Source organism: Micromonospora sp. NPDC047670 (assembly GCF_043204915.1).
In the GTDB taxonomy this organism is placed as follows: domain Bacteria; phylum Actinomycetota; class Actinomycetes; order Mycobacteriales; family Micromonosporaceae; genus Micromonospora.
The window spans coordinates 148,125-205,795 of the sequence record NZ_JBIDDA010000003.1; the positions used below are offsets into that span (position 1 = coordinate 148,125).

Genomic DNA, 57,671 nt, shown 5'->3' on the forward strand with positions numbered 1-57,671 from the left:
CCGCCCCCCCCCCCCCGGGGGGGGGGCCCCCCCGGCCCCCCCCCGGGACCCCCCCCCCCCCCCCCCGCCCGGGCCCGCGGCGCCCCACACCCCCACCCCCACGCACCGCAAGCCAACCCCGACCAGCCCACCGCAGCGCAAAGCCAGATGAACACCCCCCACCGCACCGCAAGGGCAACGGCGACCTCAGCCCCACCCCAGCCACAGACCGCCGCCGTGCGCCGATCCCGCCCCACCGCCGTACCCGCGGGACTAGCCTCGACAGGAGGGCCGGGCGCGACGCCTGCGGAGGTGATGTCGGATGGCCGCAGCCACCGACGCGGCGGTGCTGGTCGGGCTCGGCTCGGAGCGCAACCTGCCAGTGGTCAGGCTGGCCGCGCAGGAGGCCGCCGAACACGGCCGTCCGCTCTGCCTGCTGCACGCGTTCAACTGGACGGCGGCGCTCAAGGCCCCGTCGATCGCCGGCCCGCGCGCCGAGGCCGAGGAACTGATCTCCCGGGCCACCGAGATCGCCAGGGAGATCGAGCCCGCCCTGCCGATCAGCGGGGAGATCATCGAGGGCGCCCCCGTCTCCACCCTGGTCCGCAGGTCGGAGTCGGCGTTCCTGCTCGCCATCGGGGACGCCGGCATGGCGACCTGCGGCGACTGCGTGCCGGCCGACGCGGCGGCGGTGCAGCTCGCCGCCCGGGCCGGCTGCCCGGTGCTGGTGGCGCGTCGGGACCCGCCGCCGCAGGGCCCGGTGCTGGTGGGGGTGGACGGCTCCGCCAGCTCCCGGGGTGCGCTGGAATGGGCGTTCGAGTGCGCCGCCCGGCGCGAGGCGCGGCTGCTCGCGGTGCGGGTCGTCGAGCCGGAGGAGGCCACCGAGGATCCCGACGTGCTCGTCGGCCTGGTGGCGCGGTGCGCGGGCCGGTTCCCGTCGGTCGCGGCGGAGTGCCACACGATCCGCGGCGACCCCGGCACCGTCCTGGTGGAGCAGTCCCGCTCGGCGCAGGTGGCGCTCGTCGCCGCCCGGGGCGACGAGCCGTGGCGCGGCATGCTCGGCGCGGTGAGCCAGGCGCTGCTCTACCACTCCCCCGCGCCGGTGATCGTGGTGCGCGGGCTGACGGGGGTGCCGGGGGACGGGGCGTAACGCCCGCCCGGCGCAGGACCAACGGCCCTGACCGACAGCGGCGCCGACCGGGAAAGCTGAGATCGGCCCGGACGGATCAACGCTCCGAGGATGCAGGATTCCCCTACCCGCGAGAGGCTCATGCAGCATGGACACCGCTCTCGACCTGCACAGCCCCCTGACCGAAGACGAGCTGCGCCGGCTGGACGCCTACTGGCGGGCGGCGAACTACCTGACTGTCGGGCAGATCTACCTGCTGGACAATCCGCTGCTCCGCGAGCCGCTGGCACCCGAGCACGTCAAACCGCGACTGCTCGGCCACTGGGGCACCAGCCCCGGCCTGAACCTGCTCTACGCCCATCTCAACCGGGTGATCGTCGCCCGTGACCTGCGCGCCATGTTCGTCACCGGCCCCGGCCACGGCGGTCCCGCGATCGTCGCGAACACCTGGCTGGAGGGCACCTGGAGCGAGCTGTACCACCACGTCGACCGCGACGAGGCCGGCATGGCCCGGCTGTTCCGCCAGTTCTCCTTCCCGGGCGGTATCCCGAGCCACGTGGCGGCGGAGGTGCCCGGTTCGATCCACGAGGGCGGCGAGCTGGGGTACGCGCTGAGCCACGCCTACGGCGCGGCGTTCGACAACCCCGACCTGCTGGTCGCCTGCGTCATCGGCGACGGGGAGGCGGAGACCGGCCCGCTCGCCGGAAGCTGGCTGTCCAACGTGTTCCTCAACCCGGCCCGCGACGGCGCGGTGCTGCCCATCCTGCACCTCAACGGTTACAAGATCGCCAATCCGACGGTGCTGGACCGGATCCCCGCCGACGACCTGCTCGACATGATGCGCGGCTTCGGCTACCAGCCGTACGTGGTGGAGGGCGACGACCCCGCCGTCGTGCACCAGACGCTCGCCGCCACGCTGGACCGGGCGCTGGACGAGATCGCCGCCGTCCAGCGACGGGCCCGCTCCGGTGGCGCCGTCGAGCGGCCCCGCTGGCCGATGATCGTCCTGCGTACGCCGAAGGGCTGGACCGGGCCCCGCGACGTCGACGGCAAGCAGGTGGAGGGCACCTACCGATCGCACCAGGTGCCCCTGTCCGAGGTGCGCAAGAACCCGGAGCACCTGGCCGAGCTGGAGCGCTGGCTGCGCAGCTACCGACCGGAGGAGCTCTTCGACGCCACCGGCGCGCCGGTCGCCGAGCTGGCCGAGCTGCCGCCGAAGGGCGAGCGGCGGATGAGCGCCAACCCGGTCACCAACGGCGGGCTGGTGCTGCGTGACCTGGCGCTGCCGGACTTCCGCGACTACGCCGTCGACGTGCAGCGGCCCGGCGAGACCGTGGCCGGGGCGACCGGCGCGCTCGGCCCGTGGGTACGCGACGTGATCACCGCCAACCCGCAGACGTTCCGCCTCTTCGGCCCGGACGAGGTCGCCTCGAACCGGCTCGGCGCGGCCTTCGAGGTCACCGACCGGGCCTGGATGGCCGGCACCCTGCCCGGCGACGAACACCTCTCCCCCGACGGGCGGGTGATGGAGGTCCTCTCCGAGCATCTCTGCCAGGGCTGGCTGGAGGGCTACCTGCTCACCGGCCGGCACGGCATCTTCACCAGCTACGAGGCGTTCATCCACATCGTCGACTCGATGCTCAACCAGCACGCCAAGTGGCTGAAGGTGACGCGGGGCATCCCGTGGCGCAAGCCGGTGGCCTCGCTGAACTACCTGCTCTCCAGCCACGTGTGGCGGCAGGACCACAACGGCTTCTCCCACCAGGACCCGGGCTTCATCGACCACGTGATGAACAAGAAGGCCGAGGTCGTGCGGGTCTACCTGCCGCCGGACGCGAACACCCTGCTCTCCACGATGGACCACTGCCTGCGCAGCCGGCACTACATCAACGTGGTGGTGGCCGGCAAGCAGCCGGCCCCGAACTGGTTGTCGATGGACGAGGCGGTCCAGCACTGCCGGCGCGGCATCGGGATCTGGGACTGGGCCAGCACGGACGCCGGCAGCGAGCCCGACGTGGTGCTCGCCTGCGCGGGCGACGTGCCGACGCTGGAGACGCTGGCCGCGGCGGACCTGCTGCACAAGCACCTGCCGGACCTGAAGGTGCGGGTGGTCAACGTGGTCGACCTGATGCGCCTGCAGCCGCCGACGGAGCACCCGCACGGCCTGTCGGACAAGGAGTTCGACACGATCTTCACCCGGGACAAGCAGGTCATCTTCGCGTACCACGGCTATCCGTGGTTGATCCACCGGCTCACCTACCGCCGGACCAACCACGACAACCTGCACGTGCGCGGCTACAAGGAGGAGGGCACCACCACCACGCCGTTCGACATGGTGATGCTCAACGACCTGGACCGCTTCCACCTGGTCATCGACGTGATCGACCGGGTGCCGGGGTTGGCCGCCCGGGCCGCCCACCTGCGCCAGGAGATGGTCGACGCGCGCCAGTCCTGCCGCGACTACACCCGCGAGCACGGCGAGGACGACCCCCGGGTCGCGGAGTGGCGCTGGGTTCGCGAGACGGAACCGGCCCTGAGGGGTGAGGCATGAGCGGCGACGAGATCCTGGTCGGCTACGACGGCTCCACGGACGCCTCGGTCGCGCTGGAGTGGGCGCTGGAGGAGGCCGGCCGCAGCGGACGCCCGGTCCGGCTGGCGTACGTCTTCGAGTGGCTCACCGTGGCCGGCTGGGTCGGTCCGGGTGTCGCCCCGGGCATCTGGCCGGACGACACGGCCCGCCGGCAGGTCGAGGACCTGGTGCGTACGGCGGCGGCCGACGCGTCCGCCGCGCACCCGGAGCTGACCGTCACCGGTGAGGTGTTCGACGGGCCGCCCGCGCTGGTGCTCCAGGAACGCTCGGCGCAGGCCGGCCTGCTGGTGCTGGGCACCCGCGGGCACGGCGGCTTCGGCGGCCTGCTCGTCGGCTCGACCGCGGTCGCGGTGACCGCTCACGCGCACTGCCCGGTCGTGGTGGTCCGCCGCGAGGCCGCCGCCGGCGGACGGGCCGGGCACGTCGCGGTCGGCGTGGACGGGTCCGAGTGTTCGCTGCTGGCGCTCGGCTTCGCCTTCGAGCAGGCCGCGGCCCGGCGGGTGCCGCTGCACGTGGTGCGGGCCTGGCAGCCGGGGGTCGGCCAGCGCCCGCCGTCGGGTCCCGAGGCGCGCGAGGCGACGGCCGCCGACCGGGCCGAGCTGGACGAGCCGCTCGCCCGTTGGGGCGCGACGTTCCCCGACGTGGCGGTCACCGTGGAGGTGGCGGCGGGCAGCCCGGCGTCCCTGCTCGTCGACGCCAGCGGCAACGCGTCCCTGGTCGTGGTCGGCAGCCGGGGTCGGGGCGGCCTGACGGGAATGCTGCTCGGCTCGGTCAGCCAGCAGCTCATCCAGCACGCCCACTGCCCGGTGGCGGTGGTCCGGGAACGCTGAGCGGGAGGGGCGCCTCGTCATCCGGTCCTGATGTGCGAGGTGCCCTCCCCACGCCCATCCCCGGCCGGATCGGGCGAACCGCCGGCCGGCTCGGGCGAACCGTCAGGGGGCGAAGTGCCCGGGTCGCGTCGGGACCTGCGTCCCCTGCGCGGCCGGCGGGCGTGGCGCAGGATGGAGCGGCAACCCCGCCCGGGGCACCGCCGGGCTGGGGCACGATGGGGAGAAACGGAAAGGTCGTGACGATGAGCCACGAGACGCCGGCTACGGGCCGCCCGCTGACCACCGCGCTCGCGGAGGCCGCCGCGACGGCCGGGCACGCCCCGTCGGTGCACAACAGCCAACCGTGGCGCTGGCGGGTGCTGCCGGACGCGCTGGAGCTGCGGGTGGTCCGCGACCCTCAGCTCACGGCGACGGACCCGGAGGGCCGGCTGGTGGCGTACAGCTGCGGGGCCGCGCTGCACCACGCGCGGGTGGCGCTGGCCGCGGAGGGCTGGACGGCCGTGGTGGAGCGGATGCCCGACCCCGACGAGGAGGACCTGCTGGCCCGGCTGACCGGGCTGGCCCGCGCGGAGGCCGACCCGGCGGCGATGCGCCTGGTGCAGTGCATGCAGGTGCGGCACACCGACCGGCGGCCGGTCAGCGACGAGCCGGTGCCGACCGCCGACCTCGGGCAGATCGCCTCGGTGGTCGCCGCCGAGGGGTGCCAGCTCCAGTTCCTCGACCGCGACAACGTGATGGAGCTGGCCGCCGTCGCCAGTCACGCCGCGTCGGTCGAGGCGGAGGACCCGCAGCTGCGCGAGGAACTGGAGTACTGGACCAGCCGCGGCGGCACGGGCACCGGCCTGCCCCCGGAGGTGCTGCCCGAGGAGGCGCCGCAGACGACCGTGCCGGCCCGCGACTTCGGCCGCCCCGGCACGCTGCCGGTCGGGCCGGGGCACGACCGGGCGGCCGTGTACGGGCTGCTCTACGGCGACGAGGACGAGCCGGACAGCTGGCTGCGCGCCGGCGAGGCGCTCTCGGCGGCCTGGCTGACCGCCACCCGGCTCGGCATCTCGGTGGTGCCGCTGAGCGGCGTGGTGGAGGTGGCGGGCACCCGGCAGACGCTGCGGGGACTGCTGGCCGGCCTCGGCTACCCGTACCTCGTCCTGCGGTTGGGGATCGCGGACCCGGCGCACGCCGGCCCGCCGCACACCCCGCGGCTCGCCGTGCAGCAGGTGGTGGACACCTCGGCGGTACGCGGGAACGCGTAGCGCGGGTCGGTCACCCGCGGCCGTCGGGCGATAGCATCGCCCGATGGCCGCCAGCGCACCGAACCCCCGGCAGGAGAACCATGCGACTCCCTCGCTGGGCCTGAGCCCGCTGTCCCGGGTACGGCTCGACGAGCTGCTCCAGGAGATGCTGGACCGGGTCGGCGAGGTGGTGACCAGCCGGGAGCGGCTGCGGGCCCTGCTCGACGCGGTGGTCGGCATCGGCACCGACCTGGATCTGCGCAGCACCCTGCAGCGGATCGTGGCGGCGGCCTGCGAGCTGGCCGGCGCCCGCTACGGCGCGCTCGGCGTGATCGGCCACGACCGGATGCTGCACGACTTCATCACCCACGGCATCGACGCGGAGCTGCACGCGAAGATCGGCGACCTGCCCCACGGTCGGGGCGTGCTCGGCCTGCTCATCGACGATCCGCGCCCACTGCGGATGCCCGACATCACCCAGCACCCGAAGTCCTACGGGTTCCCGGCCCACCACCCGCCGATGCACAGCTTCCTCGGCGTGCCCGTGCGCATCCGCGACCAGGTCTTCGGCAACCTCTACCTGGCCGAGAAGCAGGGCGGCGCGGAGTTCACCGAGGACGACGAGGAGATCGTGGTCGCGCTCGCCGCGGCGGCCGGCGTGGCCATCGAGAACGCCCGCCTCTACGCGCTGGCCCACCGGCGGGAACGCTGGCTCGCCGCCACCGCCGAGATCACCGGCGTGCTGCTGGGCGAGGTACGCCGCACCGACGCGCTGGCGCTGGTGGCGCGGCGCGCCCGCGAGGTCGCCGAGGCGGAGGCCGCGCTGGTCCTGCTCTACGACCCGGACGCCGAGGAGTTCACCGTCGAGGTGGTGGACGGCGCCGACGAGCAGGCCGGCGCGCTGATCGGCACGATGCTGCCCGCCGCCGAGACGAGCTTCGCCGCCGCCGTCGTCGAGGGCCGGCACGACCAGGTGGACGACCTGGCCCACGCCGCGCCCTGGCCGGCGCTGCTGAGCACCGGGCCGGCGGTGATCTCTCCGCTGGCCACCGCCGACACCCTGCACGGCGTGCTGGTGATCGCGCACCGCCCCGACCGGGCGCCCGCGGCCAGCGACGACGACATGGCCCTGCTGGGCAGCTTCGCCGGCCAGGCGGCACTGGCCATGGAGCGGGCCCGCGGGCAGGAGGAGCGGGAGCTGCTGGTGGTCCTGGAGGACCGCGAGCGCATCGCCCGGGACCTGCACGACGTGGTCATCCAGCGGCTCTTCGCCACCGGCCTGCAGTTGCAGAGCGCCGCGCCGATGGCGACGAAGCCGGAGGTCGCCAAGCGGATCAACGCGGCGGTCGACGACCTCGACGCCACCATCAAGGACATCCGCCGCACCATCTTCGAGCTGCGCACCCCGATGAGCGCGGCACTGCGCACCGAGCTCCGCGAGACGATCGAGGTGGCCGCCGAGTCGCTCGGCTACCGGCCCGGCCTCGAGCTGGTCGGCCCGATCGACAGCGCCGTCTCCGACGCGGTCCGCCCCGACCTCACCGCCGTGCTGCGGGAAGCGCTTTCCAACGCCGTACGGCACGCCCACGCCGACCGCGTGGCGGTGGCGGTGCGCGTCGAGGCCGGCCGGGTGACGCTGACCGTCACCGACGACGGGGTGGGCTGCGACCCGGCCGCCGCCCGCGGTGGGCTGGTCAACCTGCGCGAGCGCGCCGAACGCCACGGCGGCGAGTTCGAGGTGCGCCGGGCCGACCCCCGCGGCACCGAGCTGCGCTGGTCCGTCCCCCTCGGCGACTGACCCGCGCTCCCCGCTCCCCTCCCCCGCCTTTCTGGCTCGCGATCTTGCAGTTTCTGCCCTGACATAAGGGACAAGTGCCTCATTTCGAGGGCAGAAACTGCAAGATCGCCGCAGGAGGAAGCGGGTGGGGCGGCGCGGAAGTGAGTGCGGTGGGTCAGTGGGTCTTGCCGAGGAGGCGGGTGGCCAGGACTGCCGCCTGGGTGCGGCGCTCCAGGCCGAGCTTGGCCAGCACGCTGGAGACGTAGTTCTTCACCGTCTTCTCGGCCAGGAACATCTTGCCGGCGATCTCCCGGTTGGTCAGGCCCTCGGCCACGTACTCCAGGATCCGCCGCTCCTGCTCGGTGAGCGACTTCAGCTCGCGGGGCTGCTCGACGCCGCTGCGGATGCGCTCCAGCACGCGGGTGGTGATCGCCGGGTCGAGCAGTGACTGGCCGGCCGCCACCCGGCGCACCGCGTCGACCAGGTCGGTGCCCCGGATCTGCTTGAGCACGTAGCCGGCCGCGCCGGCCATGATCGCCGCGAAGAGCGCCTCGTCGTCCTCGTACGAGGTGAGGATCAGGCCCTTGATCGACGAGTCCACGGCCCGGACGTCCCGGCACACGTCGATGCCGTTGCCGTCGGGCAGCCGCGCGTCGAGGATCGCCACGTCCGGCCGCAGGGCGGGAATGCGGCGCGCCGCCTCCTGGGCCAGGCCGGACTCCCCGACCACCTCGATGTCACCGCTGCTCTGCAGCAGGTCGGCCAGGCCACGGCGGACGACCTCGTGGTCGTCGAGCAGGAACACGCGGATCATCCCTCGTTTCTACCCCCTCCCGCCCGGATCCCGCACGGGCCGAAGGTCCCGAACCGCCGTCGCCCCGCTCGCCGGCCGGCGTCGGCTCGTCCGGGCGCGGACAGGCGGGCCACTCGCCGGGCCGAAGGTCCCTGACCTGGGACGGGGCCGGTCGGGCCCGGCGGGACGGGACGTCCGGCCCTGCCCGCGCCCCGGCCCGCTGACGCACCGTGGAGGTGTACCAGACGGGGGCGGCACGAACTGCCACGGAAGGAGCACCACCATGGACACCGGCTTCACCGTCGAGCAACTGAGGGCCGCCGCGACCGACGCCGTACGGGCACCGTCGCTGCACAACACCCAGCCGTGGCGGTTCCGGCTGCGCGACGGCGGCATCGAGGTACTGGTCGACCCGGCCCGGCGCCTGCCGGCCACCGACCCCAACGGCTGGGGCGTCCGCATCGCCTGCGGCGCGGCGCTGTTCAACCTGCGGCTCTCCCTGGCCGCGGCCGGCACCCCGGCGAAGGTGCGGCTGCGCCCCTACCCGGCCGAGCCGGACGTGGTGGCCCGGCTGGTCCCCGACGTGCCGCGCCGCCCCACCCCCGCCGAGCAGGCCCTGCACGCGGCGATCCCCCGCCGGTTCAGCAACCGGGCGCCGTTCTGGCCGGACCCGGTGCCCGCCGACGCCCGCTGGCGCCTCGGCGAGGCGGCCCGCGCCGAGGGATGCTGGCTGGAACTGCTGATCGGGGTGAGCGCGGTGAACGCGTTCGCCGAGATCGCCCGCAGCGCCCACCGGGTCCTCGAACGCGATCCGGCGTATGTGGCCGAACGCGAGGAGTGGGTGCGCTCAGCCGCCGCCCCGGACGGGGTGCCGGCCTCCTCCGGCGGGCCGCAGGGCGAGCCGCAGGACCTGCTGCCCTCCCGGGGCTTCGGCGGCCGGGACCGGGCGCCGGGGCGGGACTTCGAGCCGGAGCCGCTGGTGGCGGTGCTCGGCTCGCCCGGCAACACGGCCGTCGACCAGGTCGTCGCCGGGCAGGCGTTGCAGCGGGTGCTGCTCGCCGCCACTGATTCGGGGCTGGCGGTGTCGATGCTGTCCCAGCCGATCGAGGTACCCAGCGCGCGGGAGCAGTTGCGGCTGTCGCTGGGACGGTTCGGCACCCCGCAGATGGTGATGCGCATCGGGTACGGCCAGCCGGGCTGGCCGACCCCGCGCCGGGAGGTGGACGAGGTGCTTGGGTTGCCAGTTGCGCATACCAAATGAGGGAGAAAGGGGAGTCCATCCAGAGGAACTCTGCAGAGACGTCCGCACCCGCCGGCGGCCGAGGCATCGATGGAATAGCGCTATCCGAGGTATGGGATGTCGCGGTGCTCGGCGTTGTGGTGGAGGCGGAGGCGGACGGTGTCGTGGATGGGGATGTGGTCAAACTCCGAAAGGGCAACTCCTCGACCTCCGCTGGGAAGACCTGACCTCGACGCCGGCACCGCCGCCATCCGCCGCAAACTCCAGCGGACCAGCGCAAGGCGGGCTCACCACGCTGCCCGTCACGACCCGGGCCTCCGAACGCCGCATCGCCATCCCCACCCGCTGCGTCAACCTCCTGAAGCACCACCGCGAACAGCAGCAGCGCGAGCGCAAGGCCCATAGGCCCGGCGTGGCAGCACAACGGGCACGTGTTCACCACTGCGCAGGGCGGAGCAATCGACCCGACCAACCTCACCCGCGCCTTCAGGACGCTCCTTCGCAAAGCCGGCCTCCGCCGCATCCGCTTCCACGACCTCCGGCACTCGACTGCCACCACGCTTCTGGAACAGGGCGTCGAACTCGTCGTGATCAAAGGAACCTTTCGGCCACGCCCACACTGGCGTCACCGCCACGCTCTACGTCCACGTAAGGCTCCGCCTTCAGCGAGACGCCATCGACATACTCAGCACCGCATTTAACGGCCCCACAATCACCGAAACGGCCAACGGCGACGGCGACGAACCGCCACCTCGCGCCACTCCGGTCCGCTGACGTTGCCTTCAACTACTGTCGTCAACCCACGCAGAAGCCCCGCCAGACGCACCTGGCGGGGCTTCCGCTTCGCTGCCGCTACATGGCGCGGCACCTACGTTCTAGCCGGCAGACTCAGCGCGAAATCAGCACGCTATTCGACCTCAATTAAGTCGATGCGATATTCACGGCGCACATCCTCTACAAGACGCTTCCCGCCAGCCTTCACCATGCCGCGAGCCCACCAGAATTTTTCTGGGATCCCAGGGAAAACTTCTGGAATCAAAAGTGCGCGAAACCTTGAATCAATCTCCTCCACCCTTACGCGCAGTTGGGACATTTCAGGGAACTCCTGCAACTCTGCAGAAGTCAGCGCCCGTTCCAAGGAATCTCTTGAGGTGAGATCATTGAAGTAATCCTCAGCGTCGCGCGGGTAACCCTGCTCGCAATCATCAACGAACCTCGACCAGCGCCCCAGGAGCGCCTCCGGGGTAGTGTCCCGCCAGCGGCCCGACGCCCTGATAAAGCTAGAGAATACTTCTTCGAAGTTGGTGATTTTTTGAGTCACCTATCCGCCTCCCTCGCGAAATAGGCAGCCGGGTCATCTGGTCGAAAATAGGTCGTGATGGTGCTCCCGTTCCTCATTCCAACCCTTCCCCGTGAGTCCATTCGGATAATTACGCCGTCACTTCGAATGGCCTCACGAACGCCAGCCGGGCAAGTCTCCGAACACATCAGAGATTTAGCGTCGGCAACATATTTGTCAAAACCCTTATCGAGATCCTTCATATTGTACTCAGGCATATCTGGCGTACGCGTCGCTTGACCAGCGTCGTCAAGCCCGAGCACATGCTTGTCGAAGTGCTCATCTGCCTTACCAGGGGCGAAGTCGCAGTTGTGAACAAGTACGGGAGTAACCCCCGCCAGCACATAATACGTATGGATGTCGGCAACGGTCAGGTCATGCATGACCTTGCTGCCGGTGTACGAGCGGGATGCTCGTAGAGTCACCGTCGAGCCGTCGAGCGAGCGCAGCCGCTCGCCCACCCGCAGGTCCTTGGCGTCGACCCAGTCGTGGCGGTCCTCGCTCCAGAACGGGTGGTGCTGGGTCGTCTCGATGTTGGCCTGTTCACCGTTGCCGAGGGCCACCCGCAGGTCAGTCAGGTCCCTGTCATCGTGACGGTGGGTTCGGGTGACCTCCCGCACGTCAGTCCGCCCGCTCTCCGGGTCGGTGGCGACAACCTCGTCGCCTTCCTTCAACTCCCCAATCTGTTTCAGCCCGCCGCCGGCCATCACCACCTTGGTTGTCGGTGAGAAGCTGTGCCGGTTGCCGGGGGCCTTGCACGCATCGAGGACCTCGTCAGCCCACTTGGATTCCTCGCGCCACTTCATGATGGCTTTGCCGGTCCTGCCGAGCAGCTTGACCAGGTCTCCGGCCTTGTTGGCCAACTGGAGGGCCTTGCCCCACGGCAGCATGCCGGCGAGTGACCAGGCGCAGGCCTTCAGGTCACCGCCGATGCAGTCCATGATGTCGTTGATGCCGAAGAACTCGAGCAGAATCTGACCGCCGGCCTTGATGATGATGTCGATGGCGTTCTGCTTCTTGACTTCCTTGGCGCGCTTGATCTGCTCGTCGGTGGGGCCGCCGTTCTTTCCGCCCTTGCCACCGCCGTTGCCGCCGCCGGCCTCGTGCGCCGCTCGGGCCTCGGCCCAGTCGTCGTCGCCGCACTTGCCGTTGCAACCGTCGTTCGGGCCGTCGACCTCGACGTAGTTCCCGTACATGTCCTCGTAGTCCGCACCGTCACGACAGTTGTCGTCGGAGCAGGACTTGAGGCCGGTCGGGTCGGCGAAGGTGACCGGGCTGTTGTTGCCGTAGGAGTAGGCGTTCCACTGCTGCGGGTCGGTCAGGTCCTGGATCGGGTCGACCGAGATGAACCGACCCAACCCGGGGTCGTACTGCCTGGCCCCGATGTTCGTCAGGCCCGTCGGGTCCTTGTCGCCGCCGACGAAGCCCTTGCTGTTGGTCCACTGCGGCTGGCTGCCGCGCGGATCGCCGTACGGGGTTTGCCGGCGCACGCTGACCGCCTGGGTGCCGGCGTTGATCGCGGTCTGCTGGGTGCCCTGATGGTCGGTGTAGAGCCAGGTGAGCCCACTCGGGGTCCGGTTGCCCACGGTCTTGCCGGCGAAGCTGTAGTAGCGGGTGCCGGTGACGACCGAGGTGTTTTCGCGCCGGATCTCCTGGCCCGGCAGGTACAGGGTGGTGCCGGTGGCGTCGCGGCGGATCAGCCGCACGCCGTCGGCGTCGTAGATGTTGGTCTCGACGGTCTGCCCGCCCGCGCTCACCGAGGCGAGCTTGCCCTCGGAGTTCCAGTTCAGCGTCTGCGAGTTGGTCCCGGTGTCGCAGGCGTTGGCGGCCGTGCCGGTCGGCCGGCACGTCATGTTGCCGGCGTCGTCGTACGCGTACTTGGTGGTGACCGCCGACTGGCCCGGCGCCTGGGTGACGACCTGGGTGACGGCGTGCGGGCGGACGACGTCCTTGCCGCTGGCGGGCGTCGTGTAGGAGCGGGTGGTGTCGCCGGCGGCGGTGTGCACCTTCTCCGTGCTGCGGTTGCCGACGTCGTCGACGGTCCACTCGTGCCAGTACGGCGCCGGGCCGCCCAGGTTCGGCACGCTCGGGTCCGCCGCGCAGTCGATGCCGGACTTCGGCGTCCACGCGTTGGTCATCCGCTGGAGTTCGTCGTAGCGGAAGCACTGGGTGTCCGCCGCGCCGACCTCCGGGGTGTCCGCGATCGACAGGATGTTGCCGGCCGCGTCCCGGGTGAAGCGGGTGTCCGCCACCGTGCCGGTCGCGGTCTCCGGCTTGATCTTCACCCGGTCGACCCGCCGCGTGGTCAGGTCGTAGTAGGTGGTGTCCTGGACGTACACCCCGCCGTCGACCTTGCGGGTGGTCAGCGTCGGCTCACCGTACTGCGTGTAGTCCTGGCCGATGACGTAGCGGCCGACGTTGATCAGGTTGGTGGCCAGTTCCGTCGGCAGGCCGGTGACGGCGTCGTACTTCGTCTCGACGCTCTCGGTGGTCAGGCTGCCGCCGGCCGGATAGGTGATGCTGGCCGGGCTGCCGTCGTACGGCGAGTAGCCGTAGCCGTAGACCCAGGTGCCGGCCAGACCGGTGCCCTCGTTCGCCGGGATGACGTAGTTCGCGCCGGTCGGCTGGTAGCGGGTGTTGAAGCCCCGCACCTGCCACTTGTAGGCGTTGGCGGAGCCCGCCGACTCGTACCGGATGCTCTGGGTGAGCTGACCGCGGACGGTCTGGCCGCTGTAGAGCTTGTCGTACTTCCACTCGGCGAGCTTGTTCGTCGCCGCGATGCTGCCCTGGTAGAGGCCGATCCGCCGGCCCAGCGAGTCGTACTCGTTGACCAGCACGTTGTCGTTGGCGTCGGTGACCGACTCCACCTGGTCGTACGCCGTGTAGGTGGTGGTGGTCGTGCCCTTGTCCGGGTCCTTCGCGGTGATCTGCCGGCCCTTGACGTCGTAGGTGTTGACCCACTCGTTGCCGCCGGTGTCCTTGACCAGCGCCAGCTGGCCCTTGCGGTTGTAGGTGTAGGTGGTGACGTGGTCCGGCTTCGTCCCGGTCGCGTCGACCCGCTGGCGCAGCTCGACGGTGTGGCCCTCGATGTCGGTCTTCGTCGTGGTGACGGTGCCGCCCTGCGGCGGGGTCACCGTGGTGCTGTCACCCAGGTAGCGGGTGGTGGTGCGCCACTTCTCGACGAGGTTGGTGACGCCGTCGGTGCCGAAGAAGATCGCGTCGGTGGCCCGCGAGGCGTTGTCGTAGACGGTCTTCGACAGCGCCGGCACCGACCACTCCGGCTCCCACCACAGCGCGCCCGAGGGCGCGCCCGGCTCGGCGTGCGCCTGGTAGGTCGCCACGGTCCGGCCGGTCGCGTCGTACAGCGTGTCGGTGACCACCCGGTCGCCGCCCACACCGGCCTTCTGCGTCTGACGCGGCCGCAGGAAGGCGTCCTTGATGTCGTACGCCGTCAGGTAGCCGCCCCCGGCGTGCAGGATGCGACTCCTCGTGTACGGGTAGGCGTCCTTGTTCGGCGCGTACGAGTAGGTGTACTCGACCGACGGACTGGTCGGGTGGTCGGCCTTCGACCAGCCGATCTGCCAGCCCCGGACGAGTCGGCCCATCGGGTCGTACTCCATGTCGGCGACCCGGCCGTTGTAGTCGGTGGTTCGGATCGGCTGACCCCAGTAGGGCCGGGTCTCGATCGTGGTGGTCCAGTCGGTGGTGCTGCCGTTCGGGTCCGGCGTCCTCGTGACCACCTTGGTGACCGGCCCACCCGTGGCCGGGGTGTACTCGGTGGTCACCGTCCGGCCGCGGTTGTCGGTGGCGGTCTTCGGCCGCCCGTACGCGTCGAAGGTGGCCTGGCTGACGGTCTGCCAGACGGTGCCGCCGGCGGCCGACCAGTCCTTCAGCCGGTCGACCCGGGTGACCGCACCCGTCGTCGGCGCGGTGTCGACGCTGGTCGCGCCGTCGTAGAACTTCCGCTCGTCGGCGAGGATGTCGTCCTGGCTGGTGGGCGCGGTCGCGCAGGGCACCGCCTTGACGGTGGTCTGCTTGACCGTCTGCGTGATGTTCGCGCCGGTGTTGCGGTTGTAGAGGTAGGTCGTGCACTTCTCGTCGCCGGTCTTGGCGACGTCACCGTCGAACTGGACGCTGTCCGTGGTGCCGTAGGTGTCGTTGAAGCTCGACACCGTGCGCGAGACGCGCCAGCCCGACGCCCCGTCGACGCCCAGCGCCGTCGCGTTGTACGCGATCCGCGTGTTGGTCCAGCGGGCGGTGACCTCGTCGCCGTTGATGGTGCGGGTGGCGAGCGCCGGTGAACGCCACGGCACGTTGACGGTCTTGCTGACCGGCTTGGTGTCGACGCCGTTGTAGACGACCTGCTCGCGCACCATGCCGGCGAACTGGTCCTCGTCGTACACGGTCTCGCTGCCCAGGGACGCCGCGACGGTGACGCTGCGGCTGCCGCCGGTCTTGGTGAGCCGGTCGCCGTGCATGCCCCGCAGGAAGGTGGTGCGGGTCAGGGTCTGCGCCGGGGCGTCGCCCTTGCGAACCTCGACCTGGGCGAAGCCGCGGAACTGGTTCCACGTCTTGCGCTTCGGCTTGACCAGCCCGTTGTCGTCGGCGTAGTGCCAGGCGGGATCGCCGAGGAACTTGTAGTAGGTGTTCTGCACCGGCTGGCCACGGTCGGAGCCGTTGGCGACGACCATGAGGTCCGACTCGGACACCTTGGTGACCACGTACTTGTGCCAGTACTCGGTGAGTTCCTTGCTGGAGTCGTAGGGGTCCGGGCCCACCACGGGGTAGCAGAGCCGGGTGTTGGTCTCCGGCGCTGACGGCAGGCTGCTGGCGGTGCAGTCGGGCAGGCTGTAGGTGACCTGGATCTTGCCGCCGGTCTCGGTGACGATGTTGCCGATCCGCATGCGGTTGTTGCTGGTGTTGTTCTTGGTGAGCACCCGGTTCGGCAGCGACACCGGCTCGAACGTCACCGCCGGCATGGTCTCGGTGCCGCCGACGAGGCCCTTGTACTGCACCGAGCTGAGCCACATGCCCGCGTGGTCGCTGCCGTCACCGACGGCCGGGTAGGTGTGGCCGAGCGTCCACGAGTCGACGGGCTGCCAGGCCGGGGTGGTCTTGGTGGTGTCCCACACCTGGGTGGTGACCGACGCCAGCCGCTTGGTGGTCCAGAACGTCGGACCGTAGTTCTCCTTGCAGTCCGCCGCGCCGGCCGTGCACTCCTGGTCCCACGGCACGTCCTTCCAGTGCGCCGCGTCCTTGACGTGGCAGTCGGCCGCGCAGCGGTCGAGGCTGGTCAGAACGACCTGCGCGAGCGGGTTCACCGACCGGTCGGTGGCGCCGCGGTCCCAGGTGCCGTAGTCGATCCGCTTGAGCACGCCGCCCCGGGTGTAGAGGGCCTTGTTGGTCGAGGTGGCGTTCTTGCCGTAGTAGTTGGTCTCCTTGTCGTACCAGTACGACAGGGTGTTGCCGCGGGGGTCGACGACGTAGTCGAGGTTCCACCGCCAGGTCTGGTTGCAGAACGACGAGGCGAACGACGAGACGTTGCACGGCTCGTTCGTGTGGTTACCGGCGACGGGGACGGTCCACGCCGAGTTCGTCGCGCTGCCCTGCCCCGGCAGGTTGTTCAGGCCGAAGAAGTACTGCACGCCGTCGGACGTGGTGACCTTCCAGTGCTCACCGTTGTCGTCGCCGTTGCTGGCGCCGGTCAGCTTCTCGATCTTCGAGCCGTCCTCGTTGCGGGTGTGCCAACCCTTGCCGGCCTCGAAGATCAGCTCACCGCCGCGCCCGTTCAGCGACAGGGTGGCGTTGTCGGACCGCCAGCACTGGTCGCCGGTGCGGTTGGTGCTGTTGTTGCCGCCGGTCATGTCGTCGGCGCACGGCACGTAGCTGCGCTCGATGTAGCCCGACCAGAGGTCGAAGCCCTCACCGACCCACGACGGCTGGTTGTTCGACGCCTCGGACTGCCCGTCGACCTTGTCCGAGGTGTAGGACAGGCCCAGGGTCGGCGCCGGGCCACCGACGGCCGGCGGCATCCGCATCGGGTACGACCAGGAGAAGCCGCCCGTCGACGTGCCCGCCGACCAGGTGGCGCTCGCCGACATCGGGGTGGCGGAGAAGTCGCCCTCCGGGCCGGAGGAGCCGGCCGCCAGCGCGACCAGCGTGGCGGCCGAGCCGGCGACCCGCGCGTCCGCCACGCCGGCCGTCACCGGCACCTCCGCGGTGACGGAGCTGCCGTCGTTGCGGGACTTCAGCGGCGTGGCCGCACACTCGGCCTTCCCGGGGGTGCGCAGCCCACACTCCGGCACCTGCCACAACGTCAGCCGCGACGACCAGTTGCCGCCGAAGGCGTGCTTGAAGCCGCGGTAGTCGACCGACACGGTGGCGGCGGCCGGCTTGGCCGCGTCAGCGCCGGGCGCGGGGGTCGCGCCCGCCCTGGTCGTCGGCTGGTCACCGGCACCGCCGCCGACGCGCAGCAGCAGGCCGTCGCGCCAGCGCGCCGGCACCGCCGCGCGGTCCAGCACCTCGACCGACACCACCGACGCGCGGTCGCCCGCCGCGCCGGAGGCGCGGCTCACCGACACCGGCAGCGCTCCCGCCTTCACCGGTGCGACGGCGGCCCGCCGCTCGGCGGACGAGGCGGCGGGCAGGGTCACGGATGCCTTGCCGGGCTTCGGCCACACCGGGGCGGCGAGCTTCGCGCTCTCGGCCTCCTTCACGGGGTACGCCCGCCCCTGCGCGGTGGTGCCGTGCTTGTCGAGCTTCTCGCGCTGGCCGGTGAGCTTCGCCGGGTCGGGGGCCGCCTGCGCGGGCACCGACAGGCCGGAGACGGCGAGGGTGCCGGTGAGCGCCGCCGCGACGACGGCGTGGAAACGATTAGACCGTTTCACCAGCTTTCGCGGTGGTTCGAGGGGGTGTTTCGGGACACGTTTCACTGTGCCTCCACAGGCGCGGTTGCAGGGATGCGGATTTGAGTGGCCGAAATCGAGACAGGCGTTACTCGTCGGCCGGCGGCTCGACAACGTCGGGAGACTGGGAGTTGAAAAGCGTCTTGACGGCGACGTTGCTCATTGCGCCCTGGTAGAGGCCGACATCATCGATGTCACCTTGCCAGTGGTCGACCCACTTCACGGGCTCACCCGGCGGGCTGTAGCGGCCGGCACCGACGACGAGCGGACCGGTCGCGTCGAACGCGCCCGTGAAACTGCCGCCGCCGTAGGACTTGACGCCTTCGAGCCGGCCGTTGACGTAGAGCCGGACTTCGCGGCGCGCGGTGTCGTAGACCCCGACCAGATGCGTCCACCGAAGCCGGTCGTCTTCGCTGATGGTGCTCGACGTCATCGCGGCGTCGATGGTCCGGGCCTGGACGTCGTCGTCGTCGATTCCGTAGAGCGTGAAGCTCCACCGGTATTCGGTGGTGCCGTTGGCCGAGAAGCCCCGCTGGCCGAGGTAAAAGGCGGACTGCTGAGTGCCGATCTGGGTGACCGCGCTGCGGTTGCCTACCGCCAGCGCATCGGGGCGGACCCAGGCCGAGACGGTGAAGGACTGGTCGGTACGCAGTACTCGGCCGTCCTGCCAGACCGGGTTCTGCGGGTCGGCGGTGTTGTCCTGGGACCGACCGAACTCCGACGTCGCCTGAGCAGGATCGTCGACGCCCTGCCTGTCGAGAGCCAGGAACTGGCCCCGACCGTCGTCGCCGACGTTGACACCCTGGGTGAGGGCCAGTCGGCGGCCGAACTGGCCTGCCTCGAGAGCGCTGCACAGCGACGGGTCGGTTGACTCGACGTAGCAGGGTTGGGCGCCGGAGAAGTCCCAGTCGCCGACCTGGATGGTGGTCAGCATCCCGGGCTCGTCGTAGCCGCCCGAGTTCGGGTCCTCGGCGAGCTGACCGGTGAAGTCGTGGTCAACGAGGATGCGGTCGTAGACCTGGACGTCGGCCAGGTTGCCCTTGAACCAGTTGCCCGGCGTGCCGGAGTTCCAGCCGCGCCCCACGGTGAACTTGCCGTTCGCGCTCCACGCCGTGGCGGTCCGGTCGACCTCGGCGGCGAGGGCGCCGTTGACGTAGAGCCGCACCTTGCCCGCGGTCTGGTCGTAGACGCCCGCGATGTGGGTCCACCGGCCCACGTCGGCGGTGGTCAGCGGGGCGCTGCTGGACGCGGCCCGGGTGGTGCTCGATTGGAGGTCCGTGTCCTTCATCAGGAAGGACCAGCGTGGCGTCGCCGGCGAGCCTTCGAGACGCGTGCCGAGGTGGAAACCGGCCGCGCTCGTGCCCTCCTGCGACGCCACCACCATGTCGGCCGTCGTCGGCAGCGACGCCAGCCGCACCCAGCCGGCCACACTGAACGACTCGGTGGTGTCGACCACCTTCGCCGTGGTGCTGAGCGCCGATGATGTGCCGTTGAACGACGCCGTCTCGCCCCGGATCAGCCGTAGGTCACCGGTCCACGACACACTGCCGCCCGACAGGGGGCTGTCCCCGCCCAGTGACGGCTGGTCGTCCTGAAGGGCACGCGTCGCGGTGACACCGGGGTAGGTCTCCAACCCCCAGCGGGCCACCGCGGGCGTCGGGCGGCCGGCCTTGAACTCTTCGGAGCCGAAGCCGGGGTTCCCGGCTTCGTCCTTGGCCGACACGTGCAGGATGTTGAGTCCGTACTTGGGCACGGTGAGCGACACAGTCGCCGATACCCGGCAGGTGGGTGGCAAGGGGGGGCGCGTCAAACACACGGCACCGCCGGTGACCGGTACCTCCGTGGTCGGTCCGTTCCAGCCGTACAGAAACTTCGTGACCGTCCTGTCGTCAGCGGTCAGCCGGAACGTGACAACACTGCCGGGCAGTGGCACGGTAGCGGTGTCGACCAGTGACGCGCCGACGGTGGGGGCCCCTGTATCGATCTTGAACTGGCACCATCCGGACCAGGCGCTCGTCCGGCTGTAGGGCGCCGGGTCGGTGGCCTTGGCGCGGAACGCGTAGGTGACGCCCTCGGAAACAGTCACCGCAGCCGTGGTCGAGCGTTGGCCGGCGGGCACCGACGCTCCCGCCGGTGGCGTCCGTCGCGGCGTCGCGGCGTCGATGACCCCCGTGACGGGCACCTGTACCCACTCGTAGGCGGTGGTCAGCGCCTGAGTGTTGTCTGCGTCCGGGTAGATCGCCGAGAAGGTGGGATTCAGCGTGCCCAGCGTGATGGTCGTGCCGGAGGGACAGGCGACCCCGCCGGCTTGAAGGCTGTGGGGCTGGCCCGGGATGTTGTCGTAGTCGACGACCAGCTTGGCGTTGCTGGGCCAGAACTTCTTCCACCGGTCGGTGGTCGACTCGCCGGAGCCGTCGGTGGCGCTGCACGCGCAGAACGCGAACGTGATGTTCGTGGCGTTGCTGGTCGCGTGCGACTGGATGACGCTGGTGACCGCCGAGCCCGTGAAGTTGACCGTCATGTCGGGCTGCGGGGAGTCCGCGCAACCGTAGCCCTCGTTGGCGTGGGAGCTGGCCGACGCTTTGAGGCTGTTCAGTTTCGGGGACCATCCGGTGCGCGGCGTCGAGGCGATGCCACCGGAGTGGTACATGTACGTCGGGGTGTTGCCGCAGGACCAGGAGTGGTCGAGCTTCATCTGCACGTACGCCGACTCGATGTGCTTGCCCCGCATCGCGGTCAGCGGGAAGTCGAAGAACGACCGGTAGAGCTTTCCGGAGTCGGGGTCCCGCCCGACCCGGGCGACGGTCGTGTCGGTGTTGTTGGTGTTGTTGTTCGTCGCGTACGCCCATCGGGACTTGCCGGTCGACCACGCCGGGTCGATGTAGACCGGGAAAGCCGCGTCGGCGGCGAGCAGCTTCGCGTCCGGGCGCAACACCAGGTCACCACCGGCCACCTCGACACCCACCGGCGCGGTCTTCGCCGCGTCACCCGGCGCGGCCGCAGACGACCGCGACGGCAGCCCGCCGCCGGCCGGGGCGCCGGCCGCCGGCGCCCGGTCCGCTCCGGCCGATCGGGCCGTGGCTCCCGACGAGGTGTCGTTCGAGTCCCACATGACGGCGGGTTCGGCCGAGGCGAGCACCTCGTTGCCCGCGAGGGCGGACAACCGCCCGTCCGCACCCCGCACCACCCGGGCGTCCCCACCCAGGTCGAACCGCAACTCCCGCAACGCCGGATTCGCCGCCGCCCGCGCCGACTTCACCACGAACACGTGCGTGAACCCGGTACGGGTCGCCCGCAACACCAGATCAACGTCCGGCAACACCCCCGCATACGTCGCCGCGTCACCACTGACCGACGGCCTCGGCAACCCACCCGGCCACGACAACGACAACGTTCTGCCCCGCCGGACCAGCGTCACCGCCGCACCCGCACCACCATCGGAGAACCGCACATCCGCCACCGACGCCACCGGACGCCAACCATCCGCCCCACGCCGCAACGACAGATCAACCTCTGCCCACGACCCGTCCGAGCGCTTCACCCGCTGCGGAACCACCGCGGACTCCACCGTGAAACCACCCGACGGGTTCGCAAACACCTGCGACAACTCCGTCCGCGCGGACGCCACCTCCACCCGCCGACCCGACCGCACCGCCACCGCAGCCGCCGACCCCGCATCCGGTGCCACCGACGGATCGGTCCGGGTCGCGGCGGCCGCACCCTGCACGGCCACCGGAGCGGCCAGCAGCGCCGCCGCGACCGAGGCGGCGGCCGCCCCGGCCAGGAGGCGAACACACCTCGACCTGTGCGCAGGCAGCAGCCAGCGGCCAGTAGTCATCGCAATTCCCCCGTGGAAGATGAGAACCAGTCGGGCGAACTGTAGGGGCGGCTCCGATCCTTGTCTATATCGATCACGATGCGTGATGTGAAAACGGACTTCGCCGCCCAGCGTGCACCGGGAAACCACCCACGGTGAACGCTTCCCGAGCACCGCGACGGCGGCCGTCCACTGGGGACGGCCGCCGTCGCGGTGGTTTCGACCCGCTGGTCAGGCGCCCGCCGCGCCCGTCGCGGACAGCAGCGCCGCCTCCCGCTCCGGGGCCAGCCCGACGGGGGCGCGCTGCGGGCGTCCGGCCCGCGGCGGGACCGCGCCGACCTGCCGCAGCCACGCCCAGGTGTCCGCGACCGTCTCGGCCACCGGGCGGCAGGTCAGCCCGGCCGCGTACGCCCGCTCGACGCCGCGTTCCTGCAACCAGCGGTACTCGTGCCCGGCCGGGATCCAGACCGGCAGGTCGTTCCACGGCACCACGCCGGCGGCCAGGATCGGCTCCGGGTCGGTCCAGCGCAGCCGGGCGTCGGCGCCGGTGGCCGCGACGCAGGCGTCGAGCAGCTCGCCCATCGTCGCGTGCCCGGTGCGGCTCACCACGTTGAACGTCCCGCCCCGCCCCTCGGCGCCCCGGTCCAGCATCCAGCCCACCAGGTCCCGCACGTCGACGTACTGCAACGGCAGGTCGGCCGGGCCCGGCGCCAGCACGTCCCCACCCCGGGCGACCCGCCCCAGCCACCAGGGCAGCCGGCCGATGTCCTCCCCCGGCCCGAGGATCAGCCCGGCCCGGGCGACCAGCGCCCGGTCGCCGAACACCTCCCGCACGGCCCGCTCGCCGCCGGACTTGTTGTGCGCGTAGTCGCCGTCGTCGGCGTCCGGCTCGGCGTCCACCACGGCGGCGTCCTCGCCCACGCCGTGGGCGACGGGCGGGGCGTAGACGGAGCCGCTGGAGACGTAGACGTAGCTGCCGACCCGGTCGACCAGCGCGCGGGCGGCGTCCCGCGCCGCCCGGGGCGCGCCGTCCCAGGTGTCGACCACCAGATCCCACTCGCCGTCCGCCAGCGCCGTCAGGCCGGCGGGCGCGGTCCGGTCACCCCGCAACCGGTGTACGCCCTCCGGCGTCGTGCCGTGCAGACCCCGGTTGAACACCGTCACCGACCAGCCCCGACGCACCCCCTCGGTCACCGTCGCGCCACCCACGAAACCCGTCCCGCCCAGCACCAGCAGTCTCATGCGCCTACTGTGCCGGTCCAACGCGGCGATCCGGCCCGATGTTCACGGGGAGCGGATCTGCCCACGGCAGAAGCCGGCCCGCGTCGCCGGCCTCCTGCTGTCGGAGGAGGCGCCGGCCGGGCGCAGGAGGAGGGTCCGGACTCGCGGCAGGAGGTGCCGGCCGCCGCTGGTGGCGATCGTCGATCCATGACCACACCACTGCGCACCGCACTGCGGGGCAGCACGAGCCTGACCGTCCTCGCCGGCGTCATGGCCGGCCTGCTCCTGGTCGGCGTCGTCGGCCTGTTCGCCGACGACCGCACGGTCGGCGGCGACCCGAGCTGGCTCAAGCCGACCAAGTTCGCCCTCTCCTTCGTGTTCTACGCGCTCACCCTGGCCTGGCTGCTGGCACATCTGCGCCGGGGCCGGCGGACCGCGCGGCTGGCCGGGGCCGTCATCGCCGTCACGGCCGTGCTGGAGGTCGGCATCATCGTCTTCCAGGCGGCCCGCGGTCGCGCCAGTCACTTCAACGAGGCCACGCCCCTCGACGAGTTGCTGTGGCGTTCGATGGGCGCCCTCATCGTGGTGCTGTGGCTGGCCACCGCCGTCATCACGGTCCTGCTCTGGCGGGACGGGATGCCGGACCGGGCGGGCACGTGGGCCGTCCGGCTGGGCCTGGTGGTGCTGCTGGCCGGCCTGTTGCAGGGGTTGACCATGGTCGCCCCGACCCCCGCACAGGCCGAACTCGACGACCGCGGCCTGGGTACGACCCTGGGTGCGCATGCCGTCGGCGTGCCCGACGGCGGTCCGGGAATGCCGGTGACCGGGTGGAGCACGACCGGCGGTGACCTCCGCGTCGGCCACTTCGTCGGCATCCACGGGCTCCAGGCGGTGCTGTTGTTCGCGATGCTGCTGCCGCTGGTCGTCAGGGACGACGCCCGGCGAACCCGGCTGGTGATCGTGTTCGCCTTCGCCTACGGCGGGCTGCTCGTCCTCGTGACCTGGCAGGCGCTCCGCGGCCAGCCGCTCATCGCACCGGACGCGACGACGCTGGCCGCGCTCGCCGCGCTGGTGGTGGCGACGGCCGTCGCCGCGGCGATCTCGTGGCTACGTCCCGTGCCGCCCGCCGCCTAGGATGAGCGGCATGCTGTGGGTGGGGCGGCTGTTCGAGGAACGTCACACCGCGGTCCGGCTCACCGTCGTGGGGCTCAGCGGCGTCGGCTACCTCGTCCTCGCGCCGGGGGGACAGACCCTCAGCCTCCTCGACCGGTTCCTCGCGATCGGGGTCATCGCGTTCGGCTACGTCGGGATCTGGTCCCCTGTCGCCGTCGTGTGCGGAATATCGGCGGCGCTCGCCGTCGGCTGGTTCTTCGGCGCCGACAACGACGCCGTCCCCACGGTCGCGCTGGCCTGGGCGATGTTCGAACTGGGCGCGAGACGCTCCGGCCGGCAGGTGTGGTGCGGCCTGGCGGTCGCGATCGCGGGCAGCATGCTCTCGGACTACGACGAACTGCTCGACGTCGCCCTGACCGTGCTGTACGCCGCCACCGCCGCGGTGGCCGGCCCGCTGCTGCTGGGCATGCACGTGCGGGCGCTCGGCGAGCTGAACCGGCAGGCCGCCGACCGCGCCCGGGAGGAGATGTCCCGGATCCGCGCCGAGGAACGCACCGCCATCGCCCGCGAACTGCACGACCTGGTGGCCCACCACGTGGCCTCGATCGTGCTCCGCGTCGGGGTGGCCCGCGGGGTGCTGCCGCTCGACGACCCGCGGGTGCGGCAGGTGCTCGACGACGTGCACGCGACCGGCGCGGGCGCCCTGGCCGACCTGCGCCGCCTGGTCGCCGTGCTCCGCGATCCCGGGTCGACCCGGTACGCGTCCTTCGTCGAACCCGAGGGTCTGCCGGTCGCCCTGCGCACCGCGGTCGACCGCAGCCACCAGATCGGCCTGACCGTCCAGGTGGACATCGACCCCGATGTCGTCCGGCTGGACTCACGCACGGCGCTCGCCGTGCTGCGCCTCACCCAGGAGGGGTTGGCCAACGTGGCCACGCACGCGGGGACGACCGCCCGGGCGCGGCTGTCGGTCCGGCTCAGCGACGATCAGGTCGAGTTCGACCTGCGGGACTTCGGCGGGTCGACGGGACCCGCGACCGGCGCGTCCGGCGGGCACGGCCTGGTCGGCCTGCGCGAGCGGGTGGAGGTCCTCGGCGGCCGGTTGCAGGCCGGCCCGACGGAGTCCGGCTGGCGCCTGACCGCCCTGATGCCCACGGGAGCCACGACGTGATCCGGGTCCTCCTCGTCGACGACCAACAACTGGTCCGCGCCGGTCTGCGGATGCTGTGCCAGTCCGTACCCGACATGGAGGTCGTCGGCGAGGCGGCCGACGGCGCGACGGCGGTCCGCCTCGCCGCGCAGTTGCACCCCGACGTCGTCCTGATGGACCTGCGCATGCCCGGCGTCGACGGCATCACGGCGACCTCCCGCATCCTGGCGCAGCGCCCCTCGGTCCGGGTGGTGGTGCTGACCACCTTCGACGACGACGACCACCTCTATCCGGCGCTGGCCGCCGGTGCCTGCGGCTTCCTGGTGAAGGACAGCAGCCCGGACGAACTGCTCGACGGGGTGCGCCGGGCGGCGGCCGGCGACAGCCCGTTCAGCCAGGCCGTGCTGCGCCGCCTGGTCGAGCAGGCGGTACGGACCCAGGCGATGCGGGGGCCGACGCAGGCGCCGCAGGGCATCACCGATCGCGAACGCGACGTGCTCGCGCTGGTCGGCCTCGGGCTGTCGAACCCGGAGATCGCCGCTCGGCTGCACCTCGGCGTCACCACCGTGAAGACCCATGTGGCCAACCTGATGACGAAGACGGGCAACGCGAACCGGGTGCAGCTCGCCGTCTACGCCGCGACCGGCCCCCGGACCGGGGAGAACCGCGGCTGAGCGGGGCACCGCGAGGCGGCGGAGCGGTCAGCGCCGGGTGACCGAGTCGTAGGCCGCCCGCGCGGCGTCGACGTCGCCGATGTGCCGCTCGGCCCACTCGGTCACCACCGCCATGACCGGGAGCAGGCTCTCCCCGAGCGGCGTCAGCCGGTATTCGACGCGGGGCGGCACCGCATCGGTCACGGACCGCGCGACGAGGCCGTCGCGTTCCAGGCCGCGCAGCGTCTGGGTGAGCATCTTCTGGGTGGCGCCGGCGACAGCGCGGGCCAACTCGCCGTAGCGGCGCGGTCCGGACGCGAGTTCCTTGAGGATCATGCTCACCCAGCGGTCACCCATCCGGTCGAGGACGCGGTGCGTCGGGCACGCGGCGAGCGACATCAGGTACGCCGAGCGGGCACCGGCCCGGCGGTCGGCCGTGCTGGTGGTGGCCATCGGATCCTCCAGGCACCTTGAAGTGCGTACTGCCGGTGAGGCGGCACCCCAGATTAGCGTCGGGGCATGAGCGTGATCGGAATCCTCGGCGCCGGCAACGTCGCGCGCGCACTGGCCCCGGCGCTGTCCGCCGCCGGCCACCAGGTTCTCGTCGGTTCCCGAGAGCGGCTGGAGGCCACGGCCGCCTCCGCCGAGCTGGTCGTCAACGCGCTGCCCGGCGCGGTGTCGATCGACGTGCTGCGCCGGTTGCGCCCGGCCCTGGCCGGCAAGGTGCTGGTCGACGTCTCCAACGCCGTGGAGCAGGGGCCGGACGGCTTCGCGTCCCGCCTGCTCTACGGGAACCTCGCCCAGGAGCTGCAGGACGCGCTGCCGGAGACCCGCGTGGTGAAGGCGCTGAACACGGTGGGACCGCCGTCGCTGATGGCCGACCCGGCCAGCCTGGCCGTGCCGCCGTCGACCTTCCTGTGCGGCGACGACCCGGACGCGAAGAAGGTGGTGGCGGGCCTGCTCACCGACCTCGGCTGGCCGCCGGAGCGGATCGTCGACCTCGGCGCGGTGGCGAACGCCTGGTGGCCCGAATCCTTTGTGCTCATGGTCCGGCCGCTGATCGCCGCCCTGGGGCCGGTGCCGTTCGCGCTGACGATCGCCCACTGAGCCGCGCCCGGGCGGGCATCGCGGCGGTGCGGTGGGCAGGTGTTGGTGGGCGATACTGGGTTTGAACCAGTGACCTCTTCCGTGTCAAGGAAGCGCGCTCCCACTGCGCCAATCGCCCCGGGGTGACCGCCCGGTCCGGCAAGCCGGACCACCGAGCAGGCGGATCGCGAGCGGACGACGGGATTCGAACCCGCGACCCTCACCTTGGCAAGGTGATGCGCTACCAGCTGCGCTACGTCCGCGTGCCGCCGGCGTTCGCCGGCGACGCAGGAAACTCTACCCGACCGCAAGATCGCCCGGCACGCCACCCCGCCGGTCGGGGGAGGTTGCCCCCGCGCCGCCTCCCCCGACCGGGATGGTTGCGCTGGTCAGCCACGGGGTAATGACGTCCTTCGACAGCGCACCACATCCCCTGTGACCAAGGAGGCTGTCGTGGGTATCGGCACCAGCATCTTCCTGATCGCGCTCGGCGCGATCCTCACCTTCGCGCTCGACGCGAGCCTCGGCGGCATCAACCTCGACATCGTCGGCTGGATCCTCATGGCGGCCGGCGTGCTCGGCCTCATCATGACCACCCTCATCTGGGGCCGTCGCCGCCAGGTGGTCAGCACGACCGAGCCGGTGGAGTACCGGCGGGTCGAGGAGCGCCGGGACGTCGCACCGCCGCTCTGACCTGACGCTCGCGCGGCCGACGGAGCTGGACGGTCGCGGAATCCGCATCGCGACGACGGGCCGGGCATCCGGGAGGGTGCCCGGCCCGTCGTCGTCGCCGGTTCGGTGCCGGCCGTACGCCACCCGCGCGGGCCGCGCCGCCGCACCGCTCCCCCCGGCACCGCGCGACGCCGCACCGCTCCCCCGGGCGCCGCGCCGCCATCCGACGGTGGACCGGGCACGCTGCCCGTAACCGGCAGTGCCCGGCGTCACCCCTCGGCCGGCTCGCCTCGTGACCCGCCCCACCTGGGTAATACCGTCTGCTGTCATGTGTACGGAGCTGGACGGGTCGCGACCGCTCGGACGGCCGCCGTCGCGGTTCCGCTCCGAACGCGGCGAGGCCGCCATCGCGATGACCCGCCTCGCCGCCGGCCCCGACCCCGTCCCGGCCATCCTCGACCGGCTCGCCCGCCGGTCCGCCGCGGCCGCCCTGATCGGCGTGGACGGCACGCTGCTGACCGTGTGCCCGGGCCGGAACCCCCTCGACCGCCGCGTGCTGGCCGACGCCGCCCGCGTCGTACCCGAGCTGCACGGACGCGGCACGCCGGCGGCCGTGCGGGGCGGCGCGGGCACGCCCACCGTCCACCTGGTGTCCCTCGGCGACGGGGCGCCCGACGACCGCGCGGGCTGCGACCCCGACGAGGGGACGGAACCGGCCCCCTGGCTCGCGGTGGTCGACCCCGCGGACCCGGTCCCCGGCGACCTGCTCGCCGACGCGGCGCGCCTCCTCGGGCTCTGCTGGCGGCTTGAGCGCTCCGAGTCGGCCCGGCGACGGGTGGCCGCCGGCGACGTGCGCAGCCGGGAGGCCGTGCTGCACCTGCTGATGGTCGGCGACGTGGCGCCCGCCCGGCGCATCGCGGCGGCGCTGCGCCCCCACCTGCCCGACCTGCTCCGGGTGTGCGTCGTCGAGTACGCGTCCCGGCGGCGCGGCGAGGCGGCCGGACAGGTGGCCCGCGCGCTGGGCGGGCGGGCCTGGGTGGTGCCCTGCCCGGTCCGCTCCCGGCACCTCATCGCGCTGGTGCCGGCCCCGGACCGCGCCGGACCGCCGGACGCCCGCGAGGCGGACGCGCTGGGCCGACTGGTCACCGGACGGGTGCCGGGAACGCGCGTCGGGGTCAGCGAGCCGGTCCCGCTGCATCGGACCGCCGCCGGCTACGAGCAGGCGTTCCACGCCCTCGCGGTGGCCCGCAACGGGCCGGACGGGCACTGCCGCTTCGACCGGGCGACGGAGTTGCGCGTCCTGCTCGGCGCCGACGGTCAGGAGTGGGCTCGGACGCTGCTGGCGCCGTGCCTGTCGTACCGGCCGGCCCGGCGGATCGACCCCGACGGGCCGGAACTGCTCGCCACCCTCGGCTCCTGGCTCGCCTTCGACGGCGCGGCCCACCGCCACCTGCGCATCCACCGCAACACCCTGGCGGCCCGGCTGGCCGTGCTGCGCGACCGCCTCGACCTCGACCTCTCCCGGGTCTCCGACCAGTCGGTCGCGTGGCTGGCCATGCACCTGCTCGGTCCCGCCGCGACGCCGGCCGACGGGCCGGACAGCGCGTCGCCGCATCCGCCCGGCGCGGACCTCGGCGAAAGCGGCGGCGCCGGCCGTGACCAGAGGGCCGGGACCGCACGGGTGGACGTGCCCGGCGGTGACGACACGCGGTGGGTCGGCCTCGACCGGCTGCTGGCCGCCCCCGCCCTGCGCCTCTGGGCGCGCGGTCAGGTCGCTCCCCTGGCGACCGGGCCGACCGGGGCGACCCCCGTCGGCCTGGCGACCGTACGCGCGTGGCTGCGCGCCGAGGCGCGGCTGCCCGACACCGCCGCCGCGCTCGGGGTCTCGGTGTCCGCCGTCCGCAAACGACTCGGCCGGGCCGAGCAGGCGCTGGGACGCTCCCTGCTGCGCGGGCCGAGCGCCCGGCACGAACTCTGGCTCGCCGTGCGCATCCTCGACGCGGCCACCGGCGGGGACCCGGTGGGCGGCCCCGCCGGGTCCCCGGGCGCCTGAGCGGTCGTCGGCTCCCGCCGCTGTGCAGCCCGACACCGCCCGCGCCATCGCTGTGCGGATCGGTCCTCGCGCCCGACCGGGGGCGCTTTCTAGCCTGTGGGCGCAGGGTCGGGCGACGGGACAGGCACGCCGCCGGCCCGCCACCCGTACGCCTTGGGAGGGCCCGGAATGAGGAACAAGACCCGTGCGCTGATGGCGGCCGCCGCGTCGCCGGTCGTGGTGCTGGGGACCGTCCGGGCCCCGGGCCGCGGGGGCGGTGTCCGGCGGGCGGGCGCGCGCCGGCCCGGTCGCCCCGCCGGTTCGGGCCGACCGCGGCGGTGACGTGCGGGAGGACGGCTGGATCGTCGACGGCCACGTCGCCGAGCACGGCCGTCCGAAGCCCGGTGCGTCGGCTCGGCGGGTCGCCAGGACCCAAGGTCCGGCCCGCATTCCGGTGATCCACGGAGCGAACGCCCGGACGCGCCGCAACGGGGGACGCGTCCGGTCGGGTTCCGGGGGAGGCGCGACCGCCCCGTCCACGACGACACCGCGGGCGGGGCGGTCGCCGTGTCGTGGCGCGGGAGCGCCCCCTGTCGGAGGCGGTTCCGGAAACGGCGAAGGCCCGTCACCGGATGGTGACGGGCCTTCCTGCTGGTGGGCGATACTGGGTTTGAACCAGTGACCTCTTCCGTGTCAAGGAAGCGCGCTCCCACTGCGCCAATCGCCCTCGCCTGTTGCCGAGGTGGGGACGGGATTTGAACCCGCGTACACGGCTTTGCAGGCCGTTGCCTCGCCTCTCGGCCACCCCACCGAGGTTGCCCCCGTCATGCGTGGCGGCATCTCCGAGCGGACGACGGGATTCGAACCCGCGACCCTCACCTTGGCAAGGTGATGCGCTACCAGCTGCGCTACGTCCGCGTGTCTCCGGCGTTAACCGGTGACGGGTGAGAACTTTAGCCGAGCCGGCGAGCGGTTGCCAAATCGGGGTGCCCCTCGGCGCGTCCGGCGGTGACGATCGCCCCCGCCTCTGGGCTTCCTAGGAGGATGGGTCGGGACGTCCGCCGCCCGGGGCGGCGGAGCGGCGGCCGCCGGCGCGCCGGAGGCCGCCGCGGAAGCAGGCGAAACTGTCCGGCTTCCGACTCTGACGAGAGCGGACGGGCCGTGATCGGTGACTGCTCGTGTTCAACCGCATGGGCTACGGTAACGGCGTGACGAGACGTGCGGCCGAGATCCGCCTGGATGCCCTGCTGCGCACGGCCTGTGACGTGATCGTGGAACGGGGTCTGGCCAACACCCGCACGGCCGACGTGGCGCAGGCGGCCGGGGTGAGCCAGGCGTTGGTCTTCTACCACTTCGCCACGAAGGACCGGCTCCTCGCGCAGGCGTTCGCGTACGCGGTCGAGCAGGACCTGGCAAGGCTGGACGCCGTGATGCGGTCCAGCGCCCCGCCGCTGACCAAGCTGCGCAGGATCGTGAAGCTCTACACCCCCGCCGGCCGGGCGACGTCCTGGGCCATGTGGATCGACGGCTGGGCGGAGTCGCTGCGCACCCCGGAGCTGGAGAAGGTCTCCCGCCGGCTCGACCTGCGCTGGCGGGAGGACCTCGCGACGGTGATCAGGGAAGGGGTCCGCGACGGCACCTTCGAGTGCGCCGACCCGGCCGGCGCCGCGTGGCGGATCAGCGCGGTCATGGACGGCCTGGCGGTGCAGCTCGCGGTGCACGACCGAGTGATCTCCCGCCGCCAGTTCGCCGAGTGGGTCCGCCTGGTCACCGCCCGCGAGCTGGGGCTGGACCCGGACCAGCTCGACTGACCCGGCCCGCCTCGACGCCGCCCCGGACGTCGCCGCCGGCCGCCACGCTTCCGGCGAAAGCACCCGGCCGGCCCCGAAGCGGGCAAAACGGCTCGGTCCCGGGGGCCAGCCGGAACAATCGTCGGCATGGACCCGCTGGAGACGTACCGCCGCAGCCTGGCCGAGTTCACCGACCGGGTGGAGCTGGTCGGCCCCGGGCAGTGGTCGGACCCGACCCCCTGCCCCGACTGGGACGTCCGGGGGCTGGTCAACCACGTCGTCGGCGAGGACCGCTGGTGCGTGCCGCTGCTCGCCGGCCGGACCATCGAGGAGGTCGGCGACCGCTACGAGGGCGACCTGCTCGGCCCGGACCCGGTCGGGGCGGCCCGGGAGGCGGCGGCGCAGGCGGAGCTGGCGTTCTCCCACCCCGGGGCGCTGGACCGCACCGTCGCGCTCTCGGCCGGCGAGACCCCGGCGGACGAGTACCTGCGCCAGCTCATCGCGGAACACCTGATCCACGGCTGGGACCTGGCCGTGGCGATCGGCGCGGACCCCCGGCTGGACGCGGCCGCGGTCGCCGAGTGCGCCCGCTGGTTCAGCCAGCGGATCGGCGACTACCAACGGGGCCGACTGGTGCGGTCGGAGGTCGACGTGCCGGCGGACGCCGACCCGCAGGACCGCCTCGTCGCCGCCTTCGGCCGCGACCCCGACTGGGCGCCGTAGCCGGGGCGACGCGCGGCGCCGACACGCCCGCCGCCGCGGCCGTCAGCCGGCGCGCGGCTCGGCGGCGGGTGGACGGGGCGGGCGCGCCCGCAGCCGGCGCAGGGCCGGCGGGTGGACGTTGGCCCGGCTGAGGTCCCCGCCGTAGTGGGCGAGCACCCGGTGGTCCATGACCCGACGCCACACCGACGGCACCAGCGCGGCGACCACCATCGTGGCGTAGCCGGCGGGCAACTGCGGGGAGGAGTCGAAGCTGCGCAGCGTCTGGTAGCGGCGCAGCGGGTTGGCGTGGTGGTCACTGTGCCGCTGGAGCTGGAAGAGGAAGATGTTGGTCACCGTGCGGTCGCTGTTCCAGCTGTGCCGGGGGTCGACCCGCTCGTAGCGGCCGGCGGGGGTGCGCTGCCGGGCCAGCCCGTAGTGCTCCAGGTAGTTGACCGCCTCCAGCAGGCAGAACCCGACCACGGCCTGGAGCGCCAGGAACGGCAGCACGCCCGGGCCGAAGGCCGCCACCAGCGCGGCGTAGAGCGCCAGGGTCATCGCGTACGCGTTCAGGATGTCGTTGCGCCAGGTCCACGGGCTGCGACCGCGGCGGCGGAACCGTGCCGTCTCCAGCCGCCACGCCGAGCGCAGGCTCCCGGCGACCGTACGCGGCCAGAACGCCCAGAAGCTCTCCCCCAGCCGCGAGCTGGCCGGATCCTCCCGCGTGGCGACGCGCGTGTGGTGGCCCCGGTTGTGCTCGACGTGGAAGTGGCCGTACGCGGTCGGGGCGAGGGCGACCTTGGACAGCCAGCGCTCCAGCGTCTCCCGCTTGTGGCCGAGTTCGTGGGCGGTGTTGATGGCGATGCCGTTGACCACCCCGATCGTGGCGACCAGGCCGGTCGCGCCGGCGACCGACAGGCCGCCCCGGGCCCAGACCGCGCAGCAGAGCGCCAGGCCGGCGTACTGGGCGGGTAGGTAGAGGTAGGTGAGCCAGCGGTAGTAGCCGTCGGCCGCCAGCCGGGGCACCGCCTCGTCGGGCGGGTTGCGCCGGTCCTCGCCGACCAGCAGGTCGATCACGGGGATCAGCACGAAGACGACGGCGGGGGTGAGCCACCAGGCCCACCCGCCGCCGGTGGCCCGCCAGGTCGCCCAGCCGAGGAAGGGCAGCGCCGGCACCAGCAGCGCCAGCGGCCAGAACGGCTTGCGGGCGTCCCGCCAGGCGCGGGCGTCGGTCGCAGCGGCGTCGGCGGCCACGGCCCACCTCCGATCTGTCGCGGTCCCCCGACTGTGACAGCCGCCACCGACTTGTACAAGAGCAGATGTTTGTAAACCGGTGCCCGGCGCCGGGCCGCCTTGAGTAGGCGCGGCCCTTGTTCCCGCCGACCCGGGCTGATATCCACAGATGCGCATGCGTTACCGCGCCGTGCGGGCCGGCGGAGGTCGGCCACCCCGCTCCCACGAGGAGGTCCCGTGGCACAACCGGAGCCGACACCCTGGATGAGCCGGCGTCGACGCCGGCTCGTCCCCGTCCTGGCGGCGACCGCGGTGGCGGCCGCGCTGCTCCCCGCCGGCCCCACCGCCGCCACCCCCACCGGGGGAGCCGCCGCCGAACGGCGCTCCGGCGCGTTCGCCGAGGGGCACGAGCACGCCGACGTCGACAACCGCCCCGGCGCCGCCGCCCCCGACGCGCGGCAGCGGGGCCTGGCCCGCAAGGCCGACCCGGACGTCCGCTGGAACCGACTCGGCACCCCGCACGCGCTCGGCCCCGGCCGCGCGCCGCTCGCCACCGGCCTCCCCGGCGACCCGGAGGCGGCCGCCCGCGCCTACCTCGCCGGCAACCAGGACCTCTTCGGTTTGGACGCCGCCGCGGTCGAGGCGATGGACCGGCTGCTGGTCCGCCCGATCGGCGCCGGCGCGGTGGTCACCCTCCGGCAGCGCTTCGGCGCCCTGCCGGCCGGGCACGACGGCCTGGTCACCGTCGCGGTCGCCGCGGGCAAGGTGCTCGCGGTCAGCTCCTCGCTCTCCCGGGACACCGCCGCGCCGGCGCCCGCCACCCTCACCGACGAGCAGGCGTACGCCGCGGCGCTCGCCGACGCCGGCCTGGCCGCGGACGCCGTCCGCGACCACAGCGTGCGGTCCGTCGCCGTGCCCACCCCGCTCGACGGGCCCCGGGCCGCGTACGAGGTGACCCTGATCGGCGCCGACGCCGACGAACCGGCCGCGTTCACCACCTACGTCGACGGGATCACCGGGCAGGTGCTGGTCCGCGAGGACCTGGTCGACTTCGACTCGGACAACCCGAGCTGGGCCGTCTTCCCGGCCACCCCGCCGCGCGACCTCGGCCCCGGGCAGGACCCCCGGGTGCGCTGGTGCGGCGACCCCGCCCCGGACTGTCGGGCCGCCTTCCGCGACCCGGCCACCGGCGAGCCGTGGGACGTCGACGCGGCCACCGGCACGCCGACCGGCACCGCGCGCGGCAACTCCGCCAACACCGTGCTCTCCTGGGGCGGCGGAACGCCGGCCGTCCCGGCCACGCCCAGCCCGGAGCGCCGCTACGAGTACCCGTTCACCGACCAGTGGCACCAGGCCCGCTGCAACCCCGAGGTGTTCACCTCGGCGCAGCGCAACGACGGCGACGCCGCGATCGGCAACCTCTTCGCCATGCACAACCGGATGCACGACTGGGCCTGGCACCTCGGCTTCACCGAGGCGACCTGGAACCTCCAGGCGGTGAACCTGACCCCGCAGGGCCGGGGCGGCGACGCCGAGCAGGGCCGCGCCCAGCAGGGCGCGCTCAGCGGCAACCGGAACAACGCCAACCAGGGCACGCCGCGCGACGGGCTGCCGCCGACCACCAACATGTACCTGTGGCAGCCGCAGGCCGGCGGGCCGTACCCGCCCTGCGTCGACGGCGACTACGACATGACGGTGATCGGGCACGAGTACACCCATGCGATCACCAACCGCATGATCGCCGGACCGGACAGCGGCATCGGCGGGCACCAGGGCGGCTCGATGGGCGAGTCGTGGAGCGACCTGCTCGCCGCCGAGTACCTGTTCCAGCACGGGCTGCGCGCCCCCGGCGAGACGCCCTACGTCACCGGCGGCTACGTCACCGGCAACCTCGTCAGCGGCATCCGCAACCACGACTTCAGCCGCAGCCCGCTGAACTACTCCGACGTCGGCTACCACAGCAGCGGCCCCGCGGTGCACGCCGACGGCGAGATCTGGAGCGCGACCAACTTCCGGGTCCGGGCGGCGCTGATGAAGCGGTACGGCGTCGGCACTCCGCAGCGCCAGCTCGACTGCGCGCGGGGCAGGGTGGCGGTGGAGCAGTGTCCGGGCAACCGGCGCTGGTCGCAGCTCGTCTTCGACTCGTTCCTGCTCCAGGCGGCCAGCCAGGTCAGCATGCTCGACATGCGGGACAACATGCTCACCGCCGACCTGCTCCGCTTCGGCGGCGCCAACCAGGAGCTGATCTGGGCCGAGTTCGCCCGCTCCGGGATGGGCCGGGACGCGGCCAGCGACGGCGCCTCCGACACCGACCCGACGCCGAGCTTCGCCGCTCCCGGCGCCGACAACGCCGTGCTCACCCTCCGCCCCAGGGGCGACAGCGCCGACGCGCCGATCCGGGTGTACGTCGGGGCGTACGAGGCGCGGGCGGTCCCGGTGGCCGACACCGACCCGGCGACCGCGCTGCCGGACCGGATCGAGCTGGTGCCCGGGACGTACCAGCTGCTCGCCGTCGCGCCCGGCTTCGGCCACCAGCGGCTCACCGTGGTCGCCGAGGCCGGCCGGGAGCGGTACGTCGACCTGCGGATGAGCCGCAACCTGGCGTCCACGGCGTCCGGCGCGACGGTCACCGGCGACGGGGTCAACCTGGACCGGATCGCCGACGACACCGAGGCGACCAACTGGGCCTCCCTGGACGGGGTGGCCGGCCGGCAGGTCACCGTGGCGCTGCCCGGGGACGCGCCGCACGTCGTGAAGCGGGTGCACGTCAGCGCGATGCTGCGCCCGGCGGTCGCCGGCGACGCCGACGCCGGCAGCCAGAACTCGCTCAGCGCGCTGCGCTCGTTCGCGGTGTCGGCCTGCAACGCGAGGACCACCGACTGCGCGGACCCGGCGAACTGGCAGCGGATCCACACCAGCGCGGCGGACGCGTTCCCCGGCGGCGCCTACCGGGCCTACGTGCGGGACATCAACCTGCGCTCGTTCCCGGTGCCGACCACCCTCGCCACGCACCTGCGGCTGGAGGTGCTGACCAGCCAGTGCACCGGCGGGCCGGACTACGCCGGCGAGCAGGACGACGACCCGGCGACCACCACCGACTGCGCGACCGCCAGCCCGGCGCGTGCCCAGGTGCGTGTCGCCGAGTTCCAGGCGTTCTCGAAGTGACCGTGCGTCGGGGCCGGCACGCCGCACCGGCCCCGACGTACGGCCGCCGGGCCCGGTGCCGCTGATCCGGGCCCGGCGGCCCCGGATCAGCGGCGGGCCGGCCGCCACCGCCGGGCCGCCGCGGGCCGTTCCCACCACCGGTCCGGCCCGACGTCGTCGCCCTGCGCGCCGGCCGCCCGCGTCAGGTGACGCAGCCGCAGCAGCAGGCCGGCCCCGAGCGACAGCAGCAGCCCGCCGAGCAGGAACGCGGCCTGGACCGCCCCGAACCCGCCGGAGCGCGCGACCTGCCGCCCAGCCCCGGCGGCCGGGGGCGCGTCGGTCACCGGCTCGTCGGCGGGGGGCGCCCCCGCGGGTTCGTCCGTCGCCGGCCCGCCCGCCTCGGTCGGGGTGGGCCCGGGCGGCGGGGTCGCGGTGGCGTCGGCGGCCGACCCGACCACGGACCGGGTGGCCGTCTGCCGGGACAGCAGCCGCAGGTTCCGGTCGTACGCCTCGGCCTCGAGGGTGACTCGTCCTCGCGTGACGTCCTCGGCGAAGGCGACCCGGTAGCGGGCGGTGACCGTGCGGCCGGGGCAGAGCGTGCCCGGATCGAGCCGCCGGTCGGTCAGCCGGGCCACGTCCCCGTCGGTCCGGACCTCCAGCGGAAACGAGCCGGTCTCCTCGACCCGGTCCATCCGCACCTGGTCGAGCCGGATTCCCCGCACCCGCAGCACCATCGACCAGCGGACCTTGACGCAGCCGCCGTCGTCGCGGGAGACCACGGCGGAGACGGTCTCCACCCGGCCGCCGGCGGTGAACTCGTCCGGCAGGCCGCTCAGCTCGGTGGTGAAGGCCGCCGACGCGGGCAGGGGCGCCGCGAGGACCACCCCGGTCAGGCAGGCCGCCACCACCTGGGCCCGCAGCGCGTACCGCCACACCGTCGCCACCTGCTCCGCCCTCCCTCGCCTCGCCTCCACCCCGCAACGCTGCCAGCGCCGCGACCCGGCCGGTAGACGGGCGTGTTCGCACCGGTCGCCAAGCGCGGGGGCCTGTTTCACGGTCCGTGGTGAACCGGTCACCGCCGCCCCGCGACACGCCGGGACCGGACGGCGGGAGAGAATCGGCGGTGTGTCCGACCTCTCCGCCGCCTTCGTCCGGCTGCACGCCCGCCTCGCCCCGGTCGCCTTCGTCCCGGAGGTGCGGCTGCACCAGGCGGACGACGCCATCGGGCTGTGGGAGCTGACCGAGGGCGAGTTCCGCAGCGCGCAGCCGCCGCCGTTCTGGGCCTTCGCCTGGGCGGGCGGGCAGGCGCTGGCCCGGTACGTCACCGACCATCCCGAGCTGGTCGCCGGCCGCCGGGTCCTCGACCTCGCCGCCGGCTCCGGCCTGGTCGCCATCGCCGCCGCGCGGGCCGGGGCCGCCGCCGTCCGCGCCGTGGAGATCGACGAGCTGGCCGTCGCGGCCGTGGCGGTCAACGCCGAGGCCAACGGGGTACGCGTCGACGCCGAACTCGGCGACATCCTCGACGGCGACGCCGGCGGGGCCGAGGTGGTCTTCGCCGGGGACGTCTTCTACAGCCAGGCGATGACCAACCGGGTGCTGCGCTTCCTGCTGCGGGCCGCCCGCGCCGGGGCCCAGGTGCTGGTCGGCGATCCCGGCCGGGCGTTCCTGCCCCGCGACCGCTTCGACGAGCTGGCCGGCTACGACGTGCCGGTGCCCGAGACGCTGGAGAGCGTACGGGTGAAGCGCACCACGGTGTGGCAGTTGCGGGCGGGACTGCCGGGCACCGCCCGCTAGCGTGTCGGCGTGCTGTTCCGGAGCTGGGCGCAGACCGCCGACGCGCACTGGCCGGACGTGGCCCGGGTGCCCGACCACGTGGGTGTCGAACACCTGGTGGTGACCCGGCACGCGCTGGTCCGCGAGGTGCTCACCGACCCGGCGACCTACCGGCCGGACAACGCCCTGGACGCGGTGACCCCGATCCCGGTGGCCGCGCTGCGGGTGCTGGCCGCGCACCGGTTCCGGCTGCCGCCGACCCTGGCGAACAACGGCGGCGCCAGCCATCCGGGGATCCGGGCGGTCGTCGCCGAGGCCCTGCACCCGACCCGGGTCGCCGCGCAGCGGCCCTGGCTGACCGCGCTGGTCCGGGAACGCCTCACCGCGATCGGCGCCGCCCTGGACGCGGGCGCGTCGGTGGACCTCTACGCCGAGCTCGCCGCCGACCTGCCGCTGCTGGTGCTGGCCCGGCTGGTCGAGCTGCCCGACGCGCCGGTCGGGGCGGTGAAGGAGTTCGCCCGCGCGGCGCTGGAGCTGTTCTGGGCGCCGCTGGACGTTGACCGCCAGGCGACGCTGGCGGCCGAGGTGGGTCGGTTCCACCGGGTGCTGCGGGACTTCGCCGCGACCGGGGGCGGGCTGGCGGGATCGTTGCGGGCCGCCGGGCACCCGCCCGACGTGGTGGTCGGCGCGCTGTTCTTCCTGCTGGTCGCCGGGCAGGAGACCACCTCGCAGTTCCTCACCCTCCTGCTGCGCCGGCTGGCCGGCGAGCCGGCGGTGCTCGCCGGGCTGCGGGCCGGCACCGTCGCGGTCGCCGACGTGGTCGAGGAGGGGCTGCGGCTGGAGCCGCCGATCGTCACCTGGCGGCGGGTGGCCGCCGTGGACACCACGCTGGCCGGGACGCCGGTGCCCGCGGGCACCAGCATCGTGCTGTGGCTGGCCCGCGCCGGCCGGGACCCGGCCGCGGTGGACGCGCCCGACGAGTTCCGGCCCGGCCAGCGCGGATCCCGCCGGCACCTGGCCTTCGGGGCGGGCGCGCACCGCTGCGTCGGCGACCAGCTCGCCCGGATGGAGGCGGCGGTGGTGGTCGGCGAGACCGCGCCGCTGCTGGAGGGGGTCACGGTGGTCCGCGAGCCGTGGTGCCCGGACAACCTCACGTTCCGGATGCCCGACGCCTTCGTCGTCCGCCGCGGCTGAGTGCCGCCCGCCGCCGGATCGCCCGGGAGAACGGGATGCGGGGCGGGCCGCCCCGCACGGCGGGACCGCCGCCCGCACCCGGTGGCGCACCTCGACCCGACCGGGGTCAGGTGCTCAGCTGATCTCCTCGGCCCAGGCGCGCCAGTCGTCGAGCACCCCGTAGAGCGCCGGGGTGAGCCAGCCGGGCGCGGAGCGTCGGAACACCCCCGGATCCATCGAGCCGGCCCCCGCCGGCAGGGCGCCCAGCAGGTTCGGCACCAGCTCGGTGAGGTTGGCCCAGTGCACCAGCTCCGGGTCGGCCGGCCAGGCGCCGATCACCACGCCGGCCGGCACCGCCCGGCGTTCCAGGGCCTCCAGGGTGAGCGCGGTGTGGTTGAGGGTGCCCAGCCCGGCCCGGGCCACCACCACGGCCGGGGACCCCAGCGAGACCGCCAGGTCGGCCACCGTCCAGGGCTCCCCCGACGGCCGCAGCCCCATCGGTACGAGCAGCCCGCCGGCGCCCTCCACCAGCACCAGGTCGTGCTTCTCGGCCTCCTCGCGGACCGCGTCGACGGCGGTGTAGAGCTCCAGCGGCTCCAGCTCGGCGACCCGGGCCGCGGCCAGCGGGGCGAGCGGATCGGGGAAGCTGGCCAGGGTGCGGCCGGTCAGCGGGGCGGCCAGCCGGGTGACGGACTCGACGTCACCGGGCTCACCGGTGGCCGTACCTGTCTGGCCGGGTTTGACCACGGCGACGCGCAGGCCGGCGGCCTGCGCCGCGGCCGCGATCGCCGCGGTCACCACGGTCTTGCCGACCTCGGTGTCGGTGCCGGTCACCAGCACCGGCCCCCGCCACGGCACCGTCACGGCGACACCTCTGTTCGCGACTGCGGGGCCCGCAGAACCGGCTCACTCCCCGCGCTCACGGCGCACACTCCACGATGACCTCCAGGGCCCGCTCGAAGTCCCGCCGGGGCACTCCCGCGCCGATCGTCAGCCGCAGCCGGGACCGGCTGTCCGGGGTGGACGGCGGGCGGAAGCAGCCGACGGCCACCCCCCGGTCGCGGCAGTCGTCCGCCCACGCCGTCGCCGCCTCCGGCACCGGCGCGGTGACCGAGACGACCGCGCCGTCGGGGTCGGAGACGGTCAGCCCGGCGGCGGTCAGCCGGCGCACCGCGAGGGCGGCCCGCTCGGCCAGCTCGGCGCGCAGGTCGTCGCCGGCGCGGGCCAGCCCCACGGCGGCGTGCACGCCGGCGGCGACGGCCGGGGGCAGCGCGGTGTCGAAGATGAACGTCCGCCCGGTCTCCACCACGTGCCGGACGAACCCGGCCGGCCCGGCGACCACCCCGCCCGCGCCGCCGAGGGCCTTGGAGAGGGTTGCGGTGACCACCACGTCGGGCTGGCCGGCGAGACCGGCGGCGGCGACACCCCCGGCGCCCGCCGGGCCGGTCACCCCGAGGGCGTGCGCGTCGTCGACGAGCAGCAGCGCGCCGTGCTCCCGGGTGACGGCGTGCAGGCGGGCCAGCGGGGCGAGGTCGCCGTCGACGGAGAAGACCGACTCGGTGACGACCACCGCCGGCCGGCCGGGCGCGGCGGCGAGCGCCGCGGCCACCGCCGCCACGTCGGCGTGCGGGGTCACCACGGTCTCCGCGCCGGAGATCCGGCAGCCGTCGATCAGCGACGCGTGGTTGTGGGCGTCGGAGACGAGCAGCGTACGCGGCCGCACGAGCGCCCGGACCGCCCCGAGGTTGGCCAGGTAGCCGGAGGAGAAGACCAGCGCCCGGTCGGCGCCGAGCCAGTCGGCGAGGGCGTCCTCGAGCGCGTGGTGGGCGTCGGTGGAGCCGCGCACCAGCCGCGACCCGGTGGCCCCCAGCCCGTACGCGGACAGTGCCCGCGCCGCCGCGGCGGTGACCTCGGGGTGGCCGGACAGGCCGAGGTAGTCGTTGCCGGCCAGGTCGACCACGGCGTCGCCGGCGCCGCGGGGCGACAGCCGGCGGGTCAGTCCCGCCTTCGCGCGCAGCTCGGCGCGGCGGTCGAGCGCCGCCAGCCAGTCCGCCACCGTCACCCCCACGCCGCCTGCGCCGACCGTCGTCGACCGCTTCCGCCGGGCGAAATTACCACCCGCCCGTCCCGGCCCGGCGTGTCCACCCCGGCGCCGCGAGCCCCGACACGCGGGCCGTTCTCCCCGGCCGGGGGGCCTTGTAGGGTACGAGCCATGCCAGAGATCCTCGACCAGGCCCGAACCCAGGTGCTGGAGAACGGCGTCGGTCTCGACGAGGCCGGCGTCCTCGCCGTGCTGAACCTGCCCGACGAGCACCTGCCCGCCGCCCTCCAGCTCGCCCACGAGGTGCGGATGCGCTGGTGCGGCCCCGAGGTGGAGGTCGAGGGGATCGTCTCGCTGAAGACGGGCGGCTGCCCGGAGGACTGCCACTTCTGCTCGCAGTCCGGCCTGTTCACCTCGCCGGTGCGCTCGGTCTGGCTGGACATCCCCTCCCTGGTCGAGGCGGCGAAGCAGACCGCCGCGACCGGCGCGACCGAGTTCTGCATCGTCGCCGCGGTGCGCGGCCCGGACGCCCGGCTGATGAAGCAGATGCGCGAGGGCGTCGCCGCCATCAAGGCCGAGGTCGACATCCAGGTGGCGGCCTCGCTGGGCATGCTCAGCCAGGAGCAGGTCGACGAACTGGTCGACATGGGCGTGCACCGCTACAACCACAACCTGGAGACCTGCCGCTCCTACTTCCCGAACGTGGTCACCACGCACTCCTGGGAGGAGCGCTGGGAGACCCTGCGGATGGTCCGCGAGTCGGGCATGGAGGTCTGCTGCGGCGGCATCCTCGGCCTCGGCGAGACGGTGGAGCAGCGGGCCGAGTTCGCCGCGCAGCTCGCCGAGCTGGACCCGCACGAGGTCCCGCTCAACTTCCTCAACCCCCGCCCCGGCACCCCGCTGGGCGACCGGCCGGTGGTGGAGGGCAAGGACGCGCTGCGCGCCATCGCCGCCTTCCGGCTCGCGATGCCGCGCACCATCCTGCGGTACGCGGGCGGCCGGGAGATCACCCTCGGCGACCTGGGCACCCGCGACGGCCTGCTGGGCGGCATCAACGCGGTGATCGTCGGCAACTACCTGACCACCCTCGGGCGGCCGGCGACCGACGACCTGAAGCTGCTCGACGACCTGAAGATGCCGGTCAAGGCGCTCTCCGCGACGCTGTGAGCGCTCTGGTGACGACGGGTGACGCGGCGACGGCGGCCGGCAGCGCGACGCCGGCCACCTGGTGCGACCGCTGCGGCGAGGACGCGGCGGTCGGGTCGCACGACGGCTGCGCGGCGGCGCGGGTGCTGGAGCCGCCGCGCTTCTGCACGCGCTGCCGCCGCCGGATGAAGGTGCAGGTGCTGCCGGTCGGCTGGGCGGCGGTCTGCGTCGAGCACGGCGAGATCCGGGGCTGAGCGAGATGCTGCGCGGCCGGGCGGTGACCCTGCGACCGGCGACGGCCGGGGACGTGCCGGCGCTCGCCGCCATCCGGGCCACCCCGCAGGTGCGGCGCTGGTGGCGCGGTGGCGACGACCTCGCCGCCGCCGTGCGGGCGGACCTCGCCGACGACGACGTGTCGGTGTACGCGGTCGAGCACGACGGCCGGGTCGTCGGCGCGATCCAGTGGTACGCCGAGGACGACCCGGACTACCGGCACGCCAGCCTGGACGTCTTCCTCGACCCGGCGGTGCACGGCCGGGGGCTCGGGCCGGACGCTATCCGCACCCTGGTCCGGCACCTGGTCGAGGCGCACGGGCACCACCGGTTCACCATCGACCCGTCGGCGGCGAACAGCCCGGCCATCCGCAGCTACGCCAAGGTCGGCTTCCGCCCGGTGGGGGTGCTGCGCCGCTACGAGCGCGGCGAGGACGGGCGGTGGCACGACGGGCTGCTGATGGACCTGCTCGCGGACGAACTCACCGACTGACGCGACACGGGGACGATCCCGGCCCGTCGTCGCGCTCGGCTCCACCAGGTTCGCGTACGCCCTGCTGCTGGGCGGCGGGTCAGGCGTCCCAGACCAGGTCGCGCGGTCCCGAGCGGCGGGCGCCGGCGGCGGGGCGGTGTGGGGCGAGCCGGCCGTCGGGCATCAGGTGCCGCACCGGCACGTCACGGGCCAGCACGGCGACGTCGGCGATCAGCCGCCGGTGGCAGCGCCACCAGACGCTCTCGCTGCACATCACCGCCGTGCTCCGGGCCGCCGCGTCGGCCAGCACCTCGTCCAGCGCCGCCCGGAAGTCGGCGGTACGGGTGTACGCCGCGTACGCCCGGAACGCCGGCACGGTCCACCAGCTGTCCGGTTCGGGCTGGCCGGCGGGGACGTGCCGCCGCCCGCCGAGGCGCTGCTCCCAGCGGTAGTCGATCCCCGCCGCCGGCAGCCAGCGCTCCAGTTCCTCGCGGCGGACGTCCGGGTTGGTCCGGCTGGCCGGGAACCGCCGCACGTCCACGACCAGGCTCACCCCGGCCCCGCCGAGCAGCTCCCCCAGCCGCGCCCGGTCGGCCGCCCCGTGCCCCACCGTCACCAACGCACGCTCCACGGGGGAAGCATGCCCCCGTTTCCGGACGCCTACCCTGCGCGCCGCACCGCGAGATCCGCGCAACTTCGGGGAACGTGGCGCCTCCGGGTCTGGCGGGGCGGCACCTTCGGTGACGTTGCGCGGATCTCGGGGCGCGGGTGGTGGGTGGTCAGGGGGTGCAGGCCACGCCGTTGAGCGTGAACGCGGTCGGCCTCGGGTTCGAGCCGGTGTGGATGCCGTTGAAGCCGATGCTTGTCGACGCCCCCGACGCGAGCACCCCGTTGTAGGAGAGGTTCGTGGCGGTCACCGACGTGCCGGTCTGGCGGTACGTCGCCGCCCAGCCCTGCCCGACCTGCTGCCCGGTGGTGGGGAAGTCGAACGCGAGGGTCCAGCCGGTGACGGTGGCCGTGCCGGTGTTGGTGATGGTGATCGCCGCCGTGAAGCCGGTGCTCCAGTCGCTGGTGGTCCACGCGACAGCGCAGCCACCGGCGGCCGGCGGGTCTGCGGTGGTGACCGAGACCGGCGCGGAGGCGGCGGAGGTGTTGCCCGCCGCGTCGACGGCCACGACGTGGAACTGGTACGCGGTGGCCGCGGTCAGCCCGGTCACCGCGAGCGTGGTGCCGGTGGGCGACCCGACCAGCACGTCGGTGGCGCCTGCCTCGCGGTAGACCCGGTAGCCGGTGACGCCGACGTTGTCGGTCGACGCGGCCCAGTTCAGGGTGAGCCCGGTGGCGGTGACCGCCGAGGCGGTCGGCGTGCCGGGGCGGGACGGCGCGACGGTGTCGGGGCCCGGCGCGGCGGGGGTGCTCACCTCGGCCACGGGCGACGCGGCCGACCGGTTGCCGGCGCCGTCGCGGGCCCGGACCGTGAACCGGTACGTCCGCTCCGGCAGGAGCCCGGTCACGGCCAGGGAGTTGGTGCCGGCCGTGTGCAGGACGAGCGCGTCGCTGCCGACCTGGGCCTGGGTGACCTCGTAGCCGGCCAGCCCGCTGCCGCCGGCGTCGGTGGAGGCGGGCCAGGTCAGGGTCAGCCCGGTCGCGGTGACGGCCGAGGCGACGGGGGTGCCGGGAGTGGTCGGCGCGGTGGTGTCGGGGGTGGCCGGGCCGGGCTCCTCGCCCCAGACCCGGACGCCGCCCGAGTAGAGGGTGACCTTCCGGTTCGGCCCGGCCGCCGCCTGGTACGACGGGTCATTCGTCGGGTCCCAGCTGCCGCCCTCCGGTACGCCGATCTTGAACTGCACCTCCATCCGGTGCTGCGACTGGCCGGCGGGCGCGATGCTGTGCCCGGTGCAGTCCACCTCGACGTACCAGACGTCGCCGGCGTGCTGGCGGGCCGTGGACGGCGACGGGCAGCCCTGGGTGTAGCCGGGGGTGACCGTGACCGGGCCGGCGCCGTCGGGCCGGAAGTAGTAGCGGAACCTCCCGTCGGTCAGGGCGCGGGCCGGGAACGCGGACTTGTTGTAGACGATCGCCTTGAGGCCGGTGGCCCGCGGCTCGGCCTGCATCACCGTGGTCTCCACGGTCAGCTCGTCGATGTCCGGCGACTCGGCACGGGGGAAGCCGGCGAGCGGGGTGCCGCCGTACTCGCGGGCGAGCCGGGCCAGCGCGGAGGTGAAGCCGGCGTTGTAGTCGGTGGCGACCTCGTTCATGACGTAGTCCGACCGGCTGTCCGTGTAGGCGTCGTTGGCCGCCGACGGGCCGCCGACCAGCGCGCCGTACAGCACGTGCCGGGTCTCGGTCGGCACCTGCTGGCTGTCCCACCAGGAGCCGTGGGCGGTGCGGTGGTGCGGGTTGCGCGGGGGGTTGGCGCCGAATCCGATGACGTAGCTGGAGTTGCGGGGATTGTCGCCGAGCGCGTAGTTGATCTGCCGGACGGCGAAGTCGTGGTACCGGGCCTTGCGGGCGGCGTCGGTGGTCCTGTCGCTGTAGACCAGGGCGGCGAAGGCGGTGTTCGCGGCGTAGCGGAGCGCCCCCCACGAGTCGAGCACCGCCATCCCGCCGGGCGAGTACGGCACCCGCTGCCCGTTGACGCCGACGGTCCAGTAGTCGAGCCAGCGGTTGGCGTCGTCGACGTACTTCTGCTTGCCGGTGAGGTTGGCCAGCAGCACGTACGCCCCGAACTGCTTGTTGTCCCAGGCGATCGTCCACTTGTAGGAGCGCGTGCTGCTCTGGTTCTCGGTGCCGAGCTTGTCGTACTCGGCCTCGGCCTTGGCGAGGTAGGCGGGGTCGCCGGTGGCCCGGTGCAGCCAGATCGCGCCCCAGACCAGCTCGTCCTGCCAGCCGCTCCACGAGCGGTAGAAGCTGGTCGCGTCGGTGATGCACTCGTGGTAGCTCTTCCGCACGGTGTCGGCGAAGGTGTAGAGCTGCCTGGCGTGGCCGAGCAGCTTGTCCGCGTAGGCGGCGTCGGTGGGCCGGAAGACCATCGAGGAGGCGGCCATCGCCGCCGCCGTCTCCCCGGCCAGGTCCGCGCCGCCGCAGCTCGCGTCGATCTTGTACGCGGGCCGCGCCATCGGCAGCACCTCGGCCGGCCCCCACCACCGGTGGTCGTCGTCGCCCCTGCCGACCTGTCCGTAGAGGACGTTGGGCGCCGGGTGCGCCTTGACGAACCAGTCGTTGACGAAGCGCAGGTTGTTCAGCAGGTGCGGAAGTTGACCGGAGGCGACGTAGCCGTCGCGGTACTCGACGGCGCCCCAGGCGAGCATGGTGGCGCTGAACGCCATCGGGAAGCCGAACTTGACGTGGTCGCCGGCGTCGTACCACCCGCCGGTGAGGTCCACCCCGACGTCCGCCCCGTCGCTGAGCGCGGAGTCGCCGCGCCAGGAGACCCGGTTCCAGTCCGGCAGCCGGCCGGACTGCTGCGCCTCGTAGAAGAAGAGTGACTTCTGCAGCGCCTCGGCGTAGTTGAAGGCGGGCGCCGCGGCTGCGGGCGCGGCGCCCGCGGGTGCGGTGACCGCGAGGGCGAGCCCGGTCGCGAGGGCCGCGGCGGCGGCCAGCAGACGCCGCGGCCAGGGCTGGTCGCCGGGCCGGCGCGGTGGTGTCGGGTGGCGCATGACGGTGCTCCTGTCGGTGGCGTCGCCGGCGGCACCGGGAAGGGACGCGCCACGGCGTCGGGGCGGCCGCAGGGGCGTTCCGGGCCGCCGGCGGTGGTGGTGGGGGTGACCCGAGGAGCCGGGAGCGCTCCCATGGATAAGCGACAATGTAATGCCGGCGTCGCCCGTTTGTGAAGACCGGCCAGGATGGACCGACCGGGCACGGGCCCGTTGGCGCGCAGCGCCGCAGGAGCCGATCGCGTTACATCAACACGCCTGCGGAGAGTGATGAATTTCGGCTCGGGGCCGCTTGGCGCGCCGCGTCCTAGCAGCTCAAGCCGATCGCCCGATGTCCATGGCCGTCACGCACCGTGCGATCATGTGCTGTCCCCTCGATCAATTCCGGAGGAATCCTCATGGCACATCGTCGGCGCGTGGCGCGCACGGCCGTTTCCGCAGTCGCCGCCACGGCCTGTCTCGCGCTCGCCACCCCGGCCTGGGCATCGAGCACCATCCAGATCAACCCGGACCACAAGGAAGAGACCGCCGGCGGCTTCTCCGAGCAGGACTGCAACGACCCGCGATTCGCGGGCCGCCCGGCGGACCACGACGGCTGGCACTTCATCCTGCCCGGCGGCAAGGGCTCGGGCGGCTTCGAGACCCTCACGCTGACCTTCGACACCGGCAGCAGCGAGGTCACCGTCACGGTGCCGAACGCCGGTGACGCCTACCCCGACGCCCTCTACCCGGCGGGCAAGGACGAGGACCGGCTGATCCACGCCTACCTCTTCACGCCGGCCGGCTGGACCCTGCTGGACGGCAGCGCCGCCATCAGTGGCACCGCGGACAAGTTCAACCTGAGCCACACCTGCGGCGGCACCGCCCCGACGCAGTCTCCGTCCCCGTCGGCGACGGCCACCCCGTCGAGCACCCCGTCGGCCACCCCGTCGACCTCGACGTCGCCCTCGACGTCGGTGTCGCCGTCGGAGTCCGCCTCCCCGAGCGGGTCCGTCTCGCCGTCGGAGTCGGGCACCCCGTCGGTCACGCCGTCGGAGAGCACCGGCGGCGGCGGCAGCGGTGGCGGCGACGGGGACGAGGGCGGCCTGCCGCTGACCGGCGTGGCGACGACCAGCATCGCGCTGGGCGGCCTCGTCCTGATCGGCGGCGGCGCGCTGCTCATGCTGCGCCGGCGGCGCGACAACATCACCTTCACCAGCTGACCCCACTCAGCGCCCGACCGGCCGCCGGACACCTCGTCCGGCGGCCGGTCGCCTTCTCCGCCCGGCCGGTCGCCTTCTCCGCCCGGCCGGTCGCCTTCTCCGCCCGGCCGGTCGCCTTCTCCGCCCGGCCGGCCGCCGGTCGACGCCGCCCTGACATTCGTCACATCATCCAAGTTCATGGATCGCTCGCTCGCATAATGCCAGGTCAGGACCACTGTCGACGGGACTGCGGGCGCGGCCAGGCCGGCCGGGCGCGGGCGGGGCGTTCCGGCATACGAACGTACTGTTGCCGCGCCGCTTTCCGGCGCGCGACAGTACGCGACACCAGCGGTGCCATCGACGCCGCCGCTCCCCCGGTCCGACCCTGAGGAGATCGCGATGGCTCTACGACTCGCCGACGGCACCGCCTGGTCCGACACCCTCGCCCGTGCGGTGGCCGCCGCGCCGGAGGCGTTCGGCGCCCCGGTCGACGGCGTCACCACGCTGCACAACCTCGTGCGCGGCGACTGGCACGCGGTGGGCACGCCCAGCCCCGTCCGCACGCCGGTCGACAACACCGTGCTGGTCAACCTCCCCCGCCTCGACGCGGAGACCGCCCGCGTCGCGGTCGCGCACGCCGCCGCCGCACACCGGGCCTGGGCCGACACCCCGCTCGCCGAGCGCAAGGCCCGGGTCACCGACGCCCTCGACGCGCTCACCGCAAACCGCGACCTGCTCGCCCTGCTGCTGGTCTGGGAGATCGGCAAGCCGTGGCGGCTGGCGTGCGCGGACGTGGACCGGGCGCTGGACGGCGTCCGCTGGTACGTCGGCGAGATCGACCGGATGCTCGCCGACGGGCGTGAGCCGCTGCCCGGGCCGGTCAGCAACATCGCGTCGTGGAACTACCCGATGAGCGTGCTCGTGCACGCCGAGCTGGTGCAGCTCCTCGCCGGCAACGCGGTCATCGCCAAGACCCCGTCCCAGGGCGGGGCGGTCTGCCTCACCGTCGCGCACGCGCTGATGCGCCGGGCCGGGCTGCCCGCCACCCTGGTCTCCGGCGGCGGCGAGGAACTGTCCGAGGTCCTCGTCCGGGCACCGGAGATCGGCGCGGTGGCGTTCGTCGGCGGGCGCTCCAACGGCGGCAAGGTGGCCGCCGCGCTGCTCGACTCCGACAAGCGGCACTTCATCGAGCAGGAGGGCCTCAACGCCTGGGGCATCTGGAACTTCTCCCAGTGGGACCTGCTCGCCGGGCACCTCAAGAAGGGCTTCGAGTACGGCAAGCAGCGCTGCACCGCGTACCCGCGCTTCGTGGTCCAGCGGGACCTGGTCGACGAGTTCCTCGACATGTACCTGCCGGTCGTGCGCTCGGTCCGGTTCGGACACCCGCTCGCCGTCGACGACGACTGGACCGCCGGGGACCCGCTGCCCGAGCTGGACTTCGGCCCGCTGATCAGCGCCGCCAAGGCCGACGAGCTGCGCCGCAAGGTCGAAGAGGCGGTACGCGGTGGCGCGGTGCCGCTGCACCGGGGCAAGCTCGACGGGGCGCCGTTCCTCGACGGGCAGGACACCTCGGCGTACGTGGCGCCGTCGGTGCTGCTGGCCCCGCCCGGCCGGTCCCGACTGATGCACGCCGAGCCGTTCGGCCCGGTCGACACCATCGTCGTGGTGGACACCACCGACGAGCTGCTGGCCGCGATGAACGCCTCCAACGGCGCGCTGGTCGCCTCGCTGGCCTGCGACGACGAGGAGCTGGCCGGGAAGCTCGCGGTGGACCTTCAGGCGTTCAAGGTGGGCATTAACAAGCCGCGCTCCCGGGGCGACCGGGACGAGCCGTTCGGCGGCCGCGGCGCCTCCTGGAAGGGCGCGTTCGTCGGCGGCGACCTGCTGGTGCAGGCGGTCACCCAGGGCGGCGACGGCCGGCTCTACGGCAACTTCCCCGACTACAGCAGCTACCCGGCCACCTGAGCGGGTGGAAGGGCGGCGGGCGCCGGCGGACCGTCAGGAAGGAGCCCTCCGCAACAGGGCGCCCTTCCCCGCATCGCGGGTGTCGGCGGCGAGCGGGACGGTGAGGGTGAGCAGGGCGCCGTCCCGTTCGGCCGGGGCCGGGCGGCCGAGCCGCCGCAGGGTGCGCAGCATCGGTGCGTTCTCCGCCTGCACGTGCAGCACCAGGGCCGCGTACCCGGCCTGTTCGGCGTGCCGCACCAGCCGGCGCAGCAGGGCGGAGCCGAGCCCCCGCCGCTGCCAGTCGTCGCGGACCAGGAGCGCCACCTCCGCCTCGTCCCCCTCGGCGAGCAGGTTCGCCATCGCCACCACCGACTCCGTCGGCGCGCTGTCCCCGCCGGCCGTGGCGAGCAGGGTGAGGCCCCGGGCCGGTTCCAACAGCCGGCGCAGCCGGGTCGGCGACGGCACGGCCGCCCCGCCCAGGTAGCGGCGGTGCCGGCTGCGTGCCGAGCAGCCCTCGTGCAGCTCGACCACGCCGGGCAGGTCGTCGGCGGTCGCCGGCCGTACGGCCGCCTCGGCGCCGTCGGGCAGGACCAGGGTGACCTGCTCGGCGGCCCGGCGCGCGACGGTGGCCGACAGCTCCAGCAGGGCCTGCGCCCGGGCGAACTCGGCCGGGGTGAAGCCGGGCGCGGCCCGGCGCAGGGTGAACGCGCCTCCGTTCGGGTCGGCGAGCAGCATCGTGGTGTCGGTGATCCCGCCGCCGGCGCCGGCCGGCGCGGGCCGCCAGGTGACCGCGTCGGCGCCGAGCAGGGCGCGCAGCGCCTCCCCGGCCGCGTCCGGGTCCCGCACCAGCCGGTTGGCCAGGCCGAGCACCCGGGTGGGCTGGTCGGCCAGCCCGCGCGCCTCGCTGCGCGCGACCCAGCAGTCCCGCCCCCGCCCCCGCTCCACGGCGGCGACGAGGTCCGCCTCGTCGAGCGTGTCGGGGGCGTCGACCAGGAAGTCGTCGACCGCCCCCCGCTCGGTGGTGTGCACCTGCACGGCGAGGATGTTGACCCCGCGCAACGCCAGGCTGGCCGTGAGCACCGACAGGTAGCCCGGTCGGTCGTCCACGGTCGCCCGGATCCGCCACAGCGTCATGGTTGCCTCCCTTCCCCGTACGACCCTCGCCGGTCGCTGTTGCGGGCCGGTTGCCCCGGGGTGACGGCTCCGGTCCGGCCGGCGCGACCTGCGCCACACCGCCCCGCCGCGCGGACCGGTCTCACGGGTTCACCACGACCGGCGGGGCCCCGACCAGGTCGAGCCGGTCGCCGAGGATCACCGCGCTGGCCCGGACGAGTTGCGCCAGCCGGTCCACCTCGGTGGAGTGGAACGCCGCCGCGGCCGGCGTCCCGGCGCGCTCGCGGGCCACCACCAGCACCAGGCCGGCCCGGCCGAACGGCGCGACCGCGAAGTGCTCGCCGTCGGGCGCGGTCATCGCCCGGGCGCGCAGGGGGGTCACCTCCGGCAGCCGCGGCGGTACGGGGGCCCGCCAACTCGCCGGCCCGACGGTCGCCTCCCCGGCGGCGCCGCTCCGCGAGGCCCAGTCCACCGGCACCACCGCGGCGACGGCCCAGTCCGCGGCGAGCAGCCCCGGCACGGCGTCGACCAGGGTGGCCACCCCCTCGGCGGGGTTCGCCGCGACCTGGGCCAGCAGTTCGGCGTCCTGTCCGGTGGTGGTGGGCGCGCCGATCGCCCGCCACACCCCGTCCACCCGGACGCCGGGGATCGCGGCGAGCCCGGCCAGCAGCCGCTCGACCCGCGCCGCGCCCGGCCAGACCACGGTGAAGTCGTCCACGGCCCGCCCGCCGAGCCGCTCCAGCACGACCACCTGGACGATGTCCGCGCCGGAGACGCCCATGGTGCGGGCCACCTGGCCGAGCGTGCCCGGACGGTCCGGCAGGGTGACCCGAACTCGTAGCAACATGTCTGACCCTCCGCTCGGCGGGCCGGCACTGGTGGCCGGCAGGCTGGGCACCAGCCTGACCGGTGGCCGTTTCGCCCCTGTTGCAGCGTCATGTCCCGAGGGTCAAATCCGACCTTGACAACATGGCGGAGCTGCCATCAACTAATCGGATGACCGAGCCGGCCGTCGACGCGCACGGGTCGGGGAACGCTGCCGTTCCCCCCACCGCCCCCCGCGGGTTGGACCTCGACCGGCTCGCCGGCTACCTGGCGCGGCACCGGCCCGAGCTGGCCGGCGGGCCGCTGCGGGCCCGGCTGATCGCCGGCGGCAAGTCCAACCTGACCTACCTGCTGGACGCCGGCGGGCAGGAGGTCGTGTTGCGCCGCCCGCCACTCGGGCACGTGCTGGCCACCGCGCACGACATGGCCCGGGAATACCGGGTGATCTCCGCGCTGGCGCCGACCGACGTGCCGGTTCCCGGGGCGCTGCTGCTCTGCGCGGACCCCGAGGTGATCGGTGCGCCGTTCTACCTGATGGAACGGGTGCGCGGCGAGGTGTTCCGCACCCGCGCCCAGACCGATCCGCTCAGCGCCGGCCAGCGGCGGGAGCTGGCGATGGCGATGATGGACACGCTGGCCGCCCTGCACGCCGTCGAGCCGGCCTCGGTGGGGCTGGGTGACTTCGGCCGGCCGGAGGGCTACCTCGCCCGGCAGGTCCGCCGCTGGTCCGGCCAGCTCGACCGGTCCCGCAGCCGGCCGCTGCCCGGGATCGAGGAGCTGCGCGACCTGCTCGCCGCCACCGCGCCGGAGGGCGCCAACGCCGGCCGGATCGTGCACGGCGACTACCGGCTGGACAACCTCCTCGCCACCGTCGAGCCGGTGGCCGTCCGGGCGGTGCTCGACTGGGAGATGGCCACCCTCGGCGACCCGCTGGCCGACCTCGGTCTGCTGCTGACCTACTGGGACGTGCTCGGCGGGAGCGACTCGGCCGCCGGCAACCCGGTCGCCGACGGGCTCGGCCCGCGCGCCGGATTCCCCACCGGGTCCGAGCTCATCGAGCGGTACGCCGGGCGCGGCGACGTCGACGTGGGGCCGCTGCACTGGCACGTCGCGCTCGGCTGCTTCAAGCTCGCGGTGATCTGCGAGGGCATCCACTACCGGCACACGCTCGGGCAGACGCTCGGCGAGGGCTTCGACCGGATCGGCGACATGGTGGCACCGCTGGTCGAGCACGGGCTGACCGCCGCCGGGGAGCGGTGATGGACTTCGCGTACGACGCCCGCACGGAACAGCTGCGGGCCGAGCTGACCGAGTTCCTGGAGCAGCACGTCTACCCCGCCGAGCCGGTGCACGCCGAGCAGGTCGCCGCCGCCGGCGACCCGTGGGCCCGGCCGCCGGTGCTGGCCGAGCTGAAGGTCGAGGCGCGCAAGCGCGGCCTGTGGAACCTCTTCCTCCCCGACCCGCGCCACGGCGCCGGGCTGACCAACCTCCAGTACGCCCCGCTGGCCGAGCTGACCGGGCGCAGCCCGCACCTCGCGCCCGAGGCGGTCAACTGCGCCGCCCCGGACACGGGCAACATGGAGCTGCTCGCCGAGTTCGGCTCGCCGGAGCAGCAGGAGCGCTGGCTGCGTCCGCTGCTGGAGGGGGAGATCCGCTCGGCGTTCTGCATGACCGAGCCGGAGGTCGCCTCCTCGGACGCGACCAACATCGCCACCCGGATCACGCGGGACGGCGACCACTACGTGATCAACGGACGCAAGTGGTGGTCGTCGGGGGCGATGGACCCGCGCTGCGAGATCTTCATCGTGATGGGCAAGACCGACCCGGAGGCCGACCGGCACCGCCAGCAGAGCATGATCCTGGTGCCGCGCGACACCCCCGGCGTCACGGTCCGCCGGGGCATGACGGTGTTCGGCTACAGCGACGCCCCGCACGGCGGGCACGCCGAGATCGACTTCACCGACGTCCGGGTACCGGCGGAGAACCTGGTCGGGGCGGAGGGCACAGGATTCGCGATCGCCCAGGCCCGGCTCGGCCCCGGCCGGATCCACCACTGCATGCGGCTGGTCGGCATGGCGGAGCGGGCCCTGGAGCTGCTCTGCCGGCGGGCCACCGAGCGGGTGGCGTTCGGCCGGCCGCTCGCTGAGCAGGGCGTCGTCCGCGAGTGGATCGCCGAGTCGCGGGTGCGCATCGAGCAGGCCCGCCTGCTGGTGCTCAAGACCGCCTGGCTGATGGACACCGTGGGGAACAAGGGCGCGCACACCGAGATCCAGGCCATCAAGATCGCCACGCCGGCGATGGCCGAGTGGGTGATCGACAAGGCCATCCAGGCGTACGGCGGCGCCGGCGTCAGTCAGGACACCCCGCTGGCCGCCCTCTGGGCGCAGGCCCGCACCCTGCGCCTGGCCGACGGCCCGGACGAGGTGCACCGCGCCTCACTCGCCAGGCGCGAACTCCGCCGCTGGTCCGACTGACCACGAGGCAGGTGGCACGTCGGCGGGCCGGGCAGGCACCGACCAGACCCGCGCCAGCCGGTCCGGCCGGGCGGCATGGTGCCCCACCGACGCTGTCGAGCTGATGTCACAAACGACTCAACGACGGGTAACCCCCGCCCGGGCCTCCGGCGCCCCCGTCGCCGAACCGGCACGTCGCTGGTCGTCGGTCGACAGTCAGCGGTCGGCGGTCGGTCGGTCGGCGGTCGGTCGGCGGTCGGCGGTCGGTCGGTGGTCGGCGGTCGGTCGGCAGTCGGTCGGCGGTCGGTCGGCGGTCGGTCGGGATCGGCAGTCGGCGGTGAAGTCGTTAGCCGACCCCGTTCGACAGGCACGCCGAAGCGTCGCCGCCGGCGGCGATGATGTCGATAACGACTCAGCTCGACAGGCACACCGAGCGTCACCCGTCTGCCGGCGGCGACGCCGAAACGATCCAGCTCGACACGCACACCGAACCACCACCTACCCGCCGGCAGCGACGCCGCGCACCGAGACACCACCCACCCGTCGGCGGCGATGTCGAAAACGACTCAGCTCGACAGGCACACCGAGCGTTACCCGTCTGCCGGCGGCGACGCCGAAACGATCCAGCTCGACACGCACACCGAACCACCACCCACCCGTCGGCGGCGATGTCGAAAACGACTCAGCTCGACAGGCACTGCGAGCGTCACCGTCCGGGGCGGCTGCGGCGCGGCACGGGCCGGTGGCAGCGGCGGGCCGCACCCGGGGCGGGCGGTCGGCGGCGGGCCGGGGTCAGGCGGAGGCGCGTTCGACGAGCTGGGTGTCGAGGATGATGTGGGGGGACGGAAGCTCGTCGCCGCGGATGCGGGAGACCAGCAGGCGGGCCATCTGCCTGCCCATCTCCTCCACCGGCTGGAAGACCGTGGTCAGCGGCGGGTCGGACTGCCGGGCGATCGGGGCGTCGTCGAAGCCGACGACCGCGACGTCCTCCGGCACCCGCCGGCCCGCCTCGCGCAGCGCCCGCAGCGCCCCGAACGCCATCAGGTCGGAGGCGACGAAGACGGCGTCGAGGTCGGGGCAGACCTCCAGCAACCGACGCATCCCCGCCGCCCCGCTGCCCTCGCTGAAGTCCCCGTACGCGATCAGGTCGGGGTTGACCCCGCCCCCGGCGGCCCTGACCGCCTCCTTGTAGCCGGTCAACCGGCCCAGGCCGGCGCCCATGTCCTGCGGGCCGGCGATGGTGGCGATGCGCCGCCGCCCCCGGCCGGCCAGGTGTTCCACCGCCCGGCGGGCGCCGCCGATGTTGTCCACGTCGACGTAGTACGCGGGCTGCGCGCCCGGTTGCAGCATCCGGGCCGGCCGTCCGCCGAGCACGGTGGGCAGGCCGCGCTCCTCGAGCAGGGTGGGCAGCGGGTCGGAGTCGTGCAGCGACAGCAGCAGGACCCCGTCGACGTGCTGGTTGGTCAGGTGGTGCTCGACCCGCTCCCGCTCGATGGGCGACTGCACCATCGCCAGCCAGAGCTGCAGGGGCGTCTCCAGCAGCCCGGAGCTGACCCCCCGGACGATGCCGGCGAAGAACGGCTCGGTGAAGACCCGGTCGCCGGACTCGGACACCACCAGGGCGATCGAGTCGGTGCGCTGGGTCACCAGGGCGCGGGCGGCACGGTTCGGCACGTACCCCAGCTCGGCGATGGCCTGCTGCACCGCGGCGCGCGCCTCGGGGCTCACCTGCGGCGAGCCGTTGACCACGCGGGAGACCGTCCCGCGGCCGACGCCGGCGCGGGCGGCGACGGCGTCGAGGGTCGGGCGCCCGAGCGACCGGGTGCGCTGCGTTGTCATCGTCTGCTCCTCCGACGGCGGGCCGGCCCCGGCCCCACCCTGTGCGGGTGGCTGCCGGGGCCGCCCCTTGATGGCTGGCCCTCGCCTATTGTGCGGCCAGACCGTTGCGTCGGATCACCTCGGCGTACCACCTGGCGCTGGACTTGGGGATGCGAACCTGGCTGTCGTAGTCGACGTAGACCATCCCGAACCGCTTGGTGTAACCCCAGGCCCATTCGAAATTATCCATCAGCGACCAGGCGAAGTATCCGCGCAGGGGCACCCCGGCCCCGATCGCCTCGTGCGCGGCGCGCAGGTGGGCGTCGAAGTACGCCAGCCGGTCGACGTCGTCGACCTGCCCGTCGACCACCGAGTCCACGAAGGCGGAGCCGTTCTCGGTGACGTAGAGCGGCAGGTCCGTGTACTCCTCGTGCACCCGGCGCAGCGTCTCCACCAGGCCGGGGGCGTCGATCTCCCAGTCCATGTCGGTGACCGGGACGCCCCGGGTGACGAACCGGACGTCCTCGCTGCCCGGCCAGCAGGACGGCGAACGCCAGTACGGCTCCGGCTCGGCGCCCTCGACCGGCGCGGCGACCACGTGGCGGCTGTAGTAGTTGACGCCCACCAGGTCCAGCGGGGTGGCGATGGTCGCCAGGTCGCCGTCGCGCACGTGCCCGAAGTCGGTGACCCGGGCGAGGTCGGCCATCAGGTCCGCCGGGTACGCCCCGCGCAGCAGCGGGTCGAGGAAGAACCGGTTGGCCAGCCCGTCGATGCGGCGCGCGGCGTCGACGTCCGCGGGCGCGTCGCTGGCCGGCGTGACCGGGTAGAGGTTGACGGTCACCCCGACCTCGGCGGTCGGCCGGGCCGCCCGCAGCGCCTGCACGGCGAGGCCGTGGCCCAGCATCAGGTGGTGCCCGGCCCGGACGGCGTCCGCCCCGTCGGAGCGGCCCGGCGCGTGCACGCCGGAGCCGTAGCCGAGGAACGCCGAGCACCACGGCTCGTTGAGCGTGGTCCAGTAGCGCACCCGGTCGCCGAGCGCGTCGGCGACCAGGGTGGTGTATTCGGCGAACCGCGAGGCGGTGTCCCGGGCCGGCCAGCCGCCGGCGTCCTCCAGCGGCTGCGGCAGATCCCAGTGGTAGAGGGTGAGCCACGGCTCGATCCCGTGCGCCAGCAGCTCGTCCACCAGCCGCGAGTAGAAGTCGAGCCCTTCGGCGTTGGCCGGGCCGGAGCCGCCGGGCTGCACGCGCGGCCAGGACACCGAGAACCGGTACGACTTCAGGCCCAGCTCGGCCATCAGCGCGACGTCCGCGTCGAGGCGGTGGTAGTGGTCGCAGGCCACGTCGCCGGTGTGCCCGGCGACCACCCGGCCGGGGGTGTGGCTG

General features: G+C 73.7%; 42 protein-coding genes, 5 tRNA genes and 1 pseudogene (1 of these 48 only partly in view). 25 read left to right on the forward strand and 23 right to left on the reverse strand.

The window, feature by feature from the left end; translation table 11 throughout:
* Positions 1–301 precede the first annotated feature (301 nt).
* The 5 genes from ACGF7U_RS08710 to ACGF7U_RS08730 all read left to right on the forward strand — a co-directional run bounded on the left by ACGF7U_RS08710 (position 302) and on the right by ACGF7U_RS08730 (position 7,555).
* Positions 302–1,129, forward strand: coding sequence for a universal stress protein (locus tag ACGF7U_RS08710; protein WP_393104476.1), 828 nt, complete (start codon positions 302–304; stop codon positions 1,127–1,129).
* 127 nt (positions 1,130–1,256) lie between these two features.
* Entirely contained in the window at positions 1,257–3,659 is a 2,403-nt protein-coding gene (locus ACGF7U_RS08715) for a phosphoketolase (protein ID WP_393104478.1), read from the forward strand.
* A complete protein-coding gene (locus ACGF7U_RS08720) occupies positions 3,656–4,528 on the forward strand; it encodes a universal stress protein (protein WP_393104480.1) in 873 nt (290 codons plus the stop codon). Before ACGF7U_RS08715 ends, ACGF7U_RS08720 begins: the two co-directional genes overlap by 4 nt.
* A gap of 242 nt (positions 4,529–4,770) precedes the next feature.
* Positions 4,771–5,778, forward strand: coding sequence for an Acg family FMN-binding oxidoreductase (locus tag ACGF7U_RS08725; RefSeq protein WP_393104482.1), 1,008 nt, complete (start codon positions 4,771–4,773; stop codon positions 5,776–5,778).
* Positions 5,779–5,821: 43 nt separating this feature from the next.
* Positions 5,822–7,555 carry a GAF domain-containing sensor histidine kinase gene (locus tag ACGF7U_RS08730; RefSeq protein WP_393104484.1) on the forward strand — a complete coding sequence of 578 codons (1,734 nt, stop codon included), beginning with the start codon at positions 5,822–5,824 and terminating at the stop codon, positions 7,553–7,555.
* Between the two features lie 154 nt (positions 7,556–7,709).
* On the opposite strand, the gene ACGF7U_RS08735 is transcribed toward ACGF7U_RS08730, so the two are convergent.
* Positions 7,710–8,348, reverse strand: coding sequence for a response regulator transcription factor (locus ACGF7U_RS08735; RefSeq protein WP_091096280.1), 639 nt, complete (start codon positions 8,346–8,348; stop codon positions 7,710–7,712).
* Between the two features lie 262 nt (positions 8,349–8,610).
* On the opposite strand from ACGF7U_RS08735, the gene ACGF7U_RS08740 reads away from it, so the two are divergent.
* The gene (locus ACGF7U_RS08740) at positions 8,611–9,588 is read left to right on the forward strand and encodes an Acg family FMN-binding oxidoreductase (protein WP_393104486.1); all 978 of its coding nucleotides are present in this window, start codon (positions 8,611–8,613) and stop codon (positions 9,586–9,588) included.
* An 80-nt stretch (positions 9,589–9,668) separates the two neighbouring features.
* On the opposite strand, the pseudogene ACGF7U_RS08745 reads toward ACGF7U_RS08740, so the two are convergent.
* Positions 9,669–9,758, reverse strand: a pseudogene (locus ACGF7U_RS08745) (DNA mismatch repair protein MutT); the annotation flags it as partial.
* Between the two features lie 240 nt (positions 9,759–9,998).
* Here ACGF7U_RS08745 and ACGF7U_RS08750 point away from each other — a divergent pair.
* Positions 9,999–10,268: a tyrosine-type recombinase/integrase gene (locus ACGF7U_RS08750; protein ID WP_393104488.1), complete on the forward strand. Its 270-nt coding sequence runs from the start codon at positions 9,999–10,001 to the stop codon at positions 10,266–10,268.
* 206 nt (positions 10,269–10,474) lie between these two features.
* Here ACGF7U_RS08750 and ACGF7U_RS08755 read toward each other — a convergent pair whose 3' ends face one another.
* The 4 genes from ACGF7U_RS08755 to ACGF7U_RS08770 form a co-directional block, all read right to left on the reverse strand.
* Positions 10,475–10,888, reverse strand: a complete 414-nt coding sequence (locus tag ACGF7U_RS08755) for a hypothetical protein (protein WP_393104490.1) — start codon at positions 10,886–10,888, stop codon at positions 10,475–10,477.
* Complete coding sequence (locus tag ACGF7U_RS08760; protein WP_393104492.1) at positions 10,885–17,793, reverse strand: polymorphic toxin-type HINT domain-containing protein; 6,909 nt, start codon at positions 17,791–17,793, stop codon at positions 10,885–10,887. Before ACGF7U_RS08760 ends, ACGF7U_RS08755 begins: the two co-directional genes overlap by 4 nt.
* Positions 17,794–17,899: 106 nt before the next feature.
* A complete protein-coding gene (locus ACGF7U_RS08765; RefSeq protein ID WP_393104494.1) occupies positions 17,900–21,649 on the reverse strand; it encodes a LamG-like jellyroll fold domain-containing protein in 3,750 nt (1,249 codons plus the stop codon).
* Positions 21,650–21,859: 210 nt separating this feature from the next.
* Entirely contained in the window at positions 21,860–22,870 is a 1,011-nt protein-coding gene (locus ACGF7U_RS08770; protein ID WP_393104496.1) for an NAD-dependent epimerase/dehydratase family protein, read from the reverse strand.
* A 186-nt stretch (positions 22,871–23,056) separates the two neighbouring features.
* On the opposite strand from ACGF7U_RS08770, the gene ACGF7U_RS08775 reads away from it, so the two are divergent.
* The 3 genes from ACGF7U_RS08775 to ACGF7U_RS08785 are packed head-to-tail and all read left to right on the forward strand — an operon-like array spanning position 23,057 to position 25,786.
* Positions 23,057–23,983, forward strand: a complete 927-nt coding sequence (locus ACGF7U_RS08775; protein ID WP_393104498.1) for a hypothetical protein — start codon at positions 23,057–23,059, stop codon at positions 23,981–23,983.
* 10 nt (positions 23,984–23,993) lie between these two features.
* Complete coding sequence (locus ACGF7U_RS08780; RefSeq protein WP_393104499.1) at positions 23,994–25,133, forward strand: sensor histidine kinase; 1,140 nt, start codon at positions 23,994–23,996, stop codon at positions 25,131–25,133.
* A complete protein-coding gene (locus ACGF7U_RS08785; RefSeq protein WP_393104501.1) occupies positions 25,130–25,786 on the forward strand; it encodes a response regulator in 657 nt (218 codons plus the stop codon). The genes ACGF7U_RS08780 and ACGF7U_RS08785 overlap by 4 nt, the downstream gene beginning before the upstream one ends.
* A 27-nt stretch (positions 25,787–25,813) precedes the next feature.
* Here ACGF7U_RS08785 and ACGF7U_RS08790 read toward each other — a convergent pair whose 3' ends face one another.
* Positions 25,814–26,218 carry a winged helix-turn-helix transcriptional regulator gene (locus tag ACGF7U_RS08790; RefSeq protein ID WP_393104503.1) on the reverse strand — a complete coding sequence of 135 codons (405 nt, stop codon included), beginning with the start codon at positions 26,216–26,218 and terminating at the stop codon, positions 25,814–25,816.
* Positions 26,219–26,284: 66 nt separating this feature from the next.
* Between ACGF7U_RS08790 and ACGF7U_RS08795 the strand changes: the two genes are divergently transcribed.
* Positions 26,285–26,872, forward strand: a complete 588-nt coding sequence (locus ACGF7U_RS08795; RefSeq protein WP_393104505.1) for an NADPH-dependent F420 reductase — start codon at positions 26,285–26,287, stop codon at positions 26,870–26,872.
* A 43-nt stretch (positions 26,873–26,915) separates the two neighbouring features.
* Here ACGF7U_RS08795 and ACGF7U_RS08800 read toward each other — a convergent pair.
* Together ACGF7U_RS08800 and ACGF7U_RS08805 are read right to left on the reverse strand one after the other, a co-directional pair.
* A tRNA-Val gene (locus tag ACGF7U_RS08800) sits at positions 26,916–26,990 on the reverse strand.
* Positions 26,991–27,041: 51 nt separating this feature from the next.
* Positions 27,042–27,114 (reverse strand) — tRNA-Gly (locus tag ACGF7U_RS08805).
* 190 nt (positions 27,115–27,304) lie between these two features.
* Here ACGF7U_RS08805 and ACGF7U_RS08810 point away from each other — a divergent pair.
* The gene (locus ACGF7U_RS08810) at positions 27,305–27,544 is read left to right on the forward strand and encodes a DUF6458 family protein (RefSeq protein WP_393104507.1); all 240 of its coding nucleotides are present in this window, start codon (positions 27,305–27,307) and stop codon (positions 27,542–27,544) included.
* Between the two features lie 307 nt (positions 27,545–27,851).
* Entirely contained in the window at positions 27,852–29,576 is a 1,725-nt protein-coding gene (locus ACGF7U_RS08815; RefSeq protein WP_393104509.1) for a helix-turn-helix domain-containing protein, read from the forward strand.
* A 631-nt stretch (positions 29,577–30,207) separates the two neighbouring features.
* Here the strand turns inward: ACGF7U_RS08815 and ACGF7U_RS08820 are convergent.
* The 3 genes from ACGF7U_RS08820 to ACGF7U_RS08830 all read right to left on the reverse strand — a co-directional run bounded on the left by ACGF7U_RS08820 (position 30,208) and on the right by ACGF7U_RS08830 (position 30,473).
* Positions 30,208–30,282 (reverse strand) — tRNA-Val (locus tag ACGF7U_RS08820).
* A 13-nt stretch (positions 30,283–30,295) separates the two neighbouring features.
* Positions 30,296–30,366, reverse strand: a tRNA-Cys gene (locus ACGF7U_RS08825).
* Positions 30,367–30,400: 34 nt separating this feature from the next.
* Positions 30,401–30,473 (reverse strand) — tRNA-Gly (locus ACGF7U_RS08830).
* 290 nt (positions 30,474–30,763) lie between these two features.
* Here ACGF7U_RS08830 and ACGF7U_RS08835 point away from each other — a divergent pair.
* Positions 30,764–31,366, forward strand: a complete 603-nt coding sequence (locus tag ACGF7U_RS08835; RefSeq protein ID WP_393104511.1) for a TetR/AcrR family transcriptional regulator — start codon at positions 30,764–30,766, stop codon at positions 31,364–31,366.
* A gap of 126 nt (positions 31,367–31,492) precedes the next feature.
* Positions 31,493–32,068 carry a TIGR03086 family metal-binding protein gene (locus ACGF7U_RS08840; protein WP_393104513.1) on the forward strand — a complete coding sequence of 192 codons (576 nt, stop codon included), beginning with the start codon at positions 31,493–31,495 and terminating at the stop codon, positions 32,066–32,068.
* Between the two features lie 42 nt (positions 32,069–32,110).
* On the opposite strand, the gene ACGF7U_RS08845 is transcribed toward ACGF7U_RS08840, so the two are convergent.
* A complete protein-coding gene (locus ACGF7U_RS08845) occupies positions 32,111–33,298 on the reverse strand; it encodes an alkane 1-monooxygenase (RefSeq protein WP_393104515.1) in 1,188 nt (395 codons plus the stop codon).
* A gap of 216 nt (positions 33,299–33,514) precedes the next feature.
* On the opposite strand from ACGF7U_RS08845, the gene ACGF7U_RS08850 reads away from it, so the two are divergent.
* The gene (locus tag ACGF7U_RS08850; RefSeq protein ID WP_393104517.1) at positions 33,515–36,442 is read left to right on the forward strand and encodes a M36 family metallopeptidase; all 2,928 of its coding nucleotides are present in this window, start codon (positions 33,515–33,517) and stop codon (positions 36,440–36,442) included.
* Between the two features lie 86 nt (positions 36,443–36,528).
* Here the strand turns inward: ACGF7U_RS08850 and ACGF7U_RS08855 are convergent, their stop codons facing one another.
* On the reverse strand, positions 36,529–37,365 hold the full coding sequence (locus tag ACGF7U_RS08855) for a hypothetical protein (protein WP_393104519.1): 837 nt from the start codon (positions 37,363–37,365) through the stop codon (positions 36,529–36,531).
* Positions 37,366–37,546: 181 nt separating this feature from the next.
* On the opposite strand from ACGF7U_RS08855, the gene ACGF7U_RS08860 reads away from it, so the two are divergent.
* Both ACGF7U_RS08860 and ACGF7U_RS08865 read left to right on the forward strand, forming a co-directional pair.
* On the forward strand, positions 37,547–38,215 hold the full coding sequence (locus tag ACGF7U_RS08860) for a class I SAM-dependent methyltransferase (RefSeq protein WP_393104521.1): 669 nt from the start codon (positions 37,547–37,549) through the stop codon (positions 38,213–38,215).
* A 9-nt stretch (positions 38,216–38,224) separates the two neighbouring features.
* Positions 38,225–39,388, forward strand: a complete 1,164-nt coding sequence (locus ACGF7U_RS08865; protein WP_393104522.1) for a cytochrome P450 — start codon at positions 38,225–38,227, stop codon at positions 39,386–39,388.
* A 114-nt stretch (positions 39,389–39,502) separates the two neighbouring features.
* Here ACGF7U_RS08865 and bioD read toward each other — a convergent pair whose 3' ends face one another.
* Positions 39,503–40,207: a dethiobiotin synthase gene (bioD, locus tag ACGF7U_RS08870; RefSeq protein WP_393105275.1), complete on the reverse strand. Its 705-nt coding sequence runs from the start codon at positions 40,205–40,207 to the stop codon at positions 39,503–39,505.
* Positions 40,208–40,286: 79 nt separating this feature from the next.
* Entirely contained in the window at positions 40,287–41,423 is a 1,137-nt protein-coding gene (locus ACGF7U_RS08875) for an 8-amino-7-oxononanoate synthase (RefSeq protein WP_393105276.1), read from the reverse strand.
* Positions 41,424–41,579: 156 nt separating this feature from the next.
* On the opposite strand from ACGF7U_RS08875, the gene bioB reads away from it, so the two are divergent.
* From bioB to ACGF7U_RS08890, 3 genes are read left to right on the forward strand one after another with little or no spacing between them, the layout of a single operon-like run.
* A complete protein-coding gene (gene bioB / locus ACGF7U_RS08880; protein ID WP_393104523.1) occupies positions 41,580–42,575 on the forward strand; it encodes a biotin synthase BioB in 996 nt (331 codons plus the stop codon).
* An 8-nt stretch (positions 42,576–42,583) separates the two neighbouring features.
* The gene (locus ACGF7U_RS08885) at positions 42,584–42,808 is read left to right on the forward strand and encodes a hypothetical protein (RefSeq protein WP_393104525.1); all 225 of its coding nucleotides are present in this window, start codon (positions 42,584–42,586) and stop codon (positions 42,806–42,808) included.
* 5 nt (positions 42,809–42,813) lie between these two features.
* A complete protein-coding gene (locus ACGF7U_RS08890) occupies positions 42,814–43,320 on the forward strand; it encodes a GNAT family N-acetyltransferase (RefSeq protein ID WP_393104527.1) in 507 nt (168 codons plus the stop codon).
* A 79-nt stretch (positions 43,321–43,399) separates the two neighbouring features.
* On the opposite strand, the gene ACGF7U_RS08895 is transcribed toward ACGF7U_RS08890, so the two are convergent.
* The gene (locus tag ACGF7U_RS08895; protein WP_393104529.1) at positions 43,400–43,930 is read right to left on the reverse strand and encodes a DUF488 family protein; all 531 of its coding nucleotides are present in this window, start codon (positions 43,928–43,930) and stop codon (positions 43,400–43,402) included.
* 148 nt (positions 43,931–44,078) lie between these two features.
* Positions 44,079–46,958: a glycoside hydrolase family 9 protein gene (locus ACGF7U_RS08900; protein ID WP_393104531.1), complete on the reverse strand. Its 2,880-nt coding sequence runs from the start codon at positions 46,956–46,958 to the stop codon at positions 44,079–44,081.
* Positions 46,959–47,371: 413 nt separating this feature from the next.
* Here ACGF7U_RS08900 and ACGF7U_RS08905 point away from each other — a divergent pair, with 413 nt between their 5' ends.
* Entirely contained in the window at positions 47,372–48,157 is a 786-nt protein-coding gene (locus tag ACGF7U_RS08905; protein WP_393104533.1) for an LPXTG cell wall anchor domain-containing protein, read from the forward strand.
* Here ACGF7U_RS08905 and ACGF7U_RS08910 read toward each other — a convergent pair.
* Complete coding sequence (locus ACGF7U_RS08910; protein ID WP_393104534.1) at positions 48,147–48,314, reverse strand: hypothetical protein; 168 nt, start codon at positions 48,312–48,314, stop codon at positions 48,147–48,149. The genes ACGF7U_RS08905 and ACGF7U_RS08910 overlap by 11 nt on opposite strands.
* A gap of 221 nt (positions 48,315–48,535) precedes the next feature.
* Here ACGF7U_RS08910 and ACGF7U_RS08915 point away from each other — a divergent pair, with 221 nt between their 5' ends.
* Entirely contained in the window at positions 48,536–50,101 is a 1,566-nt protein-coding gene (locus ACGF7U_RS08915; RefSeq protein WP_393104536.1) for an aldehyde dehydrogenase family protein, read from the forward strand.
* 33 nt (positions 50,102–50,134) lie between these two features.
* Here the strand turns inward: ACGF7U_RS08915 and ACGF7U_RS08920 are convergent, their stop codons facing one another.
* Positions 50,135–51,214 (reverse strand): GNAT family N-acetyltransferase, encoded by a 1,080-nt coding sequence (locus tag ACGF7U_RS08920; RefSeq protein ID WP_393104538.1) that lies wholly within the window; start codon positions 51,212–51,214, stop codon positions 50,135–50,137.
* A 121-nt stretch (positions 51,215–51,335) separates the two neighbouring features.
* Positions 51,336–52,040 (reverse strand): amino acid-binding protein, encoded by a 705-nt coding sequence (locus ACGF7U_RS08925; protein ID WP_393104540.1) that lies wholly within the window; start codon positions 52,038–52,040, stop codon positions 51,336–51,338.
* Positions 52,041–52,189: 149 nt separating this feature from the next.
* Here ACGF7U_RS08925 and ACGF7U_RS08930 point away from each other — a divergent pair, with 149 nt between their 5' ends.
* Entirely contained in the window at positions 52,190–53,278 is a 1,089-nt protein-coding gene (locus ACGF7U_RS08930; RefSeq protein ID WP_393104542.1) for a phosphotransferase family protein, read from the forward strand.
* Positions 53,278–54,492, forward strand: coding sequence for an acyl-CoA dehydrogenase family protein (locus tag ACGF7U_RS08935; protein WP_393104544.1), 1,215 nt, complete (start codon positions 53,278–53,280; stop codon positions 54,490–54,492). Before ACGF7U_RS08930 ends, ACGF7U_RS08935 begins: the two co-directional genes overlap by 1 nt.
* A 771-nt stretch (positions 54,493–55,263) precedes the next feature.
* Here ACGF7U_RS08935 and ACGF7U_RS08940 read toward each other — a convergent pair.
* A complete protein-coding gene (locus ACGF7U_RS08940; protein ID WP_393104546.1) occupies positions 55,264–56,310 on the reverse strand; it encodes a LacI family DNA-binding transcriptional regulator in 1,047 nt (348 codons plus the stop codon).
* Between the two features lie 85 nt (positions 56,311–56,395).
* Positions 56,396–57,671 carry the 3' portion of a GH1 family beta-glucosidase gene (locus ACGF7U_RS08945; RefSeq protein WP_393104547.1) on the reverse strand. 158 nt of this gene lie beyond the right edge of the window, so only the last 1,276 of its 1,434 coding nucleotides appear in the window; its start codon lies beyond the right edge, outside the window — the gene reads right to left on this strand; it ends in the stop codon at positions 56,396–56,398.

Bases quoted from the DNA above. Each gene is read 5' to 3' on its own strand.
- ACGF7U_RS08710 (WP_393104476.1), top strand. From the start codon at position 302: ATGGCCGCAGCCACCGACGCGGCGGTGCTGGTCGGGCTCGGCTCGGAG.
- ACGF7U_RS08715 (WP_393104478.1), top strand. From the start codon at position 1,257: ATGGACACCGCTCTCGACCTGCACAGCCCCCTGACCGAAGACGAGCTG.
- ACGF7U_RS08720 (WP_393104480.1), top strand. From the start codon at position 3,656: ATGAGCGGCGACGAGATCCTGGTCGGCTACGACGGCTCCACGGACGCC.
- ACGF7U_RS08725 (WP_393104482.1), top strand. From the start codon at position 4,771: ATGAGCCACGAGACGCCGGCTACGGGCCGCCCGCTGACCACCGCGCTC.
- ACGF7U_RS08730 (WP_393104484.1), top strand. From the start codon at position 5,822: ATGGCCGCCAGCGCACCGAACCCCCGGCAGGAGAACCATGCGACTCCC.
- ACGF7U_RS08735 (WP_091096280.1), bottom strand. From the start codon at position 8,348: ATGATCCGCGTGTTCCTGCTCGACGACCACGAGGTCGTCCGCCGTGGC.
- ACGF7U_RS08740 (WP_393104486.1), top strand. From the start codon at position 8,611: ATGGACACCGGCTTCACCGTCGAGCAACTGAGGGCCGCCGCGACCGAC.
- ACGF7U_RS08765 (WP_393104494.1), bottom strand. From the start codon at position 21,649: ATGACTACTGGCCGCTGGCTGCTGCCTGCGCACAGGTCGAGGTGTGTT.
- ACGF7U_RS08770 (WP_393104496.1), bottom strand. From the start codon at position 22,870: ATGAGACTGCTGGTGCTGGGCGGGACGGGTTTCGTGGGTGGCGCGACG.
- ACGF7U_RS08775 (WP_393104498.1), top strand. From the start codon at position 23,057: ATGACCACACCACTGCGCACCGCACTGCGGGGCAGCACGAGCCTGACC.
- ACGF7U_RS08780 (WP_393104499.1), top strand. From the start codon at position 23,994: ATGCTGTGGGTGGGGCGGCTGTTCGAGGAACGTCACACCGCGGTCCGG.
- ACGF7U_RS08790 (WP_393104503.1), bottom strand. From the start codon at position 26,218: ATGGCCACCACCAGCACGGCCGACCGCCGGGCCGGTGCCCGCTCGGCG.
- ACGF7U_RS08795 (WP_393104505.1), top strand. From the start codon at position 26,285: ATGAGCGTGATCGGAATCCTCGGCGCCGGCAACGTCGCGCGCGCACTG.
- ACGF7U_RS08815 (WP_393104509.1), top strand. From the start codon at position 27,852: ATGTGTACGGAGCTGGACGGGTCGCGACCGCTCGGACGGCCGCCGTCG.
- ACGF7U_RS08840 (WP_393104513.1), top strand. From the start codon at position 31,493: ATGGACCCGCTGGAGACGTACCGCCGCAGCCTGGCCGAGTTCACCGAC.
- bioB (WP_393104523.1), top strand. From the start codon at position 41,580: ATGCCAGAGATCCTCGACCAGGCCCGAACCCAGGTGCTGGAGAACGGC.
- ACGF7U_RS08890 (WP_393104527.1), top strand. From the start codon at position 42,814: ATGCTGCGCGGCCGGGCGGTGACCCTGCGACCGGCGACGGCCGGGGAC.
- ACGF7U_RS08900 (WP_393104531.1), bottom strand. From the start codon at position 46,958: ATGCGCCACCCGACACCACCGCGCCGGCCCGGCGACCAGCCCTGGCCG.
- ACGF7U_RS08910 (WP_393104534.1), bottom strand. From the start codon at position 48,314: ATGTCAGGGCGGCGTCGACCGGCGGCCGGCCGGGCGGAGAAGGCGACC.
- ACGF7U_RS08915 (WP_393104536.1), top strand. From the start codon at position 48,536: ATGGCTCTACGACTCGCCGACGGCACCGCCTGGTCCGACACCCTCGCC.
- ACGF7U_RS08920 (WP_393104538.1), bottom strand. From the start codon at position 51,214: ATGACGCTGTGGCGGATCCGGGCGACCGTGGACGACCGACCGGGCTAC.
- ACGF7U_RS08925 (WP_393104540.1), bottom strand. From the start codon at position 52,040: ATGTTGCTACGAGTTCGGGTCACCCTGCCGGACCGTCCGGGCACGCTC.
- ACGF7U_RS08930 (WP_393104542.1), top strand. From the start codon at position 52,190: ATGACCGAGCCGGCCGTCGACGCGCACGGGTCGGGGAACGCTGCCGTT.
- ACGF7U_RS08935 (WP_393104544.1), top strand. From the start codon at position 53,278: ATGGACTTCGCGTACGACGCCCGCACGGAACAGCTGCGGGCCGAGCTG.
- ACGF7U_RS08940 (WP_393104546.1), bottom strand. From the start codon at position 56,310: ATGACAACGCAGCGCACCCGGTCGCTCGGGCGCCCGACCCTCGACGCC.